Raw genomic sequence first — 57,671 nt, 5'->3', positions numbered from 1 at the left:
GTCCAGGTTGGCACGACGACCATCAGCGGCGCGACCATCGCGAACGCGGTGATGGTCGAGGTGCGCAAGATCCCGCTGCTCGGCCCGATCCTCGTGACCCTCGACCAGACCGTGCGCCAGACGCTGTCCGCCGGCTGCAAGGTGGTCGTGACCGGCGTCAACCAGGTCAGCGCGCCGATCCAGGACGGCAGCAAGGCGATCGCCGACGCGTCCCAGAACGCCGCGCCGCAGCTGCCCGGCCAGCAGAAACCGCCTGCTCAGCAGCCCCAGCCCCAGCCGGGCACGAACCCCGGCACCCAGCCGGGCACCAGCCCCGGTGTCCTGCCCGGCTCCCCGGCCGGCACGCCGATCAACCGCGACTTCGCCCTGTACTCGCTCGGCACGAACTTCGGCCGCGTGCCGCTGTTCAGCTACGGCTCGCTGCCGTTCGCGATGCCCGGCCTCTACTCGCCGTCGCCCGGTGTGCGGTACGGCTCGCAGGTGCCGCGCGCGTCCAGCGGCAACGGCCTGGACGAGGCGGTGCAGACCGCGGGCCGCGCCACCGCGCTGCCCAGGACGTCCGGCCCCGGCGGCGTCGGCCTCCCCGTGCTGGTCGCGGTGCTGCTGCTGGCCTGCGTGACGGGCGCGCTGGTGCGGACCTGGGTGCTGCGCCGCACCCCTGCGTAGTCGTTGGACGCGCTCTGTTAACCTTCTTCAGTTGCTGACGCGACGACCCTCCTGCCACGGAAAGCCCGTGGCCGCGAGTCCACAGGAGGTGAGTGGTCCTCATGCGTCATTACGAAGTGATGGTCATCCTCGACCCCAGTCTCGACGAGCGCACGGTTGCGCCGTCTCTCGACACGTTCCTCAACGTCATCCGCACCACGGGCGGCAACGTTGAGAAGGTCGAGGTGTGGGGCAAGCGCCGGTTGAGCTTCGAGATCAACAAGAGCAGCGAGGGCATCTACGCGGTGCTCGACCTGACCTCGACGCCGGACGCGGTGAAGGAACTGGACCGCCAGCTCGGTCTGCAGGAGACGGTGCTCCGGACGAAGGTCCTGCGCCGCGAGCCCGCCAAGGCCGCCAAGTTGGCCGCCAAGGCCGCGGCGAAGGCGGACGCCAAGTCGGCCAAGTCGGCGGCCAAGGCCGCTGCCAGGGCCTGACGAACCTCGATTAGGGGAGCTCCCAAGACATGGCTGGCGAGACGACGATCACGGTGGTCGGGAACCTGACCGCCGACCCGGAACTCCGCTTCACCCAGAGCGGTGCCGCGGTGGCGTCCTTCACGGTCGCCTCCACGCCCCGCACCTTCGACCGCCAGTCCGGCGAGTGGAAGGACGGCGAAGCGCTGTTCCTGCGGTGCAACGTGTGGCGGCAGGTCGCCGAGAACGTGGCCGAGTCGCTCACCCGCGGTTCACGCGTGCTCGTCTCCGGACGGTTGCGCCAGCGTTCCTTCGAGACGAAGGAAGGCGAGAAGCGCACTGTCGTGGAGCTGGAGGTCGACGAGATCGGCCCCTCGCTGCGCTACGCGACCGCGAAGGTCAACAAGGTCAGCCGTGGAGACGGCGGCGGTGGCGGCGGCTTCGGCGGCGGCGGCGGTCAGCAGTCTCGTGGCGGCGGTGGCGCACCCGCGGACGACCCGTGGGGTTCCGCCCCGCCGGCCGGCTCGGGTGGTTTCGCCGACGAGCCCCCCTTCTAGACCGCTGCACCGGTCATCCAGAACCTGATCACTGCGTATTCCAGGAGTTAGAGACACATGGCCAAGCCGCCTGTGCGCAAGCCCAAGAAGAAGGTTTGTGCCTTCTGCAAGGACAAGAGCGCGAACCTGATCGACTACAAGGACACGACGCTGCTTCGGAAGTTCATCTCCGACCGCGGCAAGATCCGTGCCCGTCGCGTCACCGGCAACTGCTCGCAGCACCAGCGCGACGTCGCTGTTGCGGTGAAGAACGCCCGTGAGATGGCGCTGCTGCCCTACACCTCGACCGCCCGCTAAGAGAAGGGAACTCCTGCGATGAAGCTCATCCTCACCGCTGACGTTTCCGGCCTTGGCGCTCCCGGCGACGTCGTCGAGGTCAAGGACGGCTACGGCCGCAACTACCTGCTCCCGCGCGGTCTCGCGATCGTCGCGACCCGCGGTGCGCAGAAGCAGATCCAGGTCATCACCCGTGCGCAGGACAACCGCCGCGTGCGCGACCTGGACCACGCCAAGGAGATCAAGGCCAAGCTCGAGGGCCTCGACGGCGTGACGCTGACCGCGAAGGCTGCGGCCGGCTCCAACAAGCTGTTCGGCTCGATCACCACCGCCGACGTGGCGGCGGCGGTCAAGAAGTCCGCGGGTGGCCTCACCCTGGACAAGCGCGCCATCGAGCTGCCGGGTCACATCAAGACCACCGGCAAGCACTCGGTGACGGTTCGCCTCCACCCGGAGGTCACCGTCGCGCTGCCGCTCATCGTCACCGCGGCCGAGTAAGACCGCTCGACGAAGCTCGGGGACATCCCGTCAGGGATGGTCCACGCGTGCTCGTTTGCAGAAGCGCCGCTCATCCGGAATGCTCCGGGTGGGTGGCGCTTTCGCTCGTTCGGACCAGCGGAGTTCTGTCCACGTCCTGTGGATAAACGCAGGGTCCGGCCACCTGGCGACACGCCGAAGAAGGTGTTTCTCGCGACACGCCGGGGCTGTGGCGCACAACTTTTTCCACAAGTTGTACACAGCCCTTGAGCTGGGGTTATTTCTGTCACTCCACCGGTTGTCCCCAGGTTGTCCCCAGCGTCTTGGTCCCTGTGGGCAACCATCCACAAGTTGTCCCCCAGTTGTCCACAGGGCGATCCACACGCTGGTTTGCTTGCTCCGGACGGGGCCCTCTAGCGTCGCAGCGCGGGCAGGACCATCGCACAGTGTGGCCGCCCGGAATTGTCGGTGCCGCGCGGTACAACTAGGTGGCAGGCACCGGCTCTCGACGTCTTCGCAGGGGTGATTCAGCAGTGGCGTTGGTCGACGACCGGGGTATGGCGGAGCCCAGTTTCGAACGTCAGCCGCCGCAGGACCTCGCCGCTGAGCAGTCGGTGCTGGGCGGCATGTTGCTGTCCAAGGACGCCATCGCGGACGTGATCGAGGCGCTCGCGCCCAACGACTTCTACCGCCCCGCCCACCAGGCCATCTACGACTGCATCCTCGACCTCTACGGCCGCGGTGAGCCGGCCGACCCGATCACGATCTCCGCCGAGCTCGAACGGCGCGGCGAGCTGCTGCGCGTCGGTGGCGCGCCGTACCTGCACACGTTGATCGCGACGGTGCCGACGGCGGCCAACGCCGGGTACTACGCCGAGATCGTGGCCGAGAAGGCGGTGCTGCGCAGGCTGGTCGAGGCGGGCACGCGCATCGTGCAGCTGGGGTACAACGGCGCGGAGGGCGCGGACGTCGACGAGGTGGTCGACCGCGCGCAGTCGGCGATCTACGAGGTCACCGACCGCCGCACGACCGAGGACTACTCGGTGCTGGAGGACCTGCTCCAGCCGACGATGGACGAGATCGACGCCATCGCCTCGCGCGGTGGCCAGTCGCTGGGCATCCCGACCGGCTTCGCCGACCTCGACGAGCTGACGAACGGCCTGCACCCCGGCCAGATGATCATCGTCGCGGCCCGGCCGGGTGTCGGCAAGGCGCTCGCCCTGGACACCCCGCTGCCCACGCCGTCCGGCTGGACGACGATGGGCGCCGTGGGCGCCGGCGACTTCCTGATCGGCGCCGACGGCCGGCCGACCCGCGTGGTCGCCGCGACCGGGGTGATGACCGGCCGCCCGTGCTTCGAGGTGGCGTTCTCCGACGGCACGGTGATCGTCGCCGACGCCGAGCACCAGTGGCTGACCGAGTCGTGCAGCGAGACCGGTGGGTTCTGGGCGATCCGCACGACGCAGCAGCTGTTCCACCGCGTCGGCGAGTGCCGCGTGTTCATCCGCATGTCGGCCGCCTGGGAGCTGCCCGCCGCCGAGCTGCCGCTCGCGCCCTCCGCGCTGGGGAAGTTCCTGTCCGGCCTGGGCGAGCTGGAGCTGACCGACGAGGAGCTGCGCACGGCCAAGGAGCTGGGCGTCGCCGACGAGCCGCACATCCCGGCCGCGTACCTGCGGGCGTCGCGAGCCCAGCGCTCCGAGCTGCTGGCCGCTCTGCACATCGACGGCCGGTTCGCGCGGCTGCGCCGGGACGTGGACGAGCTGATCGCCGGTCTCGGTGAGCACGCGCAGGTGGAGATCGTGGCGGTGCGCCCGGTCGCGTCCGTGCCGGTGCGGTGCGTGGAGGTCGACAACCACGACCACCTGTACCTGGCCGGCGAGACGATGATCCCGACCCACAACTCGACGCTGGGTCTCGACTTCGCCAGGTCGTGCTCGGTGAAGCACGGCCTGACCAGCGCCATCTTCAGCCTGGAGATGAGCAAGACCGAGATCGTGATGCGCATGCTCTCCGCGGAGGCGCGCATCCGCCTCGGCGACATGCGCGGTGGCAAGATGAGCGACGACGACTGGACCCGTCTCGCCCGCCGGATGAGCGAGATCAGCGAGGCGCCGCTGTTCGTCGACGACAGCCCGAACCTGACGATGATGGAGATCCGCGCGAAGGCCCGCCGGCTGAAGCAGCGCCACGACCTGAAGCTCGTCGTCGTCGACTACCTCCAGCTGATGAGCTCCGGCAAGCGCTCCGAGTCCCGCCAGCAGGAGGTCTCGGAGTTCTCCCGGTCGTTGAAGCTGATCGCCAAGGAGCTCGAGGTCCCGGTCATCGCGATCTCCCAGCTGAACCGCGGTCCGGAACAACGCACCGACAAGCGCCCGATGCTCTCCGACCTGCGTGAGTCCGGCTCCCTGGAGCAGGACGCCGACATGGTCATCCTGATCAACCGCCCGGACGCCTGGGAGCGCGACGACCCCCGCGCCGGCGAGGCCGACCTGATCATCGCGAAGCACCGCGCCGGTCCCACCGCCACGATCACCGTCGCGCACCAGCTGCACTACAGCCGCTTCTCCGACCTCGCCCAGCAGTGACGACCCGCTGAACGACCGGTGGGTCACGTGTATCGAGAACCCGCACACCCGCCGGTGGTCCGCCCGGCAGCACCCGCCGACATCCCGGCGCTCGTCGCGTTGCGCCTGGCGAACGCCGCCCGGCACGTCGCCCTGGCACCGGACGACTTCCGCGTGCCGGACGCCGGGGCGGTGCGCCGCCACTTCGCGCTGACGCTGGGGTCGTCGCTGATCACGGTCGCCGAGGTCGGTGGCGCGGTGGTCGGCATGGCGGAGGTCGTGCTGCTCCCGCCGCCGCCCGACCACCAGATCCTGGTGCCGCGGACCGGCGCCGACATCCACACGGTCGTGCTCGACACCCACCGCGGGCAGGGCATCGGCACCGCGCTGGTGGCCGCCGCGGAGCAGGTCGCCGCAGCTCACGGGGTCACCGCGCTGCACGCCGTCATCTTCGCGACGAACGCTCCGGCCGTGTCGTTCTACTCGTCGCGCGGCTTCACCCCGCGCGGCACGATGCTCAGCAAGTCCGTTCCGCCGCGGCGATGACCACCGGCGGTACGGCGCTACCGGTCGCGCGGGTGCAGCCCGCGTAGCGCCGTGTCCACCACCTGGTCGGCGTACTCGCTGGTCAGCGGGCCGTTGCGGTGCAGCCAGCGGTTGAGGACCGGGCCGAACACCAGGTCCACGGCGACGTCGAGGTCGACGTCGCCGGCGAGCTGGCCCGCGGTCTGGGCGGCGCGCAGCCGGGCCTTCTTCAGCTCGCGCATCGGGCCGTCGAGCCGGTGCGCGTAGTCGGCGGCGAGGGCCGGGTCGTGGACGATCTCGGTGTGCATGGCGCGCATGGCCTGGTCGAAGCGCGGGTCGTTCAGCTCGTCGACGGTGGCCCGCAGGACCAGCTTGAGGTCCGCCGCCAGGTCACCGGTGTCGGGCAGCGCCGCGGCCTCGCCCTCGCCGGCCAGTGCGAGGAAGGCGTCGAAGAGCAGCGCGCCCTTCGAGGACCACCACCGGTAGATGGTCTGCTTGCCGACGCCCGCCGCCTGGGCGATGCCCTCGATGCTGAGCTTGGCGTAGCCCACCTCGCCGACGAGGTCGATGGCGGCGCCGAGGATGGCCCTGCGTGCGGTCTCGCTGCGGCGGCTGGGGTCCGGGGCGACCTTCGTGGGCATGGCGGTCACCCTAGCGCAGAATGAGACGAGACGGTCCGTCTTGACAAGCCGATCTGACGCAGTGCATGCTCCTCGCATCAACGAGACGGAACGGTTCGTCTCGCCACTGCGAAGGAGACCGCATGGAAGCCCCCACTCGCGTCTGGTTCGTCACGGGCGCAAGCCGCGGTCTCGGCCGCGCGTTCACCGAGGCCGCTCTCGCCGCCGGTGACCGGGTCGTCGGCGCGGCCAGGGACATCGCACCGCTGGCCGACCTCGCCACCCGGCACCCGGACCGGCTGCTCGCGCTGGACCTGGACGTCACGGACCGGTCCGCGGTCTTCGCCGTCGTCGACCGGGCGGTCGCGCACTTCGGCCGGCTCGACGTCGTCGTCAACAACGCCGGCGCGCTGTTCGCCGGGATGGTCGAGGAGTTCACCGAGGAGGAGGCCCGCGCCCAGCTGGACGTCAACTTCTTCGGCGCGCTCTGGGTGAGCCAGGCCGTGCTGCCGCACCTGCGCCGGCAGGGCAGCGGTCACGTCCTGCAGGTCTCCAGCATCGGCGCGCTCAGCGGTTTCCCGAGCACCGGCCTGTACAGCGCCAGCAAGTTCGCGCTCGAAGGCATGAGCGAAGCACTCGCCGCCGAGGCCGCGCGGTTCGGCGTCAAGGTCACCATCGTCCAGCCGGGCGGGTACTGGACCGACCTCTACACCAGCAGCAGGGCCACCACCCCGGACCCCGCCTACGACGAGCTGCGCGCGGAGCTGGAGGAGCAGTGGGCAGAAGGCTCGATCGACAGCGAACCGCGCCTGGCCGCCGAGGCGGTGATGACCCTGGTCGACAGCGACGACCCGCCGTTGCGGCTGCTGCTCGGCAGCATGGTCTACGACCTGGCGTTCGACCTCTCCCGGCACCGCATGGACACCTGGGCGGCCTGGGAGCAGACCAGCCGCGCGGCGGAGAAAGCCGTCCCCGCACCCGTGACACACGGGTGACTTCGCTGGTCAGCGGCCGGTTCGTGGACTGGACACGGCTTGTGCTGCACGACCCGTTCACGGGCCTGCCCGGCTACGCGCTGCTGCTGGACCGCCTGGAGCAGTCGCTCGTCCGCGCCCGCACCCGCGGCACCCTCGTGACGCTCGTCCTCGTCACCGCACCGACCTCGCTGCTGGAGGCGGCGCGGACCCTGCGCGCGGGGCTGCGCCCGGACTTCACGGTGGCCCGGTACCGCGACGACACCCTGGCCGTGCTCGCCGACCACGACTTCGGCGACGGCTCGCCGATCGCGTCGCTGGTGCGGCAGCTCGTGGGCGAAGGCGCCCGCGTCCACTGGGTGACGAGCGACGGGGACACGCCCGTCGAGGAGGTCATCGCGACCGCCGAGCAGCACTGACCCCGAACAGCACCGAGCCCCGGTGACACCGTCGTGTCACCGGGGCTCGGCTTTTCACCGGAGGAGGGTGTGGAGCAATCCGGGCGAACCCGGGGTGATCTTACGGGGTCGTACGACCCTTACAGCGTGCCCGCAACGCGGTCGAACACGTTGCCCGGCTTGAGGTGCGCGATCGCCGGAGCGGTCACGGGCAGCCCCGGCATGGAGCGCTCACGCGCCGGAACCAGAGCGGCGGTCGGGTTCAGGTTCAGACCCGAGACGTTGGTCGGACGGGTGGTGGGCAGGACGGGCACCGAACGCTCGGTCGGGATCGGCAGCGGGACGGGCAGCGCCGGCATGGCCGGAGCGGTCACCGGCAGCGACGGCACCGAGCGCTGGGTCGCGGTGCCGGGGAGCACCTTCTTCGCGGCCTCCAGCACCTGCGCGAGCGGCAGGCCCTGGATGTTCGGGGCCACGTTCGCGGCGTTCTGGCCCACCGGCAGCTCCGCGCGCTGCTTGGCGAGCTTGGTCACCGGCAGCTGACCCACGGGCAGCTTGCCGACCGGGAGCTTGGTCACCGGCAGCTGACCGACGGGCAGCTTGCCGACGGGGAGCTTGCCGACCGGGAGCTGACCCGCGGGGAGCTCGCGGACGGGCAGCTGGCCCACCGGGAGCTGGCCCACGGGCAGCTGACCGATCGGCAGCTGACCCACGGGGAGCTGGCCGATCGGCAGCTGGCCGGCCAGACCGGTGATGCCGCCGAGGCCGCCGAGCGAGGGCAGCGTGTTCACGGGCAGGCCCTTGAACGACGGGACGCCGCTGTACGAGGGGACCTCGGTGGCGCCCATGAGCATGTCGACGCCCTGGGGGAGCTCGATGCCCTTGAGCTCGGTGGCCCGCAGCGTGTCGGTGTCCTCACCGGTGAGCTGCGTGTCGTCGCTGGTGCCGCCGGTGAAGGCCTGGCCGACCAGCTCGACGGGGATGCGGCGGACGCTGGCTGCGGCCTCCGCGGGAACGGTCATCTCGCGGCCGGCCAGCGGGCCTTCGCCCAGGGTGTCGGTCTGACCGCCGGCCTGCGTCTCCGAGTCCTTCTCGGTCCAGGTCGAGGCCGAGCCCGCGGCCGCGATGGCGTCCGCGTAGGGCTGCACGGCCGCGTTGGCCGGCACGTGGAGCAGGTTGCCGGAGACCGAGCCGTCCTTGCCCGAGGTCTGCGAGTCCTCGCCGGCCTGGACCTGGGTGTCGGTGTCGCTGTCCGAGGTGGCGATGCCCGCGGCCGAGATCGTGTTGCCGGGCACCGGCACGAACGGGGTGGCCTGCGCGCCGAGCAGGTTGCCCGCCAGCGAGCCGCGCTCACCGGTGCTGCGGACGTCGCCGCCCGCCGCCGACTTGAGGTCGTTGGTGGCGGTGGAGTTGACGTTGCTGCCGCCGCCGACCGACCAGCCCATGACCTGGGTGGCGGACGCGACCGGCGCCGAGATGGCGTTGCCGCCGATGGAGCTCTGCTGGCCGTCGGTCTTGGCGTCGCCACCGGCCTGCATGTCGGTCGCGTTGTCGGCGTGCGCCTCGTTGTTGCCGACGAGGGTGACGCCGTCGCCGAAGACCTGAGCCGGCGTCGAGGTCGGGGCCTGGATGATGTTGCCGGAGACCGAGGACTTCTGGCCGCTCGCCTTGGGGTCGTCGCCCGCGCGGACCCTGGTGTCGTTCGCGCTGGTCGACGTGGTGTTGCCGACCAGGCCGGCCGTGTCGCCGAAGACCTGCGCGGCCACGGCGGTCGGCGCGGTGATGATGTTGGACGAGACGGTGCCTCGGTCGTCCACGGTGTTCGGCTCACCGGTGGAGCGGATGTCCTTGACCTCGTCCGCGGAACCGGTGGCCTGGCCACCGACGGTCGCGGCGGCGCCGTACAGCTCGGCGGGCGCGGCGAGCGGGGTCTGCGCCACGTTGCCGGACAGGACCGAGTCGTCACCGGTCGTGCCCTGGTAGCCGCCGGTGCCGGAGTCCACGTCGTTGACGCAGGTGCCGACGGACTGGCCGGCACCGGAGGCACCGTTGCCGCACACGTCCACGGCCGTGGCCGGCGGGACGTTCGCGACGTTGCCGGACAGGACCGAGTCGTGGCCCTTGGTCCAGTTGTTGCCACCCGCGGCCGACTCGGCGGTGTTGGTGTGGTCGGCACCGCTGTTGCCGACGAGCGACGCGGCGTTGCCACCGGCCGAGACGGGCAGCGAGATCGGGGTGTCGGCGATGTTGCCCGAGGCCGAGGAGCCGTTGCCCGCGGTGTTGGTGTTGCCACCGGCGAAGGACTGGTTGACCGTCTCGCTGGTCGCGTAGGAGTTGCCGCCCACGCCACCCGCGTTGTCGCTGATCGTGACCGGGCCGGCGAGCGGCGTCTTCGCGACGTTGCCCGCCAGGGTGGCCGGGTCGCCGTCGGTCCAGACGCGGTCGCCGGCGTGAGCGGTGCCGGACTGCGTCGAGTGGGTGTCGGCGTTGCCCGCACCGGCGGCCGAGTTGCCGTTCACCTCGAACAGCGGGGCCAGCGGGACCTGGCCCGCGTTGCCGGACAGCGTGCTGTCCTTGCCGCTCGTCCGCATCATGCCGTTCGACTCGGCAACGGTGTCCGCGGTGGAGCGGGACTCGGCGATGCCGCCGGCGCCCACGGCGTTGCCGGTCACCTGGAGCGGGGTCGCGCCCTGCTCGGCGAGGATGTTGCCGGAGATGGAGCCCTTGTCACCGTTGGTGGTGATGTTGCCGCCGGTCGTACCGGTCTGGCGCGCGGTGGTGTCGTTGGCGGCGTTGCCGCCCGCGCCGATCGAGTTGCCGGTGACCTGCGCGGGCAGGACGTGGTTGACGCCCACGACGTTGCCGGCGAGCGCCTGGCGCTCACCCGTCGTCGTGACACCGCCCTTGCGGCTCACGCTCTGCTCGCAGTCGGCGCTCGTCGCACCGTCGGCCAGAGCCGAGACCTGGTTGCCGCAGACGGTGACCGGCACGTCGGCGTACGCCTGGAGCCTGTTGCCGCGGGCGTTCTGCGTGGCGGTGTCCTGCAGGCGTCCGCTCATCGAGCGGAACAGCGGGTTGGCGACCGGGGCGTCCGCCCTCGTCGGCACCGCGCTGGTGACGCGGTCCGTGCTGACCGTGCGGTCGACCTTCGGAACGTTCAGGTCCCTGGCCGGCGTGGCCAGGTTGTTCTGGTCGATCTTGACCGGAACGGAGGCACCCGCGTCGACGACCGGAGGAGCTGCATCCGGGTTGACGTTCTCCTGGGCAGAAGCGATGCCCGTACCGAGCATCAGCAAACCACCAGTGACAAACGCGGACTGGATTCCGCGCTTTGCCCAGGTCTGCATTCGATCTCCTTCCAAAGCCCCTGTTGTCAGGGGGGTTACGGGGGGTGGGCCGGACGCGTGGGGATCGCGTCATCACCGGGGGAGAGCACGCGGTGCCGACCGGAAGGAGCGCATGAAAAAAAGCGCGACGGTCGACTTCCGGACAGCCGGGGAGTGGGCTGCCGCGGACCGCGCGCTGAAATCAGTCGGGGGTGGTACCAGGCTGCTTGCCCGGCTTCACGGACACCTCGGCGGTGGACGGCGCGAGAGCGCTCGCCACAGCGGTGTCGTGAACGGAGCCAGGAGCAGCGAAGGCAGCCTTGTTGCTGCCGCCAGCAGCACCCGAGCCGTCGGAACTGCACGTGCAGTGCACCGGCGCGGGGGCCGGGACAGGCAGTTCGGGGGACGGGTCTGCGGGCAGGGACGGGTGCTGCGCCGAGGGCACCACGAGGTGGCGCGTCTCGAGCAGCTTCGTCCAGGTAGCACCGGAGGGGCCGGTGAGCTGCGAAATCACCTTCGCGACCGGCGACTGTCCGGTCTCGGGGGCGTCCGCCGGCGTCGCCACGTACGTCACGTCCTCTGCCCGCGCGACCGCGGGAGTGGTGGGCGTGACGACCGTGGTGACTCGGGGCAGGACCCGCTCGGTGATCTGTTCGACCGCCTGCTGGACCTGCACCTGCGGCAGGGCATCGCGTGCCTTCTCGTGCTCGGCGCGCAACGCTTCGTCGATCTTGTGGACGGCCTCGGTGGCGGGGACGACGACCGGCAGCTTCTCGTCCACGGTGGCGATCTTGGTCACCACGTCGAACTGCTCCGCGTCGTCGGCCGCGTGTGCCGCGGTCGTCGAGAGCACCCAGGCGACGGCCGTGCCCGCGACCGCTCCACCGACGGCGAGCAGCGCTCGGGTGGCGAACCGGCGGATGCCGTTCGCTCCCGTCTTCGCTCGCAGACCGGCAGAGGACAACGCGGGAACCTCGCTACTTTCGGGGGCACTCGGGGAAGTTCGCCGACGACCAACACGATCAAGCCGACGCCGCGACTCTGCCAGCCGCGGCGCCCCGAACGCACGCCCAGAGCGTCCGATTAACTACATCGTGTGACGATCACACCCGCTTCAACACGCGTGCCGCACCGGCCGCCGCGGTGGAGGCGAGCACCCAGCCCACGGCGATGAGCAGCGCCGAGACCCATTGCGACGCACCGGTGAACTGCCACTTGCCGTCGTGGCCGAAGTCGATGATCGGGATCAGCAGGTCGAGCGCGAGGAGAGCGGCGTTCCACACCGGGTCCTCGTCCTTGTTGAGCTTGACCAGCGGGTGCCAGGTGAACCACAGCGCACCGCCCAGCCAGAACACGCCCAGCCAGCAGATCGCGAGCCACGGCCGGTAGCCGTACCCGACGGTCCACCGCTGCACCGCGCCCCAGACCCGGCCGGCCCTGCCCAGCTCGGAGTAGCGGCGGCGTTGCTTCTCCAGCTGGACCTTCTGCGCGAGCTCCTCCTCGCCACCCTGCTGGTACACGGCGGCCAGCTGCTCGTACGGTCCGGGCGCGAAGTCGGGCTGCACCTTGCGCAGCCACTGCAACCGGGTGTCCACCGACACGTCGGGGTCGGCGGTGATGCCGTCGAAGGTGAAGTCGTCGACGGCGACCCCGCCCTCCGCGTCCCACAGCCCGGGGCCGTCGGTGACCGACACGGCCTTCAGCCGGCTCAGCACGATCTTGCCCTTGGGCTGCTGCCCCTCGGGGATGTGCAGGCGGAACTGGTGGACGGTGAGCCCGTAGGCGTTGAGCGCGATGTCGGCCGCGGTGGAGCCGAGGTGCGAGTCGCTGAACGTGGCCATCTTGCCGACCTCGCCCAGCCGGATCCGCACGCCGCCGACGGCGGTGAACCCGCGGCTGCACAGCAGGTCCTTGCCGATCGTGATGGCACGGGCGTCGAGCGACGGCTTCTGCGTGCCGTTCGGTCGCAGCCGCGGCAACGTCAGCGAGGCGCCGGAGAGGTCGAGCGTGGAGCCGATGTTCGCGTTCTGCAGCCGGATCGAGCCCTTCGCCCTGAGCTCGCGCAGGAAGAGCGTGCCGCCGATCTCCAGCCGGTCGGCGAACAGGACGTCGATGCCGGGGCCGTGCAGCGAGACGCCGGACATGCTGGCGCTGCCCTGGATGTGCGCGTTGGACAGCCGGACCTGGCCGTAGGTCTGCAGTGCGGGCGAGCGCAGGCCGGAGCCGTTGGCCGCGCTGCGGGCCTCGACGTCGCCGCGCACCTGCATGCCGTCGGCGTGCAGGGCGACCGGGATGCGGTTGGTGATGTCGCCCGCGAGCTCCTCCGCGAGCTCGCGCGGTCCGATCACCGCGCCGGACAGCCGCAGGTACCCGCCGATGCTCGCGTTCGGCAGCCGCACGGTGCCGGTGCTGGTGAAGCCGTCGTCGAGCTCGACGTTGCCCTCGACCCGGATGCGGTCGCCCACGAGCGTCGCGGCCTCGTCGGCCAGTCCGTGCGGCAGGACGAGCACCTGGTGGTCGACCCGGTGGGCGGAGTTCAGCCGGGCGCCGGTGAACTCGAGGTTGCCGCCGACCCGGGCGCCGTCGAACAGCACCCGGCCGTCCGCGCTGAACCGGCCGCCCTCCGCGTTGCAGAAGACGTTGCCCGTCACCACGATCCCGGACGCCTCCAGCGCGTCCCTGCCGCTGTTGACCAGCCGCGCGCCGCCGAGGTGGACGCTGCCGCCGATCGCCGCACCGCGCAGCCGCACCTCCCCGTTGGCCCGCAACGCGATGGCCTGGACGGACCCGCTCACCCGCAGCCGCGCGCCGAGCAGCGCGTGGTCGGTGGTGCTGCGCAGGACGGCACCGGCCAGCCGCAGCGTCCCGTCGACGGCGGCGTCGGTGAGGTCCACGGTGCCGGTGCAGGTGAACCCGGCCTCGAGGACGAGGTCGCTGAACACCCGGAGGTTGCGGCCCTGGATGCCGGGAACGCGGGTGCCGCGCAGCCGCAGGCCGATCAGCCGGGCCATGCGGAGGTCCAGCGGTTCCTGGAAGGTGCAGTGCGTCAGGTCGATGACCCGCGTGACGCGAGTGCCTTCCAGCTCGAACTTCCCGGTCACACGGGCGTTTTGAAGTCGCAGAGCGGGTAATCCCTTGCGCGGCACCCGGTACATGCCGGTCAGCAACCCGGTGAGCACCTCGCCGCGCACGCTCTGCCCGGTCAGGTCGATCTCGGTGCCACCCGCGTAGGCCCCGGCGACCTGGCGTTCGACCTCGGTCAAGTCTTCCGGCTTGATCACTTCGTCCTCCCCCGACAAAGCGGATCATCCCTTCCGGGTTCCGCCTTCGCCAGGGTCCGAACAGTTAACGTGAGGCACGTGAGCGCACCGGAGTCGGAGATCAGCAGCCGCGTCCCCAGGCTGCTGAGGGTCAGCGCTGCCCTGAGCTGGCGCTTCGTCGTTGTGGTGGCCGCGTTGTACGTGGTCGCGTACGTCCTGGGCTACCTCGCCTCCATCGTGATCCCCGTCGCAGTGGCGCTGCTGCTGGCCGCCCTGCTCTCGCCCGGCGTGGCGAAGCTGGTCGAGTGGCGGGTCCCGCGCGGTGTCGCGACGACGGTGATGATGATCATCGGCATCGGCGTGCTCGGCGGCGTGCTGACGTTCGTGATCAGCGAGTTCTCCCGCGGCCTGCCCGAGCTGCAGACGCAGGTGTCGGCCTCGCTCGACACCATCCAGCAGTGGCTGAAGGACGGCCCGGCGCACCTGTCCGACGCGCAGTTGCAGGGCTACCTCAACGACCTCGTGAAGACGATCAAGGACAACCAGACCGAGATCACGTCCGGCGCGCTCACCACGGCGGCCACCCTGGGCGAGGCGCTGACGGGCCTGCTCCTGGCGCTGTTCACGCTGATCTTCTTCCTGCACGACGGCGACGGCATCTGGAAGTTCGTGACCCGCGCGTTCCCGCGCGACGTCCGCCCCCGCGTCGACGTCGCCGGCCGCCGCGGCTTCGCCTCCCTCGTCTCCTACGTGCGCGCGACGGCGGCGGTCGCGGTCGTGGACGCCGTGGGTGTCGGCATCGGCCTGGCGATCATCGGGGTGCCCCTGGTCGTGCCGCTGTCGGCGCTGGTGTTCCTCGGCGCGTTCATCCCGATCATCGGTGCGGTGTTCACGGGCGCGGTGGCGGTGTTGATCGCGCTGGTGACCAACGGCCCGATCGCGGCGCTCATCGTGCTGGCGGTGCTGATCGGCGTGATGCAGCTGGAGTCCCACGTGCTGCAACCGATCCTGCTCGGCCGCGCGGTGAAGCTGCACCCGCTGGCGGTCGTGATCGCGATCGCCGTCGGGTTGGTGGCGGGCGGCATCGCCGGTGCGCTGCTCTCGGTGCCGTTGCTGGCGGTGCTGAACTCCGGCATCCGGTCGCTGCTCTCGGACGCGGACTCGGAGCAGAAGCCGGAGAAGGTGGACGTGCTGGAACCGCAGGAGACCGCGCCGCGGGACGACCGGAGTGAGCGGCAGAGGGAGCTGTAGGCCGCGGTCAGGCCATCGAGACCAGGTTGCGGCCGTACGCCTTCGCGGCCAGCAGAGCCGCGTCGGCCGCCACCAGCAGGTCCGGCAGCTCGTAGCCGAAGCGGGTCGTCGTCGACACGCCGATGCTGACGGTCAGGCCGCGCAGCTCGTGCGGTTTGCCGTCGGTGCCCATGGTCGGCACGCGCAGGGCGGCCACGGCCTTGCGCACGCGTTCGGCGACGGACTCGGCCTCGTCCGGGGTGGCTTCCGGCAGCAGGACCACGAACTCCTCGCCGCCGAAGCGGCCGACCAGGTCGCCGCGGCGGACGGTGCCGCGCAGCAGCAGGGAGATCGCGGCCAGTGCGGCGTCGCCGGCGAGGTGGCCGACCTCGTCGTTGACGCGCTTGAAGTGGTCGAGGTCGAGGAGCATCACGGCCATGGGGCGGGTGCGGGTGGCGCCCTTGGTGAGCTCGTAGCGGGCGCGGCTGTCCCAGTGGACGGCGTTGGCGAGGCCGGTCTTCGCGTCGCGTTGGGCGGAGCGGCGCCATTGGGGGAGTTGCGCGGCTCGTTCCAGCAGGGCCAGGGGCGGGCCGGCGATGAGGGCGTGGATGGCGTTCGCCTCGGCGACGCAACCCATCAGGCCGCCGATGGAGACGGCCACGATGCCGAGGACCGCGTCGATGGGTTCGCCGACGTTCTCCTCGAAGGTGTCGGACGGGCGGCGGAGCTTCAGGCCCACTGCGATCAGGGCGGCGCGCAGGACGAGCAGGACGGTCGCGGCGAAGACCATCATCGGCAGGCCCGCGTGGGGGTTGGTCCAGCCGAGCAGGTAGCGGGTGGCGAAGACGGACAACGCGGTCGCGCTCAGCGTGAAGACCCAGCGGTGGCTCTCCGGGCGCTGGGTGAGCAGGCAGTGCAGCGCGGGGCCGAAGAGCAGCAGCACCAGCAGGTTCGGCGGCAGGGCGAGGATGCCCGCTGTCAGGTAGGAGAGGTGCGCTGCCCACGGGTTGCGCTCCGTCTCGCCCATGCGGTGGCTGTAGATGGAGCTGAGGATGACCACCGCGCCGGCCGTGCCCGCGATCGCGGCGAACCGGGCGATCTCGGAGGGCGACGGCTGTCCGGAAGAGACGATCACGTGCGTCACGACCGCAAAAGCTGATCCGTCGATCAACAACCAGTAGCCGAGGGCAGGCCGTCGCAGTGTCCACACCGGCCAGTCGCGCACGTGTACTTGCCCTCCCCGTCCAACGGGAGCGCTGCCCCGAACCCGGGAAGCGTCGCACATTCCTCCGTTCGGCAGAAGACGGCCACCTGGGGGTTAGCCAGCGCACGTTCACGCGGCAGGATGGGGTGCGAAAGGAGCACAGCGTGCCCGAGCAGCCTGCCGAACGTGTGACGAAGGTGATCGACGACCCGGCCACGCCCCTGTGGCGCGGGGCTGTTGCTCTACGCATAGTCACATTCCTCTTCGCGGCGGCGAACGTCATCGCGAACCATTCCGATTACATCCGGCCGTGGCTCGCGTGGAGCGCGCTCGGGGCGATGGCGCTGTGGTCGGTGTTCACCAGCCGCGCCTACAGCACGACGTGGGGCCGGCGCTGGCCGGTCGTGCTGGTCGACCTCGTGCTGACCTGCGGGCTCATGTCGCTGTCGCCGTTGATCATGTCGAGCCACCAGCTGCTCACCGAGAACGTCCCGCTCATCACCACGATCTGGGCGTGCGTGCCCGTCGTGGCCATGGGCGCGCTGGGCGGGTCGGCGGCGGGGTTCGCCGGTGGTCTGACCGTCGGCCTGTTCACCTACCTGACCAAGCGCGTGCCGAGCCTCGACCTGCTGCGCGACGTCGTGCTGCTCGCGGGGGCCGGCATGGTCGTCGGCATGGCCTCGGCCACGGCGCGGCGTTCGGCGGTGCGGCTGGCGCAGGCGTTGCGCACGGAGGCGGCGACGGCCGAACGCGAGCGGCTGGCCCGGTCGATCCACGACAGCGTGCTGCAGGTGCTGGCGCGCGTCCGCAAGCGCGGAGCGGAGGTCGGCGGTGAGGCGGCGGAGCTGGCGCGGCTGGCCGGCGAGCAGGAGGTGGCGCTGCGCAACCTCGTGGCCGCCGCCCCCACCGACTCCACAGTGGACGGCGACGTCGACCTCCGCCCGGGGTTGCAGCTCCTCGCCACGCCGCGGATCCAGGTCTCCACGCCGGCGACGCAGGTCATGTTCGACGCGGCGGCCGCGGGCGAGCTCACGTCGCTGGTCCGCGAGGCGCTGTCCAACGTGGACAAGCACGCCGGCGGTGACGCCAGGGCGTGGGTGCTGCTGGAAGACCTCGGGGACGAGGTGGTGCTGAGCGTCAGGGACGATGGACCAGGGATACCGGAGGGCCGGATCGCCTCCGCGGAGGCGGAGGGCCGGATGGGCATCGCGAAGTCGATCAGGGGCCGGGTGGCGTCGCTGGGCGGCACCCTGGAGCTCCAGACCGGGCCGGGGGAGGGCACGGAGTGGGAGGTTCGCGTGTTCAGGAAGAAGGCGGTGCGGTGACGGTCTCGGTGATGGTGGTCGACGACCACCCGATGTGGCGCGAGGGCGTGGCACGCGATCTGCAGGAGCGCGGCTTCTCGGTCGTGGCGACCGCGGGTGACGCGGCCTCCGCCGTGCGCATCGCGAAGACCGTGCGGCCCAACGTCGTGCTGATGGACCTCAACCTGGGTGAGCTGTCCGGTGTCGACGCCACCCTCATGATCACCGGTGAGCTGCCGGAGACGCGGGTGCTGGTGCTGTCCGCGAGCGGCGAGCACGACGACGTGCTGCAGGCGGTGAAGGCGGGCGCGTCGGGCTACCTGGTGAAGTCCGCGTCCGCGGAGGAGCTGGTCGAGGCCGTGAGCCGGACCGCGGCCGGCGACGCCGTGTTCACCGCCGGTCTCGCGGGCCTGGTGCTGGGCGAGTACCGGCGGATGGCCGCCGCGCCCGACGACGCGGAGGAGAAGCCGCAGCTGACCGAACGGGAGACCGAGGTGCTGCGGCTGGTGGCCAAGGGGCTGACCGCGCGCCAGATCGCCAACCGCCTGGTGATCTCCCACCGCACGGTCGAGAACCACGTCCAGTCGACTTTGCGGAAACTCCAACTGCACAACCGGGTGGAGCTGGCGCGTTATGCCATCGAGCACGGTCTCGACAGCGAACCGGAGGCAGAGAGATGACAGACCCCAGAGCTTTGCGCGTGTCCGACGCCGAGCGCGAGCACGTCGTCGGCCTGCTGAACAAGGCAGTCGGCCGCGGCATGATCACGCTCGACGAGTTCACCACCCGCACCGACACCGCGCTGGCGGCCGTGACCAGGGCCGACCTGAACGTGGTGCTGGTCGACCTGCCGGGCATGGTCAACACCGAGGTGGCCCGTGAGCGCACCGAGCTGAAGAGCACGATGAGCACCACGACCCGCAAGGGCCACTGGGTCGTGCCGAACGAGCTCGTCATCCGCAACACACTCGGCACCACGAACCTCGACTTCACCGCCGCCGAGGTGCCGCCGGTCGTCACCGTCGACCTGGACGTGTCGCTCGGCACGGTGAAGCTGCTGCTGCCCGCCGGGGCCGCGGTCGACGCCGACGCCGTCGAGGTCACCGCGGGCGAGGTGAAGGACAAGGTCCGCAGCACCGCGGGCAGCCCGCGCTTCCGGCTCAGGGGCGCGGTGCGCGGCGGGACCGTGGTGATCAAGCGCTCCAAGCGCTGAATCTGCGCGAACACCCGGTACCCCGCAGGATCGAGGCATGCGTTGTCTCGTGACCGGTGCGACCGGGTACCTCGGCGGACGGCTCGTGCCCCGGCTCCTGGCAGAAGGGCACGAGGTCCGCTGCCTCGTGCGTTCGCCCGAGAAGCTGCGCGACGTCCCGTGGGCCGCTGACGTCGAGGTCGTGCGCGGTGACGTGCTCGGCGACCTCGACGAGGCCATGCGCGACGTCGAGGTCGTGCACTACCTCGTGCACTCGCTGCACTCGAAGGACTTCGCGAACGCCGACCGCGAGGCCGCGGAGAACACGGCGGCGGCCGCGGAGCGCGCGGGCGTCCGGCGCATCGTCTACCTGGGCGGGCTGCACCCGGAGGGCACGGAGCTGTCGCCGCACCTCGCCTCGCGCAAGGAGGTCGGCGAGGTCTTCCTGCGCTCGCCGGTGCAGGCCGTGGTGCTGCAGGCCGCGATGATCATCGGGTCGGGCTCGGCGTCGTTCGAGATGCTGCGCTACCTCACTGAACGGCTGCCGGTCATGGTCACGCCGAGGTGGGTGCACAACCGGATCCAGCCGATCGCGGTGCGGGACGTGCTGCGGTACCTGGTCGAGGCGACGACCCTGGAGGACCAGAACCGGACGTTCGACGTCGGCGGGCCGGACGTGCTGACGTACCTGCAGATGATGATGCGGTACGCGGAGGTCGCCGGGCTGCCGAAGCGGCGCGTGCTGCCCGTGCCGTTGCTGACGCCCGGTCTGTCCTCGCACTGGGTCAACGTCGTGACGCCGGTGCCGAAGTCGATCGCGAAGCCGTTGATCGAGTCGCTGGTGCACGAGGTGGTGTGCCGGGAGAACGACATCCGCGCGGTGCTGCCCGGCGAGAACATCGGCTACGACAAGGCCGTCGAGCTCGCGCTGAGCAAGATCCGCGACGCCGACGTGGAGACCCGCTGGTCGGGCGCGTCCACACCGGGTGCGCCGAGCGAGCCGCTGCCGACCGACCCCGACTGGTCCGGCGGCTCTGTCTACACCGACGAGCGCGAGGCCAGGACCAACGCCACGCCCGAGCGGTTGTGGGAGGTCGTGGAGGGCATCGGCGGTGAGCGCGGCTGGTACTCGTTCCCGCTGGCGTGGGCCGTGCGCGGCTGGCTGGACCGGCTGGCCGGCGGGGTGGGGCTGCGGCGCGGGCGGCGGGACCCGCACCGCCTGCACGTCGGGGAGGCGCTCGACTTCTGGCGCGTCGAGGAGATCGAGCGCGGCCGGCTGCTGCGGCTGCGCGCCGAGATGAAGGTGCCGGGGAAGGCCTGGCTGGAGCTTCGAGTGGCGGGCAACGAGGGACACGGGTCCACTTACCGCCAACGTGCCGTGTTCGTGCCCAAGGGGCTGGTCGGACACCTCTACTGGTGGGCCGTCTACCCCTTCCACGGCATCGTGTTCGGCGGCATGGTGCGCAACATCGCCAATGAAGCTGAGCTGCACAAGAACTTCAGAAAGTCCTGATGGACTGCACAAGCAGCAAAGGGTGAGACTTCCCGCATGAAGGCTCTCGTCAAGGTCGCCGCTGGGCCTGGACTCGAACTGACCGACGTCCCCGACCCCACGCCGGGTCCGACGGACGTGCTGGTCAGGGTCCTGCGCACCGGCATCTGCGGCACCGATCTGCACATCGACTCGTGGGACGACTGGGCCGCGGCCAACATCAAGGCGCCGCTGGTCCTCGGGCACGAGTTCGTCGGGGAGGTCGTCGAGGTCGGCGGCTCGGTGACCGGCGTGAAGGTCGGTGACCTGGTCAGCGGCGAGGGCCACCTGGTGTGCGGCACGTGCCGCAACTGCAAGGCGGGCCGCCGGCACCTGTGCGCCAACACGCGTGGCCTGGGCGTGCACTCCGACGGCGCGTTCGCGCAGTACGTGGTGCTGCCCGAGCAGAACGCGTGGGTGCACCGCACGCAGGTCGACCTGGACGTGGCCGCGATCTTCGACCCGTTCGGCAACGCCGTGCACACCGCGCTGTCGTTCCCGGTGATCGGCGAGGACGTGATCATCACCGGCGCCGGTCCGATCGGGATCATGGCCGCCGCCGTCGCCAAGCACGCGGGCGCGCGCAACGTCGTGATCACCGACATCTCCGAGCACCGCCTGGACCTGGCCCGCAAGGTCGGCGTCGACCTCGCGGTGAACGTGGCCGAGAAGTCGATCGCCGACGCGCAGGCCGAGCTCGGCATGGCCGAGGGCTTCGACGTCGGCATGGAGATGTCGGGCAAGCCGGTCGCGCTGCGCGACATGATCGCGAACATGGCCCACGGCGGCCGCATCGCGATGCTGGGGCTCCCCGCGGAGGAGTTCCCCGTCGACTGGAGCAGCGTCGTGCTGAAGATGCTGCACATCAAGGGGATCTACGGCCGCGAGATGTTCGAGACCTGGTACTCGATGACCGTGCTGCTGCAGCGCGGACTCGACCTCGCACCGGTGATCACGCACCGGTACGACCACACGCAGCACGCCGAGGCGTTCGCCACGGCGCGCGAGGGCAAGTGCGGCAAGGTCATCCTCGACTGGACGGGAGCCTGATGTACGGCGAGCTGAAGAACGACCTGGTCAAGACGATCGGGGAGATCCGGGAGGCCGGGCTCTACAAGGCCGAGCGAGTGATCGCGACCCCGCAGAACGCCGCCGTCCGCGTCGGTTCCGGTGACGAGGTGCTGAACTTCTGCGCCAACAACTACCTGGGACTCGCCGACCACCCGCGGCTCATCGAGGCCGCGAAGTCCGCTTTGGACGAGTGGGGCTTCGGCATGGCCTCCGTGCGGTTCATCTGCGGCACCCAGGAGCCGCACAAGGAGCTGGAGGCGAAGCTCTCGTCGTTCCTCGGCACCGAGGACACGATCCTGTACAGCTCGTGCTTCGACGCGAACGGCGGCCTGTTCGAGACGCTGCTGGGCGCCGAGGACGCGATCATCTCCGACGAGCTGAACCACGCGTCGATCATCGACGGGGTACGGCTGTCGAAGGCCCGCCGGTTCCGCTACAAGAACCGCGACATGGACGACCTGGAGCGCCAGCTCAAGGACGCCTCCGACGCGCGCTACCGCCTCATCGCGACCGACGGCGTGTTCTCGATGGACGGCTACCTCGCGCCGCTGGACGAGATCTGCGACCTGGCCGAGCGGTACAACGCGCTGGTCATGGTCGACGACTCGCACGCGGTGGGCTTCACCGGGCCGACCGGTCGCGGCACGCCGGAGCTGTTCGGCGTGCAGGACCGGGTCGACGTCGTGACCGGCACGCTGGGCAAGGCGCTGGGCGGTGCGTCCGGCGGGTACACGTCCGGTCGCGCGGAGATCGTCGAGCTGCTGCGCCAGCGGTCGCGGCCGTACCTGTTCTCGAACTCGCTCGCGCCGTCGATCACGGCCGCCGCGATCGCCGCGCTGGACATGCTGTCGTCGTCCTCGGAACTGCTCACCCAGCTGCGCTCGAACACGGAGCTGTTCCGCCGCCGGATGACCGAGGAGGGCTTCGACCTGCTGCCCGGCGAGCACCCGATCATCCCGGTGATGATCGGCGACGCCGCGGAGGCCGGCCGCCTGGCCGACCTGCTGCTGGAGCAGGGCATCTACGTGATCGGCTTCTCCTACCCGGTGGTGCCGCACGGCAAGGCCCGCATCCGCACGCAGATGTCGGCCGCGCACTCGACGGAGGACGTGAACCGCGCCGTCGACGCGTTCGTCGCCGCTCGCGCAAAGATGTGATCCGGGTCACCTCGCAGTAAGAATCGGCACGGTCTGCGCACTACCTCGTGAAGAGGGAGGGGCGATCGTGGAGGACTTCTCCGCCGTCTACCGCGAGTGCTACCCGCGGGTGCTCGCCTACGTGGCGAGCCACGCCGGGTCGCGGCTCGCCGAGGACATCACCAGCGAGACCTTCACGATCGCCTGGCGCAGGCTCGACCGCATGCCGGCGAACGCGCTGCCGTGGCTGATCGGGATCGCCCGCAACCTGGTCAGGGAGGCGCGCCGGCAGACGACGCACTACGAGCTGGCCGACCTGCCGGGTGACGACGCCTTCGCGGTGGTCGAGCTGCGGGCGGCGCTCGCGGGCCTGTCCGACGCCGACCAGGAGGTGCTCACGCTCATCGCGTGGCACGGCCTGGGCGCCGCGGAGGCCGCGCAGGTGCTCGGGTGCACCACGGCGACGTTCTTCGTGCGCCTGCACCGAGCCCGACGGCGGTTGCAGGCCGCTCTCTCGGCACCGAACTCCGACCGTGCGAGGGAGTCATGGAAGACCTCATGAAGAGCCTGGCCAGGGCCAAGCCGCCGACACCGGAGGTCGACCCCGCGCGGGCGGAACGCGACCTGGCCCGCATCACCGCGCTGCCGCGGGACAGGCCGGCCAAGCGGCAGTTCGTGCTCCGGTTCGCCCCACCGCTGGTCGTGGCCGGGGTGATCGCGCTGGTGGTCGTGCTGCTGCCGCGGCCCGTCGACCCCGCGCGGCCGGCCGAGCCGCCGCGGTGGTGGCACGTCCTGACGCAGCACTGGTCGTTGATGCGCGTCGGCGAACCGACCAACCCGTACCTCGTGGAGTTCGAGTCGAAGACGGACCGGTGGCTCAACGCCGACACCGAGGTCGCGGTCGTGCAGAAGGACGGCGAGGTGTCGCCCTACTCGAGCGAGGACGAGGAGCGGTGGACCGCGGCGGGCAAGCCGGCCACCGCACCCCAGATCGGCGGGTCCCGTTCCGTGCGCATCGGACCGATGAAGCCCGCCGTGCAGAAGGCCGCCGTGTCCGGGTTCCAGATGTCGTTGCACAGCCCCGTGCGGCTCGACTCGTTCAGCTCGCTGCCCACGGACCCGGTGGAGCTGCGGAAGGTGCTGGAGTCCCTGGTCGGCACCGAGGACGCGTACCGGACCGCGACGCTCGCGATGGACCTGATGACCGCGAACGTGAGCGACGCCCAGCGGCGGGCGGTGTTCGAGCTGCTCAAGACCCTCGACGGGGTGCGCTTCCTGACCGACGTCCCGGTGGGCGCCGACCGCAGGGGCGTCGCCGTGGCGATCGCCGCGCCGCCGACCTTCCAGTTCTCCGACGTCGAGACCCGCCTGGTGGTCAACCCGGAGACCGGGCTGCCGGTCGAACGCCGGGACGTGCTCACCACGGCGCAGCTCGGCCTCCCCGCGGGCATGCCGATCGCGGAGGAGAAGTACCTCCTGCTGGACAGCACGTCGATCGACCCGATCCTGCCGCGGGACGTGCCCGTGAACGGCGGAGTGGAATCCCCCATCATTGAGCGGTGATCGATCCGCGACGCCTCCGAGTCCTGCGCGCGCTGGCCGACCACGGCACCGTGACCGCCGCTGCCGCCGCACTGCACCTCACGCCGTCGGCGGTGTCACAGCAGCTGGCGGCCCTGGAGTCGGAGGCCGGCCACCCGCTGCTGCGCCGCTACGGCCGCCGGGTGTCGCTGACCCCGGCCGGTGAGCTGCTCGTCGCGCACGCCCACGTCGTCGCGGCGGAGCTGGAACGCGCACAGGCCACTTTGGACGCCCTCGCCTCGGGCTCTGCCGGTCGGCTGGCGGTGGCGTCGTTCGCCTCGGCCATCACGCAGGTGGTGGCCCCGGCACTGGCGGCGCTGCGGGAGCGGTCCATCGACCTGTCGGTGCGCGACGCCGAGGGCCACGAGAGCGTGCGGCTGCTGCTGGACGGCGAGATCGACGTGGCCATCACCGAGGAGCACCGCACCACCGAACGCTTCACGTGCTTCCCGCTCTACACCGAGCCGTTCGACGTGGTGCTGCCGCCGGGCCACCCGCTGACCGGCCCGGTCGACCTGGCGGCGCTGGCCGACGAGGACTGGGTCGTGACCCTGCCCGGCAACCCGCTGCGCGACGTCGTGGAGATGGCCTGCGCCCAGGCCGGTTTCGCACCGCGGATCCGCCACACGTCCGACGACTTCCGCGCCATCGAGGCACTGGTGGCGGCGGGTGCCGGGGTGGCGCTGGCGCCGCGGAACGCCATCGCCGGTGTGCCGGTGGCGGGCGTGGCGCCGTTGCGGCGGGTGGTGGCGGCGGTCCGGCGGGGCAGTGAGGAGCACCCGCTGGTGCAGACGGTGCTCCGGGAACTGCAACGGGCCGCAGGCCGCTAGACCGGCGGCAGGTGGGCGGCGACCTCGGCGAGCGCGTCGAGGGTGTCGTGGTCGATGCGGCCGGTGGCGGTCTCGGCCTCCGCGACGGTCACGCGCTTGCCGTCGCGGTCGCTGCCGTAGCGCAGGCCGGTGAAGCGGATGTCGGCCATGCCGAGCAACGCGGCGCCGAGCGGGTGGACGTCACCGCTGCCGTGCCGGGCCATGACGGACTCGAACGCGCGGGCGTCGCCGGTGGACGCGAGACCCACCCACACGACCGAGACGACCGCCGTGTTCCCGGCTCCGTCGGTGACCGCGAACAGCACCCGGTCCAGCGAGGTGCAGCGGTTGCGGGTGAAGAACTCGCGCACCTCGCCGAACGACGCCGCCACGCACTCGGCCTGCTGCCGGGCGGTGCGGTTGAGCTGTCGCATGCCCAGGCGCTGCCAGGCACCGCCGGTGTCGCCCTTGCGCGCGGCCTTCTGCCCTTCCGCTTTGCGCGGGCCGAGCCGTGCCGACGACGTTCCCGAGCCCAGCTCCGCCGAGCCCAGCTCCGCCGAGCCCGCGCCGCCGACGGAGAGCGAGCCGGTACCAGCGGCGACGCTCAAGGCCAGCGCGCCGGCCACCACGACACCCGCACCCTTCTTGCCGCCGCTGTTGAGCGGGATGCGTCTGCCGTTCTTGGTGATCCAGTCGGTCATGGGACTCAAACGCCGAGACCGCGGCCCGGCGTTGTCACCCGATCCGGTGGTCGCTAGGGCGGGGGGATCGTCACCCGCAGCTTCGCCGCGATCCGCGTCAACGCCTCCCGGTCCGCCGCCGTCAGCGGGTCCAGCACGTGTTCGCGCACGCTGCGCAGGTGCACCGGGGCCGCGGCGGCGACCACGTCGTAGCCGGTGTCGGTGAGGGTGGCGAGGGTGTAGCGGCCGTCGTCGGGGTCGGGGGCGCGGGTGACCCAGCCGCGCTGTTCGAAGCGCTTGACGACGTTGGACAGGCGGGAGAGGGAGCCGTTCGCGAGGTGGGCGAGCTCGCTCATGCGGATGGTGCGGGCCGGGGCCTCGGAGACGTGGCTGAGGACCAGGTAGTCGAAGAGGGACAGGCCGGCCTCGGACTGCAGCGGGGCCTCCAGGCGGCCGGGGAGCAGCAGGACCAGGGAGATCAAGCCGGTCCAGGCGTCCTTCTCGTCGGCGTTCAGCCACTCCATGCGCGGCAGCTTACTTCACGCTTGAAGTCGTGTACGGTTGACTTCAAGCGTGAAGTGAAAGGAGCGGGACATGCCGGAGTTCTTCGCGACGCCGGGGTACGGCGAGACGCAGCGCGAGAACATGCACTACAGCCAGGCCGTGCGGATCGGCGACCGGGTCGAGACCTCGGGGCAGGGTGGCTGGGACGACGGGTTCGAGTTTCCGGAGAGCCTCGAAGCGGAGATCGTGCAGGCCTTCGAGAACGTCGAGCGGACGCTCCAGACCGCCGGTGCGAGCTGGGCGGACGTGGTGCACGTGAACTCGTACCACGTGCTGGGCGACGACACGTTCGACGACCACAACCGGGTCATGGTCGAGCAGTTCCGCGCACGGATGGGCGAGCGCGCGCCGATCTGGACCGAGAGCGGGGTCACCGCCCTCGGTCACCCGAAGATGCGCGTGGAGATCCGCGTGACCGCGGTGGGCTAGTGCGGGGCGCGGGCGGCGAGCTTGGCCGAGGCCGGGTCGTGGGCGGCCAGTGCGCCGCGGGCCGCGAGCTGGCAGATGTCGAGGCTGGAGGTGGCGAGGCGGGCGCCGACGTCGGCCAGTGCGGTGTGGTTCATCGACAGCGACGTCACGCCCATGCCGACCAGCACGCACGCCAGCAGCGGGTCGGCCGCCGCCTCGCCGCACACTCCGACGGGCTTGTCGGCGGCGGTGGCGGCCTCGCCGACCAGGGCGATCAGGCGCAGGAGCGCGGGCTGCCAGGGGTCGTTCAGCGCGGCGACGCCGCCGAGCTGGCGGTCGGCGGCGAAGACGTACTGCGCCAGGTCGTTGGTGCCGATGGAGATGAAGTCGACGACCTGCAGGATCTCGCGGGCCGAGAGCGCGGCGGACGGGACCTCGACCATCACGCCGGCACGGGCGATCCCGGCGGCGCGGGCGCGTTCGACGAACCAGGCTGCCTCGGCGGCGGTGGCGACCATCGGTGCCATCACGGAGACGTCGGCGCCGGTGGACTTCGCTGCGGCCGCGATCGCCTCCAGCTGGCGGTCCAAGACCTCGGGGCGGTCGAACGCCACGCGCAGGCCGCGGACGCCGAGGGCCGGGTTCGGCTCGGGGTCGGGGCTCAGAAACGCCAGCGGCTTGTCGGCACCCGCGTCCAGGGTGCGCACGACGACCGGCTTGCCCTGGAACGGCGCCAGAACAGCCTCGTAAGCAGCGGTCTGATCGGCAACGGACGGTTCCTCCGCGGCGTCGAGGAAGCAGAACTCGGTGCGGAAGAGCCCCACGCCCTCGGCTCCGGCGGCAGCGGCGGCCGCGGCGTCGGCGGGGGAGCCGACGTTGCCGAGGACCTTCACGCGGTGGCCGTCCTTCAGCACGCCGACGCCGTTCCACACGGCCTTCTGGCCGGTGCCGGCGGCGCGGACCTTGCCGTCGGACTCGCGCACCACGCCGGTGTCGCCGTCGACGTCGAGCGCGGGGACGTCCAGCGCCAGCACGCCGCGGCACGCGACGACGGCGGGGATGCCCAGGGAACGGGCGAGGATCGCGGTGTGCGAGGTGGGGCCGCCCTCCTCGGTGACCAGCGCGAGGACCTTCGACGGGTCGAGGCCCGCGGTGTCGGCGGGCGCGAGGTCGCGGGCCACCAGCACGGACGGCGAGGCCAGGTCGGGAACGCCGGGCGCGGGCAGGCCGAGCAGCTCGGCCACCACGCGGTCGCGGACGTCCTGCACGTCGCGGGCGCGTTCGGCCATGTAGCCGCCGGCGGCCTGCAACGCGGTCACGAACTTCTGCGCGGCCTGGTGCACCGCGCGGGCAGCGGGCAGCGACTCGTCGACGACGAGCTTCTCCGCGGCCTTGATCAGGGAGGGGTCGCCGGCCATGGCGGCGGTCGTCTCCAGCACGGCGCGGGCGTCGCCCTCGACCGTCTTCGCGCGCTCCATCAGGCGCTGCGCGACGACCTCGGTGGCCGGGCGGATGCGGGAGGCCTCGTCCTTGGTGTCCGCGGGTCGCGGTCCCGTCGGGGGTTCCGGCAGGGCCTCCGCGACCCGCACCACGGGACCGGAAGCCCGGCCGCTGCTCACACCGACACCGCTCAGCCGCGCGCTCGACATGGTCTAGACCATACCCTTCAGCTGGATTCTGAGGACAGCTCAGTGTGACCAATCCAGCCGCGGGGCGCGGAACGCCGCGACGCTCGTCATGTGGTCTTAACGCAAGAGGTCACTCCGGCAGGGCGCTGACCTCGGCCGCGGTCGGGTAGGACGGCTGCGCGCCGGCCTTCGTGACGGACAGGGCGGCCACCTTCACGGCGTAGCGCGCGGCGTCCGGCAGGGTGTCGCCCGCGGCGAGCCTGGCCGACAACGCACCGGCGAACGCGTCACCGGCACCGGTCGTGTCCACCACCTCGGCCACCTCGACAGCGGGCACCTCGACCGTTCCGCCCTCGGCGACCACGGCGACGCCACGCGACCCGAGCGTCACGATCGCCGCCTCGGGACCGAGCTCCAGCAGGCCCTGCCACGTCGGCGCGAGCTCGGCGGCCTCGTGCTCGTTGACGACCAGCACGCTCAGCCGTTCCAGCGTGGCGGCGGGCAGCGGCGCGACCGGCGACAGGTTCAGCACCGTCCGCACACCGGCGGCCGCGGCGGCCTCGATCGCGTGGCTCACGGTCTCCAGCGGGACCTCCAGCGAACACGCCAGCACGCGCACGCCGTCGAACGACAGCGCGTCCACCTCGGACTTCGACACGTCCAGGTTCGCGCCGGGCGAGACCACGATCGAGTTCTCGCCGTCCGGCGTCACGGTGATGTACGCGATCCCGGTGGGCCGCTCGGACGTCTTCACCAGCGCGGTGTCCACACCGGACGACTCCAGCGAGTCGCGCAGCAGCGACCCGTACCCGTCGCCGCCCAGCGCACCGACGAGCGCGACCGGCGCACCGACGCGAGCGGCGGCGACGGCGGTGTTCGCGCCCTTGCCGCCGGGCAGCACGACGGTGTCGCCGCCGAGCACGGTCTCACCGCCGGCGGGCCGCCGGCCGACCTCGACGACGAGGTCGGCGTTGGCGGACCCGAGGACCAGCAGGGTGTTCGTCACTTGAGGAACTCTGCCACGTTCTGCTTGGTGATGACCTTCACCTCGACGTCCACGACCTGCTGGACGGCCTCGCCCTTCGCGGCGTGGACGGCCTGCTCGACGGCCTTCTCGCCGAGGACCTTCGGCTGCTGGGCGACGGTCGCGTAGAGCGTGCCGTCCTGGATCGCCTTCAGGCCGTCGGGCGTGCCGTCGAAGCCGACGACCATGACGTCCTTGCCGGCACGGGCGCCGAGCGCCTTGATCGCGCCGAGCGCCATCTCGTCGTTCTCGGCGAAGATGCCCTTGATGTTCGGGTTGCCCTGCACCAGGTTCGTGGTCTCGTTGAGGCCCTTGGCGCGGTCGAAGTCGGCCACGGCGGTGGCGACGACCTTGATGTTCCCGCTGTTCAGGCCCTGCTCGAAGCCCTGACCGCGGTCACGCGACGCGGACGCGCCGGAGATGCCCCTGAGGTGCGCGACCTCGCCGGAGGCCGCACGGCCGAGCTCGATGGCCGCGAGGCTGCCGCCCTGCACGTTGTTCGACGCGACCTCGGCCGCGACCTTGCCCTCGACGGCGCGGTCGACCGAGATCAGCGGGATGTTCGCCTGCTCGGCGGCCTTCGCCGCGGGGGCGGACTGCTTGGAGTCGACCGGGTTCAGGATGATCGCCTTGACGCCCTGCGTGACCAGCGTCTGCACCTGGTTGACCTGGTTCGTCGCGTCGTTCTGCGCGTCGACCACGGTCAGCTTGGCGCCGAGCTTGTCCGCCATCGCCTGCGCGCCCTGCTGCAGCTCCACGAAGAACGGGTTGTTCAGGGTGGACACGGCGAGGCCGATGGTGATCTGGCCTCCGGACGCACCGGTCCCACTGCACCCGGACGCCAGCAGCGCGGCGGCACCCAGGGTCAGCGCGATCCGTCGGGTCACCTTCATTGGTGTCTTCCTTACCTGTTGCGGGTTGTCTCAGCGACGGCGAAGGGAGTCGAGCAACGCGGCGAGTGCGATCACCGCGCCGATGACGACCTGCTGCCAGAACGGCGGGACCTGGAGCAGGTTGAGGCCGTTGCGCAGGACGGCGAGCACGAGGGCGCCGACCAACGTCCCGGTGGCGCGGCCAACGCCACCGGACAGCGACGCACCACCGATGACGACAGCGGCGATGGCGTCGAGCTCGTAGCCGGCCGCGGCCTGCGGACCGGCGGACCCGAGCCGTCCCGCGAGCACGAGACCCGCGGCGGCGGCGAACAGGCCGGACAACGCGTAGATCCAGAGCTTGGTGCGGCGCACGTCGATGCCGCTGAGCTTCGCGGCCTCCTCGTTGCCACCGATCGCGTACATGCGGCGGCCGAGGTTGGTGCGCGTCAGGACGAGACCGGTGACGCCGAAGAACAGCAGCATCAGCAGCAGCGGCAACGGCAGCGACGGCGTGAGGTTCGAGCCGAGGAACGTCACCAGCTCGTCGGTCTCGTGCGGCTGGCCCTCGGAGAACACCAGCGTGAGACCGCGGGCCACGCTGAGCATCGCGAGCGTCGCGATGAACGGCGGCAGCTTGCCGTAGCTGACCAGCGCGCCGTTGACGAGACCGCACAGCGCGCCGACGACCAGGCCGAGCGGGCCCGCGGTCAGCGCGCCGACCATCGCGGCCAGCGCGGCGATGCTGCCCACCGACAGGTCGATGCCGCCCGCGACCACCACGAACGTCATGCCGAACGCCATGATCGCGATGACCGCGGCCTGCACGCCGACGTTGAGCAGGTTCTGCGCGTTGAGGAACGCCGGCTGCATGACCGCGATGACCACGGCGAGCACGAGGAGCCCGGCGAGGGCCCCGTTCTCACTTGCGTACTTGCGAATGCTGATCGTGCTCACGCTGGGATCTCCTGCACGGCGAGTGCCATCACCTGGTCTTGGGTCGCGCCCTTCGGCAGCTCACCGGCCACCCGGCCGTGGGCCATCACGACGACGCGGTCGCTCATCCCGATCACCTCGGGCAGGTCGCTGGACACGAGCAGCACGGCCCGTCCGGCGGCGGTCATCCGGTTGATGAGCTCGTAGATCTCGACCTTCGCGCCCACGTCGACACCGCGCGTGGGCTCGTCGAGGATGAGCACCTTCGGGTCGGCCAGCAGCCACTTGCCGATGACGACCTTCTGCTGGTTGCCGCCCGACAGCTCCTTCACGGGCTGGTCGACGCGGCCCTTGATGCGCAGCTTGCCCGCGATGTCGTGCAGCCTCGACCGGTCGCGGTCGGTCAGCGTGACGAGTTCGAGGTTTGAGCCGACGGTGGCGGTGAGGACCAGGCCCTGGCCCTTGCGGTCCTCCGGCACGAGGCCGAGACCGGCCTTGATCGCGGCCTGCACGTCGTGGCGCGGCAACGGCTTCCCGTCGACCGCGACCGTGCCGCTGTCGTAGTCGTCCACGCCGAACGCCGCGCGCGCGACCTCCGTGCGACCGGCGCCGACCAGTCCGGCGACGCCGACGACCTCGCCCGCGCGCACCTCGATGTCGACGTCGGCGAAGACACCGCGCTTGGTCAGGCCGGAGATCCGCAGCAACGGCTGACCGGGGCGACCGGCCGCGCGCGGGTACTGCTCGTCGATCGGGCGGCCGACCATCAGCTCGATCATGTGCCGCGTGGTGGCCCGCGGGCCGAGCACGCCGACGGACCGGCCGTCGCGCAGGACCGTGATGCGGTCGGCGATGCGCTGGATCTCGTCCAGGTGGTGCGTGATGAAGACGAGGCCGACGCCGTTGCGCCGCAGCTGGTCCATGATCTGCAGCAACCGGTCGGTCTCGGTGTCGGTGAGCACCGCGGTCGGCTCGTCGAGGATCAGGACACCGGCGTCCTTGTCGAGCGCGCGGGCGATCTCGATCATCTGCTGCTGGGCGATGCCGAGGTCGCGGACCTTGGCGTTCGGGTCGACGTCGAGGCCCACGCGGTTCAGCAGCTCGGGCGCCCGGCGGCGCATCTCGGCCCGGTCGACGAACCCGAACCTGCGCGGCAACCGGTTGAGGAACAGGTTCTCCGCGACGCTCAGCTCGGGGACGAGCGCCAGCTCCTGGTGGATCACGGCGAGGCTGGCGCGGCCCACGATGGTGCCCGCGTCGTGACCGTGGATGCCCGCGAGCACCTTGACCAGCGTGGACTTGCCCGCGCCGTTCTCGCCGAGCAGGACGTGCACCTCGCCCGCGTTGATGTCGAGGTCGACGCCGTCCAGCGCCCTGGTGGCGCCGAAGTGCTTGGTGATCCCGCGGGCGGTGATGAGGGTCTTCACAGCTCGGCCTCCCCGAGCGAGCCGCGCAGCACGAGCTTCGCGGTGAGGCGGACGTCGTCGGGCTGCTGCCCGTTGATCAGGGCGAGCAGGCTGCGCGCGGCGGCCCTGCCCATCTCCACCGTCGGTTGCGCGATGACGGAGATCGGCGGGTCGAGCAGCGGGAACCACGGCTGGTCGTCGAACACCGCGAGCGCGATGTCGTGCGGAATCCGCAGGCCGCGCGACCTGATCTGGGCCAGCGCGCCCAGGCCCATCAGGTTGTCCATCGCGACCAGAGCGGTGGCGCCGTCGTCGAGGAGCCTGGCGGCGGCCTGGCTGCCGCTCTCCTGCCGGAAGTCGCCGTGCACGACCTGCGCGAGGCCGCCCAGTGCACCGGTGAACACGGTGCTGCGCTCTCTCCCGGTGGAGGTGTCCGGTGGTCCCGCTATCACACCGATGCGGGAGTGGCCGGCGCCGACGAGCCGCCGGGCGAGCGCGGTCAATGCCTCGCTGCCGTCGGCGCGGACGACGGGGCAGGTCGCGCCCCTGACCGTCCGGTCGAGCAGGACGAGCGGAACGCCGCCTGCGCTCACTTCGCGAACCAGGGCGGGGTCATCGGTCGCGGGGCACAGCAGGAGGCCGTCCACCCGGCGGTCGAGCAGGGTGCGCACGTAGGTGGCCTCCTGCTCGGCGCTCTCGTCGGCGTTCCCGATCACGACGCAGTAGCCGTGTGACCGGGCTTCGTCCTCGACCGCTCGCGCGATCTCGGCGAAGAACGGGTTCAGCAGGTCGCTGATGACCAGACCGAGGGTCTGGGTGCTGGTGGTCCTGAGGGATCGCGCCAGGGCGTTGGGCCGGTAGCCGAGCTCCTCGATCGCGGCGAGCACCCGCTCACGGGTCTCGGGCGTCGGCGCGGCGTGGCCGTTGAGCACGCGCGACACGGTGGCCGTGGAGACGCCTGCGTGCTGCGCGACGTCCTTCATGGTCGTCACGAGGGCGTAGTTAATCGATTACACACCTGTCCAGTCAAGCCGGGTGAGTAGGTGTACGGATGTCACCGGGCGTGTGCTGCCTCACCCTTGTCGTATGAACGGACAGGATCGCCTCGGGTACGAGCAGCGCCTCGCGTTGGAGCTCGCCGCGATCGGGCAGCGGCTGACCACGATCAGCGCGGAGATGCGCGAGCAGCACTCGGCCGTCGCCGTGGCAGAAGCCGAGGCACCGGCGCGGGCCGCGGAAGCACCGGCCGCGGAGGCCGTCGCGCCGCCCGCCGAGCCAGCCACCCCCGTTCCACCCCAGGCGCCCGCACCGGCCGCACCCCCGCCCTCGCCCAACCCCTGGTCACAGACCGCACAGCCGCAGTTCCCCCCGCCCCCCACCCAGTGGCCTCAGGGGCACGCGGGGACCCCACGTACCCCTGTGGGACACGCGGGGCCCCCGCGTGCCTTCCCGCAGCAGGGGCGGCCGCAGTGGCAGCAGGCGCCGGTGCCGCCGCGCGAGACGCTGTTCCAGAAGCTCAGCAAGGACGGCGCGGGCTCGAAGCTGCTGGCCTGGGTCGGTGGCGCGATCACCGTGCTCGGCCTGGTCATGCTGATGGTCCTCGCGATCCAGCGCGGCTGGCTCGGCCCGGTGCCGCGCGTGATCGGCGGCGCGGTGCTCAGCTCCGCGATGATCGGCATCGGCATGTGGCTGCACCGCAACCCGACCGGCCGCACCGGGGCGTTCGCGCTCGCGGCGACCGGCTTCGCGGGCCTCTACCTCGACGTCATCGCCGCCACCAGCCTGTACGGGTACCTGCCGCCGTTCGCGGGCCTGGTCGTCGGCCTGGTGGTCGCCGTCGCCGGTGTCGTGCTGGCGCTGCGGTGGGACTCGCAAACGCTCGCGGTGTGCGTCGTCGCAGCGTGCGCCGTCTGTTCGCCGATCATCACCGAGGGCTTCTCCGTGCTGCTGGTCGGCTTCCTGCTGGTGCTGAAGATGGCCAGCACGCCGGTCCAGATCAAGCGCAACTGGCCGGGTCTCGCGATCGCCGGCGGCTTCCCGCCGATCATCGCGTCGATGCTGGCCACCGCGAGCGCGATCCCCGCGGACTACGAGTGGACGGTCGTCGGCGTCGCGGCGGCCACGACCGCGGTGGGCATCGCGGTCGCCCTGATCACCGTCTGGAAGCGACCGGCGGACGTCGTCGCGATCGCACTGGTCGCCGGGTCTGCGCTGCCGTCGATGTTCGCCACCACGCTGCTGGACCGCACCGCCGGGTCGGTGCTGGTCGGAGCGGTGGCCGCAGTGCTGCTGGCGATCTGGATGGTGCCGGACCTGCCGCGGGCGTTCGCGACGGCGGCCGGTGCGACCGGCATGCTGGCGCTGTTCCAGACGACGGTGGTCGCGCTCGACGGCAACGTGCGCGCGGCGGTCGTGCTGGCCGAGGCGATCCTGCTGGCGTTCCTCGCCGCCCGCCTGGGCAAGAAGAGCGCGCTGGTCGGGTCGATCGCGTTCGGCGCGCTCGGGTTCCTGCTGGCCATCACGCAGGCGGTGCCGCTGCCGTGGCTGCTCGACGAGCCGCGCTACCGCCCGGCCGGTGTCGGCGACTACGCCGCGGGCATGGTGACGGCGCTGGTGCTGGCCGCGTTCGCGGTGGCCGTTCCGTGGGCGGCCAGGAAGATGCGGGTCCTGCGCGAGCCGGCGGAGAACCCGCTGCCGTGGATCGCGTCCGGGCTGGTGGTGCTCTACGGCGCGGCGGGCCTGGTGATCTGCGGCGCGCTGCTGGTGTCGCCGAACGAGACCGGGTTCCTGTTCGGGCACTCGATCGTCACCGTGTCCTGGACCGTCGCCGCACTGTTCCTGCTGGTCAAGGGCATCAACGTGACGGCGCTGCGGATCTGCGGGCTGGTGCTGGTCGCGGCAGCGGTGGCGAAGCTGCTGCTGTTCGACCTCTCGGCGCTGGACGGGTTCGCGCGGGTGCTGGCGTTCCTCGGTGCCGGTCTGGTGCTGCTCACCGCGGGCGCCCGCTACGCCAAACTGGTGGCGTCGCGGAAGACCCCCGAGCCGCACGAGCCCACTCCGGTGGCTCCGCGCTCCTGCTGATCGGGACGAACGCCGCCCGCGCCGCCGTCGCGGGCGGCGTTCGTACTACGACCAGGCGTAGATTCCCCTCGACGGAGTGACGCAGGTAGATCGAATAACCCCGAAGTGGTCCGATTCGGGCTATGGCAAAGCCACGCCTCGTGGCCGCGGTTCTGGCACTCTCAGCGGTCATCGCGGCGATGGGTGTCGAGCAGCAGCACGACCTCGTTCCGACCTCGTCCGGCACGTCGGCGCCACGCGCGTACGTGGTCGGCAGAACCGGTCTCGTCCAGGTCGTCGACACCGGCAGCGGTGCGGTTCTGGCCGAGGCCGACACGGCGGGCCGCGCGACGGGCGTGGCGGTGTCACCGGACGGTGAGCGCGTCTACGTGGTCAACGGCTGGTCCGGCGCGATCACCCAGGTCGACCCGCACACCGGCGCGGTGCGCGACCGGCTCTTCACCCAGGTCCAGCTCTCCCAGGCGGCGATGCGCCCGGACGGCCAGCGCCTGTACGTGAGCGCGAGCGGCAGCGTGGCCGTGGTGGACCCGCGGGAGTTCCGGCTGGTGGCCGCGATCAAGGTCGGCGGGCAGCCGCAGGGCCTCGCGGTCCACCCGAACAACAAGGTCCTCTACGTGGCGAACGCCCAGGACGGCACGATCAGCCTGGTCGACACCGCCGTCGCGTTCCAGACCTCGACCGTCTTCGTCGGCGGCCTGCCGCAGCACCTGGCGGTGTCACCGGACGGGTCGCGGCTCTACGTGAGCGGCATGCGGCTGGGGGAGAGGACGCCGGGCACGCTGACGGTGATCGACACGGCCACGAACCGGGTCGTCGGCTCGGCGGGCATCGGCACCGGGGCGGGCGGCGTCGCGGTGACCCCGGACGGTGCGACGGTCTACGTCGCGCTGCCGAAGGAGGGCTCGGTCGCGGTGGTCGACGCGGCGACCATGACCGTGCGGGAACGCCTGCCGATCAACGCGCCCGGTGTCGCCATCGCGCCAGGTGACCGGAGGGTCTTCCTCGCGACCGGGGCGACGACGACCGTGCTGGACAGCTCGAACGCGGTGCTCGCGACCTACCCCATGCGCACCACCGCGTTCGTGGAAACGACAGGGCCGCGCCAGTTCGACGCGGCCCTGATCGCTTTCGCTCCTGGTCAGCCGACCGCGGCCGGGACCTTGACCTCCTCGTCGAAGTCGTCCGCCGGCTCGTCGTGAAGCGCGAGGCGCTCCTGGATCCGCTTGAGGGGACCGGGCGCCCACCACGCGGCGTTGCCGAGCAGCTTCAGCACGGCGGGCACGAGCAGCATGCGGACCACGGTGGCGTCGAGTGCCAGCGCGAGGATCATGCCGACGCCGACGAACCGCATCATCGCGACCTGCGAGAACGCGAACGCGCCGGTGACGACGATCAGCAGCAGAGCGGCTGAGGTGATCACCCGGCCGGTCTTGGCGAGACCGGTCGTGACCGCCTCCTCGGTGGTGGCGCCGTTGCTGCGCGCCTCGACCATCCTGGACAGCAGGAAGACCTCGTAGTCGGTCGACAGGCCGAACACGATCGCCGCCATCAGCACGACGATGCCGGACTCGAGCGGCCCCGGCGTCACGCCGAGCAGGTCGGCGAAGTGGCCCTCCTGGAACACCCAGACCAGCACGCCGAAGGTCGCGGACAGCGACAGGGCGCTCATGACCACGGCCTTGAGCGGCAGCACGACCGAGCCGAACGCGAGGAACATCAGCACCAGCGTCGCGCCGACCAGCAGGGCGACCATCAGCGGCAGCCCGTCCTTGATGGCGTCGAGCGAGTCGCTGACCATGGCGGTGTTGCCGCCGACGAGCACCTCGGCGCCCTGCGGGGCCGGCAGCGCGCGGACGTCCTTCAGCGCCTGCTTCGACTCGTCGCTCAGCGCGTCCCGGTCGAGCCCCGCGGACACGGCGGTGACGCCGTTGCCCTGGCCGAGCGGCTGGAGGTCACCGATGCCGGAGACGTCCTTGACCCGGTCCAGGTACTGCTGGACGGCGGCCTGGTCCCCGCCCTTCACGACGACCTTGAGGCCGGTGCTGGAGAGCGCGGAGAAGTTCTCGTTGATGTTCTCGGTGGCCACGCGGACGGCGTTGCCCTCGGGCAGGACCTTCTCGGTGACCTGGCCGAACTGCACGCCGAGGAACGGCGCGCCGAGCGCGACGAGCACACCGATGATCGGCACGGCGACCAGCACGGGCCGCTTCATGACCTTGCCGCTGAGCGTGCGCCACCCGCGTTCGCTGGGCTCCTTCTTGCGCCACGGCATGGCGAGCTTGTCGACGCGGTGGCCGAGCACGCCCAGCAACGCGGGCAGCAGCGTGAGGGAGACGAGCGCGGCGATCGCGACCGCCGCGACACCGCCGTACGCGAGTGACTTCAGGAAGCCGTGCGGGAAGATCAGCAACCCGGCGAGGGCGATGACCAGCAGCGTCGCGCTGAACAGCACGGTGCGGCCGGCGCTCGCGACGGTGCGGCCGACGGCCTGTTCGGTCGTGCGCCCCTGCGCGAGCTCCTCGCGGAACCGGCCGACCATGAACAGGCCGTAGTCGATCGCCATGCCGAGGCCGAGCAGCGAGGCGACGTTGACCGCGAACGAGTTGACCTCGGTGTAGATGGCGACGACGTGCAGCACGCCGAGCGCTCCCATGATCGAGAGACCACCGACGACGACCGGCAGCGACGCGGCGACCAGGCCACCGAAGATGACCACCAGCAGGAGCAGGACCAGCGGCAACGAGAACATCTCTGCGCGCGTGAGGTCCGCCTGCGACATGTCGTTGATGGCCTTCTGGGTCGGCACGAGACCGCCGACCTGCTGGCTGAACCCGTCGATCGCGAGCCGCGGCTGGACGTCCTCGAACTGCTTGATCTGCTCGTTCGAGTCGCTGCTGCTCAGCGTGATGACGACGAGGGCCTGCTGCTGGTCGTCCGCAGGCACGGGCCCGACGACGCCCAGGACGTCCTCCTCGGGCAGTCCGGCGACGTGGTCGGCGACCTTCTTCAGTTCGAGCGGGTTCGCGAAGTCACCCCGGTAGATGACGATCACATCACCGTTCTTGCGCCCGAACGCCTCTTCAGCGACCTTGTCCGCACGCGCGGCCTCACTGCTCGGGGCCTCGTACCCACCCTGGCTGAGCTTGTCGAACACGCCCAGTCCCCACACGCCGCCGAGGACGGCGAGCAGTACGGTCGCGACCAGCACCACCCAACGCCGTCTGTGTGCGAGCGAGCCCCATTTCGCGAACATGGACGACGGCCTCCTGGGTAGTACCGTGAACACCCGAACCTTGTAAACACCGTTCACTGAAACCGTACGGGGCCGTGCACGGGGTCTACAACCCGATGGAGTGACATATGACCCAGGCCACTCGCCGAGACCGCCTTCGCGCAGAAACAGAGCGTGAGATTCGGCAGGCGGCCCGCGCCCTTTTGGTGGAACGCGGCCGTGACGCAGTGACCCTGCGTGCGATCGCACGCGAACTGGGCATCACCGCACCGGCGCTCTACCGCTACTACGACTCGCACGACGCGCTGCTGCGCCAGCTCTGCGACGACATCTGCCAGGACATGGGCGCCGCGCTGCACGCCGACCTGGCCGCGGAGACGTCCGACCAGGTGGACTGCCAGGTGCGGGCGGTGTGCCACAGCTTCCGCCGCTGGGCGCTGGCCCACCCGCAGGAGTTCGCGCTGGTCTTCGCCTCACCCCGCGACCCGCTCGGCGCCGACCAGTTCGGTTCGGTGTTCCTGCAGCTCGCCGGTGGGCTGATCGCGTCCAACCTGGGCGCCAAGCACGTGGACGACCCGGTGCCGAAGGCGCTGCACGAGGACCTGGCGCGGTTCCAGCAGGTCCTGATCGACGTGGTGGGGCAGCACGGCGTGACCGTCGGCGACGACGTGCTCAGCCTGGGCAAGATCTACTACGTGGTGCAGTCGTGGGTGCGGCTGTACGGGCACGTGGCGCTGGAGGTGTTCGGGCGCTTCCCGTTCGCGGTGAGCAACCCGGAGCCGATGTTCGACAGCATGATCGACCAGCTGCTCACGGACATCGGGTTCGACGAGGAGGAGGCCGCTGCTCAGTGAGCAACGGCCTCCTCGTCGACTGACGTCCTACAGGACGACGTTCACCAGGCGACCGGGGACGACGATCACCTTGCGCGGCTCGCCACCGGCGACCAGCTCGGCGATCTTCTCCTCGGCCAGCGCCGCCGCCTTGATCTCGTCCTGCGCGGCGGAGGCGGACACGACGACCCGCGAGCGGACCTTGCCGTTGACCTGGATCGGGTACTCGACCGTGTCCTCGACCAGGTACTGCTCGTCGGCCTTCGGGAACGGGCCGTGGGCCAGCGAGCCCTCGTGGCCCAGCTTCGTCCACAGTTCCTCGGCCACGTGCGGCGCCTGCGGTGCCAGCATCAGCACCATCGGCTCCGCCAGGGCGCGCGGGGTGCCCGCCGAGTAGTGCTTGGTGACGAAGTTGTTCAGCTCGATCAGCTTCGCGCCCGCCGTGTTGTAGCGCAGGTTCGCGTAGTCGTCGTGCACGCCGGCGATCGTCTTGTGCAGCAGCCGCAGCGCCTCGGCGGACGGCTCCTCGTCGGTGACGCGCAGCGAGCCGTCGGTCTCGTCGACCAGGTTGCGCCACAGGCGCTGCAGGAACCGCTGCGCACCGACGACGTCCTTGGTCGCCCACGGGCGGGAGACGTCCATCGGACCCATGGACATCTCGTAGAACCGGAACGTGTCGGCGCCGTACGTCTCGCACATCTCGTCCGGCGTGACGACGTTGTTCAGGCTCTTGCCCATCTTCCCGTACTCGCGGAAGACCTCTTCGCCGTTGTAGAAGAACTTCCCGCCGTCCTCGACCACCTGGGTCGCGGGCACGTACGTGCCGCGGGCGTCGGTCCACGCGTACGCCTGGATGTAGCCCTGGTTGAACAGGCGGCGGTACGGCTCGTCGCTCGACAGGTGCCCCAGGTCGAACAGGACCTTCTGCCAGAAGCGCGAGTACAGCAGGTGCAGCACCGCGTGCTCGACACCGCCGATGTACAGGTCGACGCCGCCGGGGTCGTTCGCGCCGTGCTCGGCGGTGCGCGGGCCCAGCCAGTACCGCTCGTTCTCCGGGTTGACGAACCGCTCGGTCTCGACCGGGTCGACGTAGCGCAGCTGGTACCAGCACGAACCCGCCCAGTTCGGCATGGTGTTCGTGTCGCGGCGGTAGGTCTTCAGCCCGTCGCCCAGGTCCAGTTCGACCGTCGTCCACTCACCGGCGCGCGACAGCGGCGGCGACGGGACGGTGTCCGCGTCCTCCGGGTCGAACGTGCGGGGGGAGTAGTCGTCGACGTCGGGCAGCTCGATCGGCAGCATCGACTCGGGCAGCGGGATCGCGGTGCCGTCCTCGTCGTAGACCACCGGGAACGGCTCGCCCCAGTAGCGCTGGCGGCTGAACAGCCAGTCGCGCAGCTTGAACTGGACGGTGCCGCGGCCGTGGCCGTGCTCCTCCAGCCAGCCGATGATCGTCTTCTTGGCCTCGTCGACCAGCATCCCGTCCAGGAACCCGGAGTTGATCGCGGGACCCTCGCCGGTGAACGCCTCGCCCTCGAAGCCCTCGGACGGCTGGACCGTGCGGATGATCGGCAGGTCGAACTTCTTCGCGAAGTCCCAGTCGCGCTGGTCCTGACCGGGCACGGCCATGATCGCGCCGGTGCCGTAGCCCATCAGCACGTAGTCGGCGACGTAGACGGGGAGCTCCGCGCCGTTCACCGGGTTCGTGGCGTACGCCCCGGTGAAGACGCCGGTCTTCTCCTTGTTCTCCTGGCGGTCCAGCTCGGACTTCAGGGACGCCGCGCGCCGGTACGCGGCGATGTCTGCCACGCGATCGGGCGCCGCAATCTGGTCCACCAGCTCGTGTTCCGGTGCCAGGACCACGTAGGTCGCGCCGAACAACGTGTCCGGACGGGTCGTGAAGACCTCAATGCTCTCGCTTCCCACCGCAAATCGGACTCGGGCACCGTGCGAGCGCCCAATCCAGTTGCGCTGCATGGCCTTGACCTTGTCCGGCCACTCCAGCCGGTCCAGGTCGTCGATCAGCCGGTCCGAGTACGCGGTGATGCGCATCATCCACTGGCGCAGGTTTTTCCTGAACACCGGGAAGTTGCCACGCTCACTGCGACCGTCCGCGGTGACCTCTTCGTTCGCCAGCACAGTACCCAGTCCCGGGCACCAGTTGACGGGCGCCTCCGACAAGTACGCCAGCCGGAAATCGCCCAAGATCCTTTGCTGGTCGGCAAAAGACAGCTCAGACCACGTGCGACCGTCCGGAGTGGGACGCTCGCCGGACTCGAACCGGGCGACCAGCTCGGTGATCGGACGGGCCTTGCCCGCGTCGGCGTCGTACCAGGAGTTGAAGATCTGCAGGAAGATCCACTGGGTCCACTTGTAGTAACCCGGGTCGATCGTCGCGATGCGGCGGCGCTCGTCGTGGCCCAGCCCCAGCCTGCGGATCTGCCGCAGGTAGGTGTTCATGTTGTCTTCGGTGGTCTTGCGCGGGTGCTGCCCGGTCTTCACCGCGTACTGCTCGGCCGGCAGCCCGAAGGCGTCGAAGCCCATCGTGTGCAGCACGTTCCGGCCGTTCATGCGGTGGTAGCGCGCGAACACGTCCGTGCCGATGAAGCCCAGCGGGTGGCCGACGTGCAGGCCGGAACCGCTCGGGTACGGGAACATGTCCTGCACGAACAGCTTGTCGTCCGGGACGTCACCCTTGAGCGCGCCCACGGGGTTCGGCGCGTGGTAGGTGCCGTGTTCCTCCCAGTACCGCTGCCACCGCTCCTCGATCCGGTTCGCCAGCTCCGCGGTGTAGCGGTAGGCGGGGATCTCCGCCGCGTCCGTGCTCATCTCAACGTCCCTCTCACCATCGATCCTGCCCCTGACATGACGAAACCCCCCAGCCCAGATGGGCATGGAGGGCTGCCGCGCCGACCGTCTTGCGATCAGGTCGTCGCGGCTAGATAAGGAGCAGGCGGGCCGTGCTCATGCCGTCAACGGTATCAGCGCACCGCAAGCGACCCGAACCGGGCGGTGTCGTGCGGCACACCGGGCCGGGGTGACTTTCCGGTGAACGCGGCGCAGCACCTACCCTCATGGGGTGAACATCGTGCTGTCGGTCGTCCTGGGTGTGCTCGGCGTCGCTCTCGGCGCCGTCGGTCTGCTCGGTCTGCAGGGCAAGCTGCGGCGCAACCGCTTCGTCGGGGTGCGCACGGCGGCGGCGCTGCGGGACGAGGAGACGTTCGCGCTGGCCAACCGCGTCGCCGGGGTGCCGAACGTCGCGGCCGGCCTCGTGGCCGTCGTGTCGGGCGCCGTCTCGTTCGCGCTGCCCGACCTGGCCGTCACGGCCGGGGTCATCGGCCTGGTCGGCGCGCTCGGCATCGCCGTCGCCGGTGGCGTGCTGGGGCACCGCGCGGCCGAGGCGCTGCCGGAGCCGGTCAAGCCCAAGGGTTGCGGCGGCTGCGCCTGCGGTGGTGGCGGCTGCTCGCCGCTCGCCGGTCTCTGAGCCACCCGAGCCGTGCGCGGCTCGGACGTTTCACGTGAATCAGTTGAGGCGGACGTCGGTCGGGTAGGTCGACAGGAGCGCGAGCGGCATGCCCTGCCGGCGCAGCACCCGGCCCCACAGGTCGACGTTCGCCCCGGCCAGCACGTCGTCGGCCAGGCCAGTGACGACCATCCAGTCGCCGCGCTCGATCTCGCCGGCCAGCTGGCCCTCGCCCCAGCCCGAGTACCCCGCGAACACCCGCAGGCCGCGGACCAGCGGCAGCAGGCTCTCCGGGTCGGCGTCGAGGTCGACCAGCGCCACCGGGCCCTGCACGCCGACCAGGCCCTCGACCTCCTCGGGGTCGGTACCGGCCTTCAGCGCCGCCAGGCACAGCGCCGTCTTCTGCTCGACCGGACCGCCGATGTGGATGCACTGCGGGCGGGTGACGTGCGGGCCCCACGGCGGCAGCACGTCGAGGACGGCCACCTCGGAGGGGCGGTTCAGCACGACGCCGAGGGTTCCCTCTGGGCGTTGGTCGATGATGTAGACGACCGTGCGCGTGAAGTTCGGGTCGGTCAGGCTCGGGGCGGCAACCAACAGGGAGCCAGCTTCGACCTCGGCATCGGGACGCACGTCACCATGAAATCATCCGTGATCGCCGGAACAACTCAGGGCCGCGCCCCGTTAGACTTAACTGTCGGATGTCTTTGTGTCCCCCGGGCTCAACAGACAACCGCCTTCGCGGAATACCGTACGGCTGGAGCCGCGTAGTGCACCGCGCCGTGAGGCGACCTGGCATCCGATCCAGGGGAGCCGGACCGTGAGGTCCGGCTTTCGTGGTTTCCGGGCAGGCGAGCATAGAGTGCAGGCGTGACAACGGCTGCGGAGCGGAAGCACCACTGGGGCTCGCGCCGGTTCCTCGGCATCCCGGCGTACCGCAGGCTCCTGGCCACCCGGCTCGCCTCGCAGTGGGGTGACGGGCTCTTCCAGGCGGGCCTCGCCGGAGCTGTGCTGTTCAACCCGGAGCGGCAGGCCCACCCGGCCGAGATCGCCGCCGGGTTCGCCGTGCTCCTGCTGCCGTACTCGTTCATCGGACCGTTCGCCGGTGCCCTGCTGGACCGGTGGGACCGCAGGCGGGTCGTCCTCGTCGCGAACCTGCTGCGCGCCGCGTTCGTGCTGTTCACGGCCGTCGCGGTCGGCATGGGGCTGTCCGGGCTGCCGCTGTACGTCTTCGCGCTCATCGTCATGGGCATCGGCCGGTTCGTCGGGTCGGGGCTCAGCGCGGCGCTGCCGCACGTCGTGCCGGCGGACCACCTGGTCGAGGCGAACGCGCTGGCCGCGACCGCGGGTGCGGTCATGTCGGTGGTCGGCGCGGCCAGTGCGATCGCGTTCCGCGCGGTGCTCGGCGCCGGTGACGGCGGGTCGGGGTGGACCACCAGCATCGCCGCGGCCGGCATGCTGCTCAGCGCGTTCATCGCCAGCCGGTTCAAGGCGGGCGCGCTCGGGCCGGACGAGGTCGACGAGCCGCACAACGCGGTCAAGGCCGTCGCCCGCGGTCTGCTGGACGGCGCGAAGGCCACCCTGCGCACGCCGAGCGTCACGGCCAGCCTCGCCGCGCTGCTGGCGCACCGGGCCGCGTTCGGCGTGAACCTCATCATCACGCTGCTGCTGATGCGCTACGCCCTGGAGGACGTCGGCATCCTCAAGGCCGGCATCGGCGGGCTCGGCGAGGTCGCCATCGCCGGTGGCGCGGGCATCCTGCTCGCCGGCGTCCTCACCGACCGGATCGTCAACCGGTTCGGCATCAAGCGCACGATCTGCGGCACGCTCGTGCTGACCGCGGTGGCCCAGCTCGCGCTCGGGTTGCCGATGACGCTGCCGTCGATCCTCGCGGCCAGCTTCTTCCTCATCTTCGCCGGTCAGGTCGTCAAGCTGTGCGTGGACACCGCGGTGCAGCACGACGTCGGCGACGAGGTGCGCGGCAGGGTGTTCGCCCTCTACGACACCCTGTTCAACGTCATGCAGGTCACCGCGGTGTCCCTCACGGCGACGGTGATCCCCCTGGACGGGCGCTCGCCCGCTCTCATCGTCACCGCCGCCGGTCTCTACCTGGCCGGTCTGGGCGCCTACCTGCTCCTGCTAGCGCGGAAACGGCAGGCGCAGCATGCCGCTCTCGTGCGCGAAGACGACAGCAGCCACCCGATCGGGTAGGTCGAGCCGCCGCAGGATGTCGGCGACCTCGTCGGCCACCCGCTGGTGCCCGAGACCGAGCACGCGCGCGATCTCGTGGTCGGCGTGACCGCGTGCGAGACAGCGCAGCACGGCCCGCTGGTCGTCGGTCAGCTCGTCCAGGTCGTGCACGACCGGACCAGCGGAAAGTCCCCAAGTGAACATCTGCATCACCCCCATGAGCAGTACCCATGGTGCCGTGGCGCGCTGTCAGTTCGCTAACGCGGGGATTTCATGCGCTCACGATGGGTCACCCGTTTGGTGGCGTAAGACCCTGGTCGCGGGCCCAGTCGAGCAACGCGGCCTCGGCCTCGTCGCGGTCCAGCGGCCCCCGGTCCAGGCGCAGCTCCTTGAGGAACTTCCACGCGGCACCGACCTGCGGCCCCGGCGGCAGGCCGAGCAGCTTCATGATCTCGTTGCCGTCGAGGTCCGGCCGCACGCGCGCAAGGTCCTCCTCGGCCGCAATGCGCGCGATGCGTTCTTCGAGGGAGTCGTACGTCCGCTGCAGCTGGTTCGCCTTGCGCTTGTTGCGCGTCGTGCAGTCGGCGCGGACGAGCTTGTGCAACCGCGTCAGCAGGTCGCCGGCGTCCGTCACGTACCGGCGCACGGCCGAGTCGGTCCACTCGCCGTTGCCGTAGCCGTGGAACCGCAGGTGCAGGTAGACGAGCTTCGCGACGTCCTCGGTGATCTCCTTCGAGTACCGCAACGCCCGCAAGCGCTTGCGGACCATCTTCGCGCCCACGACCTCGTGGTGGTGGAACGAGACGCCGCCGCCGGACTCGAACTTCCGCGTGGCCGGCTTGCCGATGTCGTGCAGCAGCGCCGCGATGCGCAGCACCAGGTCAGGTGACTGATCGACATCTTCGAGATCGATCGCCTGTTCCAGCACAACCAGCGAGTGGTCGAAGACGTCCTTGTGCTGATGGTGTTCGTCGATTTCCAGCTTCATGGCCGTGAGCTCCGGCAGGACGATGTCCGCCAGGCCGGTCTCGACCATGAGCTCGATGCCGCGGCGGGGGTGCGCCCCGCACAGGAGCTTCGAGAGCTCCACCTGCACGCGCTCCGGTGTGATGCGGGCGAGCTGGCCTGCCATCGACCGCATCGCCTCCACCACCCGCGGCGCCGCGGTGAAGCCCAGCTGGGAGACGAACCGCGCCGCGCGCAGCATCCGCAGCGGGTCGTCGCCGAACGACTCCTGCGGGGTCGCCGGCGTGTCCAGCACCCCCTCGCGCGCGGCGGCCAGGCCACCGGTCGGGTCGACGAACTGCCGGGCGGCCACGTCGAACGCCATGGCGTTGACCGTGAAGTCGCGGCGGACCAGGTCGCCGTCGACGGAGTCGCCGAACGTGACCTCGGGGTTGCGGGTGACGCCGTCGTAGACGTCCGCGCGGAAGGTCGTGATCTCGATGATCTCGCCCTGCTTGGACGCGCCGACCGTGCCGAACGCGATCCCGGTGTCCCACTGGGCGTCGGACCAGCCGGTGAGGATCTTCTGGATCTCGGCGGGGCGCGCGTCCGTGGTGAAGTCGAAGTCGTTCGTCCGGCGACCCAGGACGGCGTCGCGCACACTGCCGCCGACGAGGTAGAGGCGCTTGCCGGCGGTCGCGAACCGCTCGGCGAGCTCGGCGACGACTGGTGTGATGGTGGGCTCTTCCACCACCGCATTCTGCTGGAGCGGTCGAGACACGAGAAACCAGCGTACTCAACGATCGTAAGTACGATCGGCCGTATGCCCCCGTCAGCCGCTCGATCCGGAGGTGCCACGCCGGGGCGCCGGAAGCGGCGCCGGGGCCGGCGGCTCAAGACCGTCGACGAGACGTCGGCGGGCGGCCTGGTGCTCGACGGCGAGCAGCGGGCGGCGGTGATCGGCAGACTTGACCGGCGCGGCCGGTTGCTGTGGTCTTTGCCGAAGGGTCACATCGAGGCGGGCGAGACCGCGGAACAGACCGCGGTGCGCGAGGTCGCCGAGGAGACCGGTATTCATAGCAGGGTCCTGCGCCCGCTGGGGTCGATCGACTACTGGTTCGTCGCGGACGACCGCAGGGTGCACAAGACCGTTCACCACTTCCTCCTCGAAGCGACGGGGGGAGAGCTTTCCGACGAAGACGTGGAGGTCACCGAGGTGGCGTGGGTGCCACTCGGCGAACTGGACGAGCGACTCGCGCATGCCGACGAGCGCCGACTGGTCCGCCGAGCCGCCGAACTGCTCTCCGGCCGCCCCCGTGAAGGGGCCGAGTCGGCGTGAGCGTCAGGAAGCTCCTCTGCACAGCTGCCGTCGGCGCCTTCCTGCTGACAGCGACACCCCCGGTGCTCGCGGTCGAGCAGCAGGACGAACCCGAGCAGGTCAACGCGCTGCCGTTCGCGCCGGCGCCCGCCACCCAGGTGTGGGCGACCAGGCCGCTGTCCTCGCAGCCGGGCCAGCAGCAGCCGCCGCAGTTCGTGCGCATGGACATCGCGCAGCTGACCCCGCGGTTCGTCACCGGCGACTCGCCGGACAAGATCACGATCAGCGGCCGGGTCGTCAACGTCGGCGACCGCAAGGTGTCCGACATCGTGCTGCGCCTGGAGCGCGGTGAGCCGCTCGGCACCGAGGACGACCTGCGCAAGGCGTTGCGCGAGCCGGCGGCCGCCGAGTTCGTCCAGCCCAGGTTCACCGAGGTCGCCGACGAGCTCCAGCCGGGCCAGCAGCGCGACTTCACGCTCGAGGTGCCGTTGCGCGGTTCCGCGCCCACCTCGCTCGGCATCGAGGAGCCGGGCATCTACCCGGTCCTCGCCAACATCAACGGCAAGCCGGACTACGGCGGCACGGCGCGGCTGGCCGCGTTGTCGACGCTGCTGCCGGTGCTCGGCGTGCCCGGCGGCGGCACGAAGACCAAGGCGGGGGACCCCGCGAAGCTGACCATGCTGTGGCCGATCGCGGACAAGCCCAGGCTGGCCCGGTTGGGCGGCGAGGGCGACTCCGAGCTGGTCGACGACGAGCTGGCGCTGTCGCTGTCGGTCAACGGCCGGCTGTACGGCCTGCTGCAGGCCTACGAGCAGGCCGTGTCGTCGATGAGCACCTCGCTGTGCCTGGCCGTCGACCCCGACCTGCTGCGCACCGTCGAGGCGATGACGACCGGCTACCGGATTCGCGGTGGCGCCGAGGGCAGGGGCCGGGCGGAGGCCCAGCTGTGGCTCGACCGGCTCAAGCGCGCGGTCGCCGGCCGGTGCGTCGTGGCCATGCCGGACGCCGACGCCGACCTCGTGGCGCTCACCAAGGCCAAGCTCGGCGACATGCGCACGCTCGCGCTCAGCGGCGGCGTGAACGAGGTCAGGCGAATCCTCGCCGTCCAGCCGCTGCCCGAGCTGGTGTGGCCCGAGGACGGCCTGCTCGACCAGGCGACGTTCGACGAGCTGGGCTCGGGGCAGGACCACCCCTCTGACGAGGACCTCGACTACAACGGCATGAAGTCCGTGCTGCTCGCGCCGTCCGCCGTCGCCGACGCGCCCGGCACCGCCCCCGTCCGGCTGCTCTCCGTGGACCGCCCGGTCACCGCGGTGCGGATCGACTCGATGGTGTCCGACGCACTGCAGGGCGGCGAGTCCCGCCCGCGCACGCTGTCCGGGGTCACGACGCCGGTGGAGAGCCAGCCGGTGTCCGTGCAGAACGCACTGGCCGCGCTCGCGTTCCGGGCCGGGTGGCAGGGCGACGGCCGCACCGTGCTGGTGACGCCGCCGCGCCGGTGGAACGCGCCGCTGTCGGAGATGAACGAGCTCCTGTCGGCGGCCCAGCGCCTGGTCACGGCCGGCTACGCGACCCAGGTCGGGCTGGAGGAGCTGGTCAGGGCCAAGCCGGAGGCGTCCGGAGCCAAGCTCACCTATCCGGCGGAGGCCGGCGCGCGGGAGATCCCCGCCTCGATCGCCGACTCGGTCGCGAGCCAGAACCTCGCGCTCGCCGGTCTGGTGAAGTCGATGCAGCAGGAGGACCGCGAGCACGCCGCTCCCGCCGACCTGGCCGGCCCGCTGCGCCTGGGCCAGCTGCGGGCGATGTCGAGCGCGTGGCGCGGTGACGAGAACGGCGCGCGCACCGCGGCGTACATCAGCGACAGCGAGATCAACCGGCTGTCCGGCCTCGTGAGCGTCACGCCGCCGAACAGCTCGATCCTGCTCGGCTCCGGTGACAGCCCCATCCCCGTCACCATCACGAACAAGCTCGACGTCCGCGTGACCGTGCGGATCGTGCTCGCCGAGACGCCCGGCATCCGCGCCAAGGAGCTCGCTGACCAGGTGCTGCCCGCCCGCGGCGAGCGGGTCGTGCGGGTGCCGGTCGAGGTGCTGCGCTCCGGCCGGTTCCCGGTCAACGTCCGGCTGACCACTCCCGACGGCGTCGCTCTGGGTGACACTGTCAAGCTGGAGGTGTCGTCGTCCGCCTACGGCACCACCACGGTGATCGTCACCGTGGTGGCCGCGATCGCGCTCGTCCTGCTCTCGGGACGGCGGATCATCAGGCGGGTCCGGGCTCGCAACGGCGAGAACGGCGACGACGCACCGTCCATCGAGAACGTGACACCGGAGAAGTCGAGCGCGTGAGCGAGTCAGCCACGACCACCGAGCCAGGGCAGCAGAAGCAGGCACCCTCGGTAGCCAGGGCCAGCGGCTCCATGGCGATCGCCACGATCGTCAGCCGCATCACCGGCCTGCTGTCGAAGGTCCTGCTGGTGTCGGCGCTCGGCGTCACCACCCTCAACGATTCGTACCAGGCGGCCTCCACGCTGCCGACCATGATCAACGAGCTGCTCCTGGGCGGCATCCTGACCAGCGTGGCGATCCCGCTGCTGGTCAGGGCCGAGAAGGAGGACGGCGACGGCGGTGAGTCGTACGCCCAGTGGTTGATCAGCATGGGCATGGCGGTCCTCGCCGTCGGCACGGTGGTCGCGGTGGCGTGCGCGCCGTTGCTGACCAAGCTCTTCATCGCCGACTCGCCCACCGCGAACCCGGCGCTGGTCACCGCGTTCGCCTACCTGGTGCTGCCGGGGATCATCTTCTACGGGCTGACCGCGCTGCTCAGCGCGGTGCTGAACGCCCGCCACGTGTTCGGCCTGCCCACCTGGGCGCCGGTGCTGAACAACGTCGTCGTGATCGGGGTGCTGGGCGTCTACTGGATGCTGCCCGGCGAGCTCTCGCTCAACCCGGTGCGCATGACCGACGTCCACCTGCTCGTGCTCGGCCTGGGCACCGCCCTCGGCGTCGCGGTGCAGGCCCTGGTGCTGGTGCCGGCGCTGCGCAGGACCGGCTTCCGGTTCAAGTGGCGGTTCGGCTGGGACGCCCGGCTGTCCGAGTTCGGCAACCTGGCGTTCTGGGTGATGCTCTACGTCGGCCTCGGTCTCGCCAGCATGACCGTGCTGACCAAGGTGGCGACGCACAGCGACGGTGCGCTGGGTGCCTACAACTACCAGTGGCTGATCGCGCAGGTGCCGTACGGCGTGCTCGGCGTTTCGCTGCTCACGGCGTTGATGCCGAGGATGAGCCGGGCGGCCGCGCACGGCGACAACGAGCAGATCGTGCGGGACCTGCTGTTCGGCAACCGCATGTCGGCGATCCTGCTGATGCCGTTCAGCGTGCTGATGACGGTCTCCGGTGTCGCGATCGGCCTCGCCGCGTTCGGCCACGGCAGGTCGGGCGTCGACGGCGGCACGATGATCGGCCTGGCGCTGGCGCTGTCGGCGTTCGGACTCGTGCCCTACGCGGTGACGTTGCTGCAGCTGCGCGTCTTCTACGCGATGAAGGACGCCCGCACGCCGACGTTGCTCCAGGCGTTGATCGTGGCGGTCCGGATCGGGTTGCTCTACTTCTTCCTCGCCGTGTCCGAGCCGCAGCAGCTCGCCGTCGGTGTGTCACTCGCCATGTCGCTCAGCTTCGTCTTCGGCGCCGTGGCCGGTCAGGTGTGGTTGCGGGTCCGGCTGGGCCGGCTGCGCACCGGGTTCACGATCTGGACGATCTGCCTGACCGTGGTCGCATCGGCCATCGCCTTCGCGGTGGCCAAGGGCGTGAACGCGCTGGTCCTGGGCGCGTTCGGGTCGATCCACCCGGTTGCCGCCGGATGGGTCGAGACCATCCTGGTGACGGTGATCGGCCTGCCGCTCGCGTTCGGTCTGCTGGCCGCGTTCCGGGTGCCGGAGATGAAGCCGGCGATCGACAAGATCAACCGTTTGGTGCGGCGCCGATGACTCCAGTCCGTGAGCGTCTTCCCGTAGCCTGGTGCCCGTGAGTAGCGGAGTCCACGCCGCCCTGGTCCCCGGCGGTGTCATCGGCAACGGCCGGTACCGGCTGCTCGCGCAATCCGGCTCCGACGCCAGATCCAACGCGGAGCTGTGGCGTGGCCGCGACGGTCAGCTCAACCGGGACGTGGCGCTGACCATCCTGCTCGGCGACCTCGCGGACAACGAGGCCGCCGCCCGTGCCCGCCGGACGGTCGAACGCGCGATGCACGCCGCGTCGTTCACGCACCCCGGTGTGTCGCGGGTGATCGACGTGCTGACGCCGGGCACCGGCATCCGGCCGGACGAGGGCATCCTCGGCATGGTCGTGGCCGAGTGGACCCAGGGCACCGACCTCATGGACCTGATCGCGGAGGGTCCGCTGCCCGCGGGTGCCGCGACCAGGCTGCTGGAACCGCTGGGCGCCGCCATCGAGGGCGCGCACCACGCCGGTCTCGTGCTGGGCGCCGACCACCCGCAGCGCATCCGGGTCACCTCGGACGGCCGCCTGCGCCTCGCGTTCCCCGGTCCGCGACCGGACGCCATCGCGCGTGACGACGTCAAGGGCCTCGGCGCGATCCTGTACCTGCTGCTCACGGGCCGGTGGGCGCTGCCGGGCGGGCCAGCCGACGTGCCGCTCGCCCCGACCGGTCCCGACGGCACCGTGATCGCCCCCAACGCGCTGCACCCGTACCTGCCCCACGAGCTGTCCTCGGTCGCGGTGCGCTCGCTTGAGGACACGTCGGTGGGCGGCATCCGCACGTCCGCGGCGATCCTCCAGGTGCTCGACCAGATCGCGGCGGAGGAGGCCGAGACCTCGCTGATCCCAGCCGTGGGCACGACCTCCTCGTCCAAGGACGACGAGGTCGTGTGGACGACCCAGCGCCCGGTGCAGGACAAGCAGCAGAAGAAGAAGCTGTGGATCAGCGTCGGTGTGCTCGCGGCCGCGACGGTCGCCGTCATCGTGTGGCTGAGCATGCAGATCGTCGGGTTCTTCAGCGACGAGCCGACCAAGGGCGGCGGCCCGACGGTGGTGGTCAACCAGCCGGGCACGAACGGCCAGACCGCCGAGGCGCCGAAACCCGCGGGACCGGTGCAGCCGGGCCGGATCGGCGTCTACGACGTGACGAACCAGCCGGACAGCGCGAACCAGGCGAGCCGCGCGGTCGACAACAACGCGAGCACGTTCTGGCGGACGGACAACTACTTCCAGCAGTTCCCCGCGCTGAAGCCGGGCATCGGGCTGATGGGGTCGTTCGCGGAGCCGGTGCGGCTGGCGTCGATCACGATCACCTCGCCGAGCGAGAAGACCCACGTGCAGATCCGGGTGGCGTCGTCGCAGGACGCGCCGCTGGAGGAAACGAAGATCATCGGCGAGGGCGACCTGTCCAACGGGCAGACCCAGATCCAGCTGGCCGAGCACGAACCTGCCGCGCACGTGCTGATCTGGATCACTCAGCTCTCCAGCCCCGGCGCCGGCAAGAACCAGTCGGAGATCCGCGAGATCCTCTACACCCGCGCTCAGTGAGTGCACGCGGGGAGCTTTCGTACTCTCCTGGCGCACGAAGGGTCCCCGCGTGCGATCAGCGGTGATCCCGGGCAGATCGGCTGTGACCAGCCTCGCTATCCTCGGGCCGTGACCGCCGCAGCCAGCTCGGACGCCGACCTCATCTCGGCCCACGCCGCAGGTGACCCCTACGCGTTCTCGGAGTTGGTGAAACGGCACCGCGACCGGATGTGGGCGGTGGCGCTGCGCACGCTGCGCGACCCGGAGGAGGCCGCGGACGCGCTCCAGGAGGCGTTCATCTCGGCCTTCCGGGCGGCGTCGTCGTTCCGCGCGGAGTCACAGGTCACCACCTGGCTGCACCGGATCGTGGTGAACGCGTGCCTCGACCGGATGAGACGGCGACAAACAAGACCCACGGTGCCGCTGCCCGAGGCCGGTCCCGGCGAGCCCGTCGCACCCCGTGACGCGATGAGCGACCGCGAGACCAGCCTGATCGTGCAGAAAGCGCTGATGGAGCTGCCGGAGGAGCAGCGCGCCCCCATCGTGCTGGTCGACGTCGAGGGCTACTCCGTCGCGGAGACGGCGAAGCTGCTCGGCATCGCGGAGGGCACGGTGAAGAGCCGGTGTGCGCGAGGTCGCGCCAAGCTCGCCAAAGTTCTCGGGCACCTCAGGAACCGAGTCGCAGATGCGAACGTCCCAGCTGACGGTGTGAATGTGCAAGAGCAACGTCAGTGGGAGGGCCGATGACCGGCATGGAGCGCGTGCCGATGGGTCCGCCGTGGTCGGTTGACCTCATCGCGGACCTGCACGCGGGCGTGCTGCCCCCTGAGGTCGCCGCACAGCTGCGCCCGCGCGTCGAGGCGGACCAGGAGGCCCGCGAGATCCTCGACGCGCTGGACGCGACGCTGGCGGACCTGGAGGCGTTGCCCCCGATCCCGATGCCCGACCACGTGGCGGCGCGGATCGACGCGGCGCTCGCCGCGGAGGCCAGGCCGGTCGCACCCGTCGTGTCGCTCGACGAGGCCCGCAAGAGGCGCAACCGCAGGATGGGCCTGGGCGGCGGGGTGCTGGTCGCGGCCGCTGCCGCGTTCGGCATCGTCTTCGCGATGTCGCCCGGCGGTGACCAGGCGAACAACCCGCCCGCCGCGCAGCAGACCAAGCCCACGACGACCACGAACCCCGCGGCTGAACCGCCGCTGGCCGTGAAGGAGTCCGAGCTGGGCGCCGCGGTCGGTGACGTGCTCAAGGCGCAGAACTACGGCCCGCTGGAGACCCAGGACCGCCTGGCCGGCTGCCTGCAGGGCGGTGGCATCGCCAGCTCGGCGAAGCCGCTGGGGATCAGCCCGATCACGCTCGACGGCAGGAACGCGGTGATGGCCGTCCTGCCCGCAGGGCTGGGCCAGTACCGGCTGGTCGTGCTGGACCCCGACACCTGCGGACCGGACAAGCCGGAGGGCGTTCTGGCGAACACCACCATCGGCCAGAGGTAGCGACGGGATCGATCACGGAGGTGGTCGCTCAGATCACGGAATTAGCTGCACCTACGATCCGTTGAGCCAGTCAGACGACGAGATCGAGGAGTTGCCGGGACCGTGAGCGTGCGCAACGTGATCATCATCGGATCGGGGCCTGCGGGCTACACCGCGGCGGTCTACGCCGCACGCGCGCAGCTCGAGCCCCTGGTCTTCGAGGGCTCGCAGTACGGCGGCGCCCTCATGACGACGACCGAGGTCGAGAACTACCCCGGCTTCCGCGACGGCATCATGGGCCCCGAGCTCATGGAGCAGATGCGCGAGCAGGCGACCCGCTTCGGCGCCGAGCTGCGGGCCGAGGACGTCGAGTCGGTCGAGCTGACCGGCGAGGTCAAGAAGGTCGTCGCGAACGGCGTCACCTACGAGGCCAAGGCCGTCATCCTCGCGATGGGCGCCGCGGCCCGCTACCTGAACATCCCCGGCGAACAGGAGCTGCTCGGCCGCGGTGTGTCGGCCTGTGCCACCTGCGACGGGTTCTTCTTCCGCGACCACGACATCGCGGTCGTCGGCGGCGGTGACACGGCGATGGAGGAGGCCACCTTCCTCACCCGCTTCGCCAAGTCGGTGACGGTCATCCACCGCCGCGAGGAGTTCCGCGCCTCCAAGGTCATGCTGGAGCGCGCCCGCGCCAACGAGAAGATCAAGTGGCAGCTGAACACCCAGGTCACCGACGTGCTGGGTGACGGCACCGTGTCGTCCATCAAGGTCAGGGACACGCAGACCGGCGCCGAGTCCGAGCTGCCAGTGACCGGCTTCTTCCTGGCGATCGGCCACGACCCGCGCTCGGCGCTGGTCAAGGGCCAGGTCGACCTGGACGAGGAGGGCTACGTCCTGACCAAGGGCAAGACCTCCTACACGAACCTGGACGGCGTGTTCGCGGCCGGCGACCTCGTCGACCACGAGTACCGCCAGGCGATCACCGCCGCCGGCTCCGGCTGCAGCGCCGCGATCGACGCGGAGCGGTGGCTGGCCGAGCACGGCGAGGAGCACGCCGAGATCGCCGCGGAGGCGGTCGGCGGCGGCTACGGCAAGAGCAGCTGAAGTTCCTCTGCACGGACCTTCTGACTTCGGAACTAGGGAGAGAACCATGGCAGGCGCCACCGTCACGGTGACCGACAAGTCGTTCGCGGACGACGTGCTGACCAGCGAGAAGCCCGTGCTGGTCGACTTCTGGGCGACCTGGTGCGGCCCGTGCAAGATGGTTGCGCCGGTGCTGGAGGAGATCGCCGCCGAGCACGGCGAGAAGCTCACCATCGCCAAGGTCGACATCGACGCCAACCCGTCGATCGCCCGCGACTACCAGATCATGTCCGTGCCGACGCTGATCCTGTTCCAGGGCGGCCGTCCGGTGAAGCAGATCGTCGGCGCGAAGCCCAAGGCCGCGCTGCTGAACGACCTGGCCGACGTGATCGGCTGACGACCGACGTGGTTGGCTGATCACGCAGTCAGCCACTCGCGTGCAACGTGCAACGTGGCCCGCCCGTCTATCGATAGGACGGGCGGGCCACGTTGCTTCGCGGCTCTCTCGAAGGTGATCCAAGTACGACTGTGAGTAGCCCTGCATCGATCACTAAGAGCAGCAGGGCACAATGAGGGCTTCCCACCTACCGCGCCGACAGCGATCGGCGCCCTAGTCGAGCGAGGGTGCATGCAGCTGCTCCGCCGCGGGGACGTCGGAAGTGATGTTGCCGAGATCCGGTCGACCCTGACCAGGCTCGGACTGCTTCCGCCGGCCGACCCACAGGCGCCGCCGGAGTTCGACCAGCAGGTCGAGCACGCCGTGCGCGCGTTCCAGCAGCAGCGGGGGCTGATCATCGATGGCATCGTCGGCCCGGCCACCTACCGCTCGCTGCGGGACGCGACCTTCCGGTTGGGGGACCGGCCGCTCGCGTTCCTGATGTCGCAGCCGACGACCGGTGACGACGTGCTGATGTTGCAGGAACGCCTGCTCGAGCTCGGCTACGACGCCGGCCGGGCGAACGGCGTGTTCGGTCAGCAGACCGAGCAGGCGCTGAGGAACTTCCAGCGCGACTACGGCCTGATCGTGGACGGCATGTGCGGTCCGGACACGGTGCGCGCGTTGCGCCAGCTCCAGCCGAAGGTCCGCGGCGGGCGTCCGGTGCTGCTGCGCGAGCAGGAGCAGGTCCGCACGGCCGGTTCGCGGCTGTCGGGCAAGCGGATCGTCATCGACCCCGGTCACGGCGGCCAGGACCGCGGTGTGGTCGTGGACGGCGTGTCCGAGTCGGACCTGATGCTGGACCTGGCCCGTCGCCTCGAGGGCAAGATGGCGGCGACCGGCATGGAGGCGCTGCTCACCCGCGGGCCCGCCAACTGCCCGGACGAGGCCGAGCGCGCGCGCTTCGCGAACGAGGCCGGCGCCGACCTGATCCTGTCGCTGCACGCGGACGGCAACTCGTCGCCGAATGCGCAGGGCGTGTCGACGTTCCACTACGGCACCGGCAACGGCACGTCGTCGACGGTGGGGGAGGCGCTCGCCGGGTTCATCCAGCGCGAGGTCACCGCCCGCACGTCGATGGTGAACTGCGGTTCGCACCCGAAGACGTGGGACCTGCTGCGGCTCACCCGCTGCACGGCCGTCCGCGTCGAGGTGGGCTACCTGACGAACGCCGAGGACCGCGCCCGGCTGGCCACGCCCGGCTTCCGCGACATCGTCGCCGAGGGCATCCTCGTGGCCGTGAAGCGCCTCTACCTGCTCGGCAAGGACGACCAGCCGACGGGCACGTTCACGTTCAACGACCTGCTGCGCTACGAGATGTCGAAGAGCTAGCCGTTTCACATGTCACGCGGGGGGCCCCCCGGGGCCCCCCATCGGGTGGCGGGGGCCCCCCGTCGCCAAGAACAACCGGGCGATGGGCGGCAACGGACA

Annotated in this window: 52 protein-coding genes (1 of these 52 running past the window's edge); 34 read left to right on the top strand and 18 right to left on the bottom strand. The window is 70.9% G+C overall.

Annotation, left to right across the window (positions count from 1 at the left end):
- The 7 genes from AB0A63_RS21245 to AB0A63_RS21215 form a co-directional block, all read left to right on the top strand.
- A protein-coding gene (locus tag AB0A63_RS21245; RefSeq protein WP_360393891.1) for a hypothetical protein crosses the window boundary here: on the top strand, positions 1-666 show its 3' portion. Its footprint begins 270 nt before the window's first position; the window shows 666 of its 936 coding nt (coding positions 271-936); the start codon falls outside the window, past its left edge; the stop codon is at positions 664-666.
- A 101-nt stretch (positions 667-767) separates the two neighbouring features.
- Positions 768-1,142, top strand: a complete 375-nt coding sequence (gene rpsF / locus AB0A63_RS21240; RefSeq protein ID WP_360393888.1) for a 30S ribosomal protein S6 — start codon at positions 768-770, stop codon at positions 1,140-1,142.
- Positions 1,143-1,171: 29 nt separating this feature from the next.
- A complete protein-coding gene (locus tag AB0A63_RS21235) occupies positions 1,172-1,678 on the top strand; it encodes a single-stranded DNA-binding protein (RefSeq protein WP_065915547.1) in 507 nt (168 codons plus the stop codon).
- A gap of 57 nt (positions 1,679-1,735) precedes the next feature.
- The gene (gene rpsR / locus AB0A63_RS21230; protein WP_030465683.1) at positions 1,736-1,975 is read left to right on the top strand and encodes a 30S ribosomal protein S18; all 240 of its coding nucleotides are present in this window, start codon (positions 1,736-1,738) and stop codon (positions 1,973-1,975) included.
- A gap of 18 nt (positions 1,976-1,993) precedes the next feature.
- Entirely contained in the window at positions 1,994-2,452 is a 459-nt protein-coding gene (gene rplI / locus AB0A63_RS21225) for a 50S ribosomal protein L9 (RefSeq protein ID WP_360393883.1), read from the top strand.
- A gap of 536 nt (positions 2,453-2,988) precedes the next feature.
- On the top strand, positions 2,989-5,016 hold the full coding sequence (gene dnaB / locus AB0A63_RS21220) for a replicative DNA helicase (protein WP_360393880.1): 2,028 nt from the start codon (positions 2,989-2,991) through the stop codon (positions 5,014-5,016).
- A 27-nt stretch (positions 5,017-5,043) separates the two neighbouring features.
- Entirely contained in the window at positions 5,044-5,541 is a 498-nt protein-coding gene (locus AB0A63_RS21215) for a GNAT family N-acetyltransferase (RefSeq protein WP_360393877.1), read from the top strand.
- 17 nt (positions 5,542-5,558) lie between these two features.
- Here the strand turns inward: AB0A63_RS21215 and AB0A63_RS21210 are convergent, their stop codons facing one another.
- Complete coding sequence (locus AB0A63_RS21210) at positions 5,559-6,161, bottom strand: TetR/AcrR family transcriptional regulator (protein WP_360393874.1); 603 nt, start codon at positions 6,159-6,161, stop codon at positions 5,559-5,561.
- A 122-nt stretch (positions 6,162-6,283) separates the two neighbouring features.
- Between AB0A63_RS21210 and AB0A63_RS21205 the strand changes: the two genes are divergently transcribed.
- The gene (locus AB0A63_RS21205; protein WP_360393871.1) at positions 6,284-7,135 is read left to right on the top strand and encodes an SDR family oxidoreductase; all 852 of its coding nucleotides are present in this window, start codon (positions 6,284-6,286) and stop codon (positions 7,133-7,135) included.
- A complete protein-coding gene (locus tag AB0A63_RS21200) occupies positions 7,132-7,533 on the top strand; it encodes a hypothetical protein (RefSeq protein ID WP_360393868.1) in 402 nt (133 codons plus the stop codon). The genes AB0A63_RS21205 and AB0A63_RS21200 overlap by 4 nt, the downstream gene beginning before the upstream one ends.
- Positions 7,534-7,652: 119 nt before the next feature.
- Here AB0A63_RS21200 and AB0A63_RS21195 read toward each other — a convergent pair whose 3' ends face one another.
- The 3 genes from AB0A63_RS21195 to AB0A63_RS21185 form a co-directional block, all read right to left on the bottom strand.
- Positions 7,653-10,802, bottom strand: coding sequence for a hypothetical protein (locus AB0A63_RS21195; protein ID WP_360393865.1), 3,150 nt, complete (start codon positions 10,800-10,802; stop codon positions 7,653-7,655).
- A 238-nt stretch (positions 10,803-11,040) separates the two neighbouring features.
- Positions 11,041-11,802 carry a hypothetical protein gene (locus AB0A63_RS21190; RefSeq protein WP_360393862.1) on the bottom strand — a complete coding sequence of 254 codons (762 nt, stop codon included), beginning with the start codon at positions 11,800-11,802 and terminating at the stop codon, positions 11,041-11,043.
- 139 nt (positions 11,803-11,941) lie between these two features.
- On the bottom strand, positions 11,942-14,119 hold the full coding sequence (locus AB0A63_RS21185) for a hypothetical protein (protein ID WP_360393859.1): 2,178 nt from the start codon (positions 14,117-14,119) through the stop codon (positions 11,942-11,944).
- A 78-nt stretch (positions 14,120-14,197) separates the two neighbouring features.
- Between AB0A63_RS21185 and AB0A63_RS21180 the strand changes: the two genes are divergently transcribed.
- On the top strand, positions 14,198-15,349 hold the full coding sequence (locus AB0A63_RS21180; RefSeq protein WP_360393856.1) for an AI-2E family transporter: 1,152 nt from the start codon (positions 14,198-14,200) through the stop codon (positions 15,347-15,349).
- Positions 15,350-15,356: 7 nt separating this feature from the next.
- Here the strand turns inward: AB0A63_RS21180 and AB0A63_RS21175 are convergent, their stop codons facing one another.
- Positions 15,357-16,472 carry a diguanylate cyclase gene (locus AB0A63_RS21175; protein WP_360393853.1) on the bottom strand — a complete coding sequence of 372 codons (1,116 nt, stop codon included), beginning with the start codon at positions 16,470-16,472 and terminating at the stop codon, positions 15,357-15,359.
- Between the two features lie 224 nt (positions 16,473-16,696).
- Between AB0A63_RS21175 and AB0A63_RS21170 the strand changes: the two genes are divergently transcribed.
- The 9 genes from AB0A63_RS21170 (at position 16,697) to AB0A63_RS21130 (ending at position 25,177) form a co-directional block, all read left to right on the top strand.
- Positions 16,697-17,857 (top strand): DUF5931 domain-containing protein, encoded by a 1,161-nt coding sequence (locus tag AB0A63_RS21170; protein WP_360393850.1) that lies wholly within the window; start codon positions 16,697-16,699, stop codon positions 17,855-17,857.
- An 11-nt stretch (positions 17,858-17,868) separates the two neighbouring features.
- A complete protein-coding gene (locus AB0A63_RS21165) occupies positions 17,869-18,516 on the top strand; it encodes a response regulator transcription factor (protein ID WP_360394807.1) in 648 nt (215 codons plus the stop codon).
- On the top strand, positions 18,513-19,049 hold the full coding sequence (locus tag AB0A63_RS21160) for a DUF1707 domain-containing protein (RefSeq protein ID WP_360393847.1): 537 nt from the start codon (positions 18,513-18,515) through the stop codon (positions 19,047-19,049). Before AB0A63_RS21165 ends, AB0A63_RS21160 begins: the two co-directional genes overlap by 4 nt.
- Positions 19,050-19,086: 37 nt before the next feature.
- Positions 19,087-20,541, top strand: coding sequence for an SDR family oxidoreductase (locus tag AB0A63_RS21155; RefSeq protein ID WP_360393844.1), 1,455 nt, complete (start codon positions 19,087-19,089; stop codon positions 20,539-20,541).
- A 36-nt stretch (positions 20,542-20,577) separates the two neighbouring features.
- Positions 20,578-21,609 carry an L-threonine 3-dehydrogenase gene (gene tdh, locus AB0A63_RS21150; RefSeq protein WP_360393841.1) on the top strand — a complete coding sequence of 344 codons (1,032 nt, stop codon included), beginning with the start codon at positions 20,578-20,580 and terminating at the stop codon, positions 21,607-21,609.
- Positions 21,609-22,787: a glycine C-acetyltransferase gene (locus AB0A63_RS21145; RefSeq protein ID WP_360393839.1), complete on the top strand. Its 1,179-nt coding sequence runs from the start codon at positions 21,609-21,611 to the stop codon at positions 22,785-22,787. Before tdh ends, AB0A63_RS21145 begins: the two co-directional genes overlap by 1 nt.
- Positions 22,788-22,854: 67 nt before the next feature.
- Entirely contained in the window at positions 22,855-23,328 is a 474-nt protein-coding gene (locus AB0A63_RS21140) for a sigma-70 family RNA polymerase sigma factor (protein ID WP_360393836.1), read from the top strand.
- The gene (locus AB0A63_RS21135; protein ID WP_360393834.1) at positions 23,313-24,329 is read left to right on the top strand and encodes a hypothetical protein; all 1,017 of its coding nucleotides are present in this window, start codon (positions 23,313-23,315) and stop codon (positions 24,327-24,329) included. Before AB0A63_RS21140 ends, AB0A63_RS21135 begins: the two co-directional genes overlap by 16 nt.
- A complete protein-coding gene (locus AB0A63_RS21130) occupies positions 24,326-25,177 on the top strand; it encodes a LysR family transcriptional regulator (RefSeq protein WP_360393831.1) in 852 nt (283 codons plus the stop codon). Before AB0A63_RS21135 ends, AB0A63_RS21130 begins: the two co-directional genes overlap by 4 nt.
- On the opposite strand, the gene AB0A63_RS21125 is transcribed toward AB0A63_RS21130, so the two are convergent.
- Both AB0A63_RS21125 and AB0A63_RS21120 read right to left on the bottom strand, forming a co-directional pair.
- Positions 25,174-25,857, bottom strand: coding sequence for a hypothetical protein (locus tag AB0A63_RS21125; protein WP_360393828.1), 684 nt, complete (start codon positions 25,855-25,857; stop codon positions 25,174-25,176). The two genes, AB0A63_RS21130 and AB0A63_RS21125, sit on opposite strands and share 4 nt — an antisense overlap.
- 53 nt (positions 25,858-25,910) lie before the next feature.
- Complete coding sequence (locus tag AB0A63_RS21120) at positions 25,911-26,360, bottom strand: MarR family transcriptional regulator (protein ID WP_360393825.1); 450 nt, start codon at positions 26,358-26,360, stop codon at positions 25,911-25,913.
- 70 nt (positions 26,361-26,430) lie between these two features.
- Between AB0A63_RS21120 and AB0A63_RS21115 the strand changes: the two genes are divergently transcribed.
- Positions 26,431-26,829: a Rid family hydrolase gene (locus tag AB0A63_RS21115; RefSeq protein WP_360393822.1), complete on the top strand. Its 399-nt coding sequence runs from the start codon at positions 26,431-26,433 to the stop codon at positions 26,827-26,829.
- Here the strand turns inward: AB0A63_RS21115 and ptsP are convergent.
- From ptsP to AB0A63_RS21085, 6 genes are all read right to left on the bottom strand, one after another.
- Positions 26,826-28,457 carry a phosphoenolpyruvate--protein phosphotransferase gene (gene ptsP / locus AB0A63_RS21110; protein ID WP_360393819.1) on the bottom strand — a complete coding sequence of 544 codons (1,632 nt, stop codon included), beginning with the start codon at positions 28,455-28,457 and terminating at the stop codon, positions 26,826-26,828. The two genes, AB0A63_RS21115 and ptsP, sit on opposite strands and share 4 nt — an antisense overlap.
- 109 nt (positions 28,458-28,566) lie before the next feature.
- Positions 28,567-29,442: a ribokinase gene (locus tag AB0A63_RS21105; RefSeq protein ID WP_360393816.1), complete on the bottom strand. Its 876-nt coding sequence runs from the start codon at positions 29,440-29,442 to the stop codon at positions 28,567-28,569.
- Positions 29,439-30,353 carry a substrate-binding domain-containing protein gene (locus AB0A63_RS21100; RefSeq protein WP_360393814.1) on the bottom strand — a complete coding sequence of 305 codons (915 nt, stop codon included), beginning with the start codon at positions 30,351-30,353 and terminating at the stop codon, positions 29,439-29,441. The genes AB0A63_RS21105 and AB0A63_RS21100 overlap by 4 nt, the downstream gene beginning before the upstream one ends.
- A gap of 30 nt (positions 30,354-30,383) precedes the next feature.
- Positions 30,384-31,289, bottom strand: coding sequence for an ABC transporter permease (locus tag AB0A63_RS21095; protein WP_360393811.1), 906 nt, complete (start codon positions 31,287-31,289; stop codon positions 30,384-30,386).
- Positions 31,286-32,695: a sugar ABC transporter ATP-binding protein gene (locus AB0A63_RS21090; RefSeq protein ID WP_360393808.1), complete on the bottom strand. Its 1,410-nt coding sequence runs from the start codon at positions 32,693-32,695 to the stop codon at positions 31,286-31,288. The genes AB0A63_RS21095 and AB0A63_RS21090 overlap by 4 nt, the downstream gene beginning before the upstream one ends.
- Complete coding sequence (locus AB0A63_RS21085; RefSeq protein ID WP_360394804.1) at positions 32,692-33,657, bottom strand: LacI family DNA-binding transcriptional regulator; 966 nt, start codon at positions 33,655-33,657, stop codon at positions 32,692-32,694. The genes AB0A63_RS21090 and AB0A63_RS21085 overlap by 4 nt, the downstream gene beginning before the upstream one ends.
- 103 nt (positions 33,658-33,760) lie before the next feature.
- Between AB0A63_RS21085 and AB0A63_RS21080 the strand changes: the two genes are divergently transcribed.
- Positions 33,761-35,755, top strand: coding sequence for a DUF2339 domain-containing protein (locus tag AB0A63_RS21080; protein WP_360393805.1), 1,995 nt, complete (start codon positions 33,761-33,763; stop codon positions 35,753-35,755).
- A 122-nt stretch (positions 35,756-35,877) separates the two neighbouring features.
- Positions 35,878-36,954, top strand: coding sequence for a hypothetical protein (locus AB0A63_RS21075; protein WP_360393803.1), 1,077 nt, complete (start codon positions 35,878-35,880; stop codon positions 36,952-36,954).
- Here AB0A63_RS21075 and AB0A63_RS21070 read toward each other — a convergent pair.
- Entirely contained in the window at positions 36,894-38,963 is a 2,070-nt protein-coding gene (locus AB0A63_RS21070; RefSeq protein WP_360393801.1) for an MMPL family transporter, read from the bottom strand. The two genes, AB0A63_RS21075 and AB0A63_RS21070, sit on opposite strands and share 61 nt — an antisense overlap.
- Positions 38,964-39,115: 152 nt before the next feature.
- Between AB0A63_RS21070 and AB0A63_RS21065 the strand changes: the two genes are divergently transcribed.
- Complete coding sequence (locus AB0A63_RS21065) at positions 39,116-39,841, top strand: TetR/AcrR family transcriptional regulator (RefSeq protein WP_360393798.1); 726 nt, start codon at positions 39,116-39,118, stop codon at positions 39,839-39,841.
- A 27-nt stretch (positions 39,842-39,868) separates the two neighbouring features.
- On the opposite strand, the gene leuS is transcribed toward AB0A63_RS21065, so the two are convergent.
- Positions 39,869-42,646, bottom strand: coding sequence for a leucine--tRNA ligase (gene leuS, locus AB0A63_RS21060; protein WP_360393795.1), 2,778 nt, complete (start codon positions 42,644-42,646; stop codon positions 39,869-39,871).
- Between the two features lie 250 nt (positions 42,647-42,896).
- Between leuS and AB0A63_RS21055 the strand changes: the two genes are divergently transcribed.
- Complete coding sequence (locus AB0A63_RS21055) at positions 42,897-43,301, top strand: SdpI family protein (RefSeq protein WP_360393792.1); 405 nt, start codon at positions 42,897-42,899, stop codon at positions 43,299-43,301.
- 39 nt (positions 43,302-43,340) lie between these two features.
- Here AB0A63_RS21055 and AB0A63_RS21050 read toward each other — a convergent pair whose 3' ends face one another.
- Positions 43,341-43,913: a YqgE/AlgH family protein gene (locus AB0A63_RS21050; protein ID WP_360393789.1), complete on the bottom strand. Its 573-nt coding sequence runs from the start codon at positions 43,911-43,913 to the stop codon at positions 43,341-43,343.
- Between the two features lie 237 nt (positions 43,914-44,150).
- On the opposite strand from AB0A63_RS21050, the gene AB0A63_RS21045 reads away from it, so the two are divergent.
- Complete coding sequence (locus tag AB0A63_RS21045; protein ID WP_360393786.1) at positions 44,151-45,491, top strand: MFS transporter; 1,341 nt, start codon at positions 44,151-44,153, stop codon at positions 45,489-45,491.
- Here AB0A63_RS21045 and AB0A63_RS21040 read toward each other — a convergent pair.
- Positions 45,420-45,674 carry a LuxR C-terminal-related transcriptional regulator gene (locus AB0A63_RS21040; protein ID WP_360393783.1) on the bottom strand — a complete coding sequence of 85 codons (255 nt, stop codon included), beginning with the start codon at positions 45,672-45,674 and terminating at the stop codon, positions 45,420-45,422. The genes AB0A63_RS21045 and AB0A63_RS21040 overlap by 72 nt on opposite strands.
- A gap of 85 nt (positions 45,675-45,759) precedes the next feature.
- Positions 45,760-47,196: a CCA tRNA nucleotidyltransferase gene (locus AB0A63_RS21035; protein ID WP_360393780.1), complete on the bottom strand. Its 1,437-nt coding sequence runs from the start codon at positions 47,194-47,196 to the stop codon at positions 45,760-45,762.
- Between the two features lie 42 nt (positions 47,197-47,238).
- Here AB0A63_RS21035 and AB0A63_RS21030 point away from each other — a divergent pair, with 42 nt between their 5' ends.
- The 9 genes from AB0A63_RS21030 (at position 47,239) to AB0A63_RS20990 (ending at position 57,572) form a co-directional block, all read left to right on the top strand.
- Positions 47,239-47,754, top strand: a complete 516-nt coding sequence (locus AB0A63_RS21030) for an NUDIX hydrolase (RefSeq protein WP_360393777.1) — start codon at positions 47,239-47,241, stop codon at positions 47,752-47,754.
- Positions 47,751-50,078, top strand: a complete 2,328-nt coding sequence (locus AB0A63_RS21025) for a DUF6049 family protein (protein WP_360393775.1) — start codon at positions 47,751-47,753, stop codon at positions 50,076-50,078. Before AB0A63_RS21030 ends, AB0A63_RS21025 begins: the two co-directional genes overlap by 4 nt.
- Positions 50,075-51,715: a murein biosynthesis integral membrane protein MurJ gene (gene murJ, locus AB0A63_RS21020; protein WP_360393772.1), complete on the top strand. Its 1,641-nt coding sequence runs from the start codon at positions 50,075-50,077 to the stop codon at positions 51,713-51,715. Before AB0A63_RS21025 ends, murJ begins: the two co-directional genes overlap by 4 nt.
- Positions 51,716-51,752: 37 nt before the next feature.
- A complete protein-coding gene (locus AB0A63_RS21015; RefSeq protein ID WP_360393769.1) occupies positions 51,753-53,273 on the top strand; it encodes a protein kinase family protein in 1,521 nt (506 codons plus the stop codon).
- 108 nt (positions 53,274-53,381) lie between these two features.
- Entirely contained in the window at positions 53,382-53,999 is a 618-nt protein-coding gene (gene sigM / locus AB0A63_RS21010) for an RNA polymerase sigma factor SigM (protein WP_360393766.1), read from the top strand.
- Positions 53,996-54,742, top strand: coding sequence for a hypothetical protein (locus AB0A63_RS21005; RefSeq protein ID WP_360393763.1), 747 nt, complete (start codon positions 53,996-53,998; stop codon positions 54,740-54,742). Before sigM ends, AB0A63_RS21005 begins: the two co-directional genes overlap by 4 nt.
- Before the next feature lie 102 nt (positions 54,743-54,844).
- The gene (gene trxB / locus AB0A63_RS21000) at positions 54,845-55,825 is read left to right on the top strand and encodes a thioredoxin-disulfide reductase (RefSeq protein ID WP_360393760.1); all 981 of its coding nucleotides are present in this window, start codon (positions 54,845-54,847) and stop codon (positions 55,823-55,825) included.
- 46 nt (positions 55,826-55,871) lie between these two features.
- Positions 55,872-56,201 carry a thioredoxin gene (trxA, locus tag AB0A63_RS20995; RefSeq protein ID WP_053732153.1) on the top strand — a complete coding sequence of 110 codons (330 nt, stop codon included), beginning with the start codon at positions 55,872-55,874 and terminating at the stop codon, positions 56,199-56,201.
- A gap of 231 nt (positions 56,202-56,432) precedes the next feature.
- A complete protein-coding gene (locus AB0A63_RS20990) occupies positions 56,433-57,572 on the top strand; it encodes an N-acetylmuramoyl-L-alanine amidase (RefSeq protein ID WP_360393757.1) in 1,140 nt (379 codons plus the stop codon).
- Positions 57,573-57,671: the final 99 nt, after the last annotated feature.

The organism is Lentzea sp. NPDC042327 (genome assembly GCF_040647275.1).
Taxonomy (GTDB): domain Bacteria; phylum Actinomycetota; class Actinomycetes; order Mycobacteriales; family Pseudonocardiaceae; genus Lentzea.
This window is presented reverse-complemented; position numbering and strand designations above follow the sequence as displayed.

Coding starts and splice junctions, on each gene's coding strand:
- ptsP (WP_360393819.1), bottom strand. CDS start 28,457: ATGTCGAGCGCGCGGCTGAGCGGTGTCGGTGTGAGCAGCGGCCGGGCT.
- AB0A63_RS21075 (WP_360393803.1), top strand. CDS start 35,878: ATGGCAAAGCCACGCCTCGTGGCCGCGGTTCTGGCACTCTCAGCGGTC.
- AB0A63_RS21195 (WP_360393865.1), bottom strand. CDS start 10,802: ATGCTCGGTACGGGCATCGCTTCTGCCCAGGAGAACGTCAACCCGGAT.
- AB0A63_RS21125 (WP_360393828.1), bottom strand. CDS start 25,857: ATGACCGACTGGATCACCAAGAACGGCAGACGCATCCCGCTCAACAGC.
- AB0A63_RS21210 (WP_360393874.1), bottom strand. CDS start 6,161: ATGCCCACGAAGGTCGCCCCGGACCCCAGCCGCCGCAGCGAGACCGCA.
- AB0A63_RS21080 (WP_360393805.1), top strand. CDS start 33,761: ATGAACGGACAGGATCGCCTCGGGTACGAGCAGCGCCTCGCGTTGGAG.
- leuS (WP_360393795.1), bottom strand. CDS start 42,646: ATGAGCACGGACGCGGCGGAGATCCCCGCCTACCGCTACACCGCGGAG.
- rplI (WP_360393883.1), top strand. CDS start 1,994: ATGAAGCTCATCCTCACCGCTGACGTTTCCGGCCTTGGCGCTCCCGGC.
- AB0A63_RS20990 (WP_360393757.1), top strand. CDS start 56,433: ATGCAGCTGCTCCGCCGCGGGGACGTCGGAAGTGATGTTGCCGAGATC.
- dnaB (WP_360393880.1), top strand. CDS start 2,989: ATGGCGGAGCCCAGTTTCGAACGTCAGCCGCCGCAGGACCTCGCCGCT.
- AB0A63_RS21235 (WP_065915547.1), top strand. CDS start 1,172: ATGGCTGGCGAGACGACGATCACGGTGGTCGGGAACCTGACCGCCGAC.
- AB0A63_RS21145 (WP_360393839.1), top strand. CDS start 21,609: ATGTACGGCGAGCTGAAGAACGACCTGGTCAAGACGATCGGGGAGATC.
- rpsR (WP_030465683.1), top strand. CDS start 1,736: ATGGCCAAGCCGCCTGTGCGCAAGCCCAAGAAGAAGGTTTGTGCCTTC.
- trxA (WP_053732153.1), top strand. CDS start 55,872: ATGGCAGGCGCCACCGTCACGGTGACCGACAAGTCGTTCGCGGACGAC.
- AB0A63_RS21085 (WP_360394804.1), bottom strand. CDS start 33,657: ATGAAGGACGTCGCGCAGCACGCAGGCGTCTCCACGGCCACCGTGTCG.
- AB0A63_RS21030 (WP_360393777.1), top strand. CDS start 47,239: ATGCCCCCGTCAGCCGCTCGATCCGGAGGTGCCACGCCGGGGCGCCGG.
- AB0A63_RS21100 (WP_360393814.1), bottom strand. CDS start 30,353: ATGAAGGTGACCCGACGGATCGCGCTGACCCTGGGTGCCGCCGCGCTG.
- AB0A63_RS21135 (WP_360393834.1), top strand. CDS start 23,313: ATGGAAGACCTCATGAAGAGCCTGGCCAGGGCCAAGCCGCCGACACCG.
- AB0A63_RS21205 (WP_360393871.1), top strand. CDS start 6,284: ATGGAAGCCCCCACTCGCGTCTGGTTCGTCACGGGCGCAAGCCGCGGT.
- AB0A63_RS21005 (WP_360393763.1), top strand. CDS start 53,996: ATGACCGGCATGGAGCGCGTGCCGATGGGTCCGCCGTGGTCGGTTGAC.
- AB0A63_RS21065 (WP_360393798.1), top strand. CDS start 39,116: ATGACCCAGGCCACTCGCCGAGACCGCCTTCGCGCAGAAACAGAGCGT.
- AB0A63_RS21040 (WP_360393783.1), bottom strand. CDS start 45,674: ATGTTCACTTGGGGACTTTCCGCTGGTCCGGTCGTGCACGACCTGGAC.
- AB0A63_RS21120 (WP_360393825.1), bottom strand. CDS start 26,360: ATGGAGTGGCTGAACGCCGACGAGAAGGACGCCTGGACCGGCTTGATC.
- AB0A63_RS21165 (WP_360394807.1), top strand. CDS start 17,869: ATGGTGGTCGACGACCACCCGATGTGGCGCGAGGGCGTGGCACGCGAT.
- AB0A63_RS21160 (WP_360393847.1), top strand. CDS start 18,513: ATGACAGACCCCAGAGCTTTGCGCGTGTCCGACGCCGAGCGCGAGCAC.
- tdh (WP_360393841.1), top strand. CDS start 20,578: ATGAAGGCTCTCGTCAAGGTCGCCGCTGGGCCTGGACTCGAACTGACC.
- AB0A63_RS21115 (WP_360393822.1), top strand. CDS start 26,431: ATGCCGGAGTTCTTCGCGACGCCGGGGTACGGCGAGACGCAGCGCGAG.
- AB0A63_RS21155 (WP_360393844.1), top strand. CDS start 19,087: ATGCGTTGTCTCGTGACCGGTGCGACCGGGTACCTCGGCGGACGGCTC.
- rpsF (WP_360393888.1), top strand. CDS start 768: ATGCGTCATTACGAAGTGATGGTCATCCTCGACCCCAGTCTCGACGAG.